The following is a 54083-nucleotide window of genomic DNA, read 5'->3' as shown; positions in this document are numbered from 1 at the left end:
GCCATGACGGCCTCCTGCGTTCGCAAATACGATCGCTCAGCGAACGCTAGGCGTTCTTGCCTCCCCAATCGCCCAGCACCGCCTGCACCAGCGCCAGCGCCGCCACGGCGGCCGTGTCGGCCCGCATGATCCGGGGGCCCAAGGCCAGCCGGAGGATCTTGGGCTGCCGCAGCAGCAGGGCCCGCTCTTCCTCGGCAAAGCCGCCTTCGGGGCCGATCAGGACGTCGATACCCTGGCCGGCCGCGCGCGCGGCTTGCAGGCTCTGGACCGGGTTTTCGACGTCCGCGGCCTCATCGCAGAAGATCAGCAGGCGGTCGGTCGGGCGCTGGCTGAGGAAGCGCTCCAAGGCGACCGGCTCGGCGACATTGGCGATGCTCAAAATGCCGCATTGCTCGGCGGCCTCGACGACATTGGCCCGCATCCGCTCGGTGTTGACCCGCGAGGCCTGGGTGAACCGGGTCAGGACCGGATGCAGCGCGGCGGCGCCCATCTCGATGGCCTTCTGGACCATGTAGTCGAGCCGGGCATGCTTCAGCGGGGCGAAGACGTAAGCGAGGTCGGCTAGCCGGTCCTGGGGCCGGGTCTGCTGGAGGATGAGAAGGCCGTCCGGTCGCTTGCGGCCTTCAATGGCGGCCTGCCACTCGCCGTCGCGGCCGTTGAACGCCAAAACCTCGGCCCCGGCGGCAAGCCGCAGCACGTTGCCGAGATAATTGCTCTGGTCGCGGTCGAGCGCGACCCTGGCGTCCTGGGCAAGGGGGGCGTCGACGAACAGGCGGGGGGCGCGAAAATCGTGGGAGGGCATCGTTCAAAAGTCCAATTCGGCGCCGTTATTAACCGAAAGCGGCCATTTTGGGGGTAAATATTGCCAGACCGCTGCGTCGGCGCGCCGCGCTCTTGCCCTATTCGGCGGGTTGTTAAGCGCCGGCGGGAATCGTAAAATCGCGAGCACGCTGGTTGCGCTTCTATTGGGAAGACGCTGGGCCCCGTAAGCTCCTGCCGGAGAGACTTTCTTGATGATCCGTCATTTGATGGTTCCGATCGCTGCCGCCATGGTCACCATGGGTGCCGCGGGGGCTTATGCGCAAAGCGCGTTCCCCGCGCCCCTGCCCAATCAGGCTCCCGCCAGTTCGGCGTTTCCTCCAGTGAACGGTTCGGCGCCGACCGCCTCGGTTGGTGCGGCTCCGCAATCGTCATTTCCCGTGAACGGCGCCGCGCCGATCGGTGGTCCCGGTGCTTTCGGCGCGGCTCCGCCGACGCAAGCCGGCCCCGGCGAGGACTGCATGAAGGCGTTCATGCCGTTGCGCGAAGAGGCCGAGAAGCGCGGCAAGCTGATCAAGGCCGCGAGCGACCGTCACGCGCCGCCGGACGAGGCCTGCAAGCTGATCCGCAATTTCAGCCAGGCCGAGACCAAGATGATCAAGTACATCGAGGGCAACGCCGCCAAATGCGGAATCCCGCCGCAGGTCGGTGCTCAGATGAAGGATGGTCACAAGAACACCGAGGCCATGGCGATCAAGGTCTGCAACGTCGCGACGCAGATGCAGCAGCAGCAGGCACGCCCCGCAGGCCCGTCGCTGAGCGAGGTGCTGGGGTCGGGCTCGGCGCCTGAGGCCAATGCCGGCAAGAAGGGCGGCAGCACCTTCGACACGCTCAACGGCAACGTCCTCACCCGATGAGCGACACATCCGCCCGCGTTGCCGATTCCACCGGCAACTGGGTCGATACGCTCGCGCCGCCATGGGCGCGGCCTTACCTCCGATTGTCCCGCTTCGATCGTCCGATCGGCTCCTGGCTGCTCTTGATGCCATGCTGGTGGTCGGCGGCGCTCGCGAGCGGCATGGCGCATGACGTCCGCGGACTGCCGCTCACCATCGTGCTGTTCTTCATCGGCGCCTTCGTCATGCGCGGAGCGGGCTGCACCTGGAACGACATCACCGATCGCGACCTCGATGACAAGGTCGAGCGCACCCGCTCGCGGCCGCTGCCGTCGGGGCAGGTGAGCACGAAGCAGGCGCTGGCCTTCATGGTCGTGCAGGCGCTGATCGGCCTTCTGGTGCTGCTGCAGTTCAACCGCTTCGCGATCGCGACCGGCATCGCATCGCTCCTGATCGTCGCGATCTATCCCTTCATGAAGCGGATCACCTGGTGGCCGCAGATCGTGCTCGGGCTTGCCTTCTCCTGGGGCGCGTTGATGGGATTTGCCGTCACCTTCGGCCGCATCGACCTCACCGCGCTGGTGCTCTATGCCGGCGCGATTTCCTGGGTGATCGGCTATGACACGATCTACGCGCATCAGGACGCCGAGGACGACGCGCTGATCGGTATCAAGTCCACCGCACGCCTGTTCGGCGCCCATACGCACCAGGCGCTGATCCTGTTCTACGGGTTGTCGGTGATGCTGATCGGCGTCGCGCTGGCCTCAGGTGAGGCGCGCTGGCCGGCCTGGCTCGGGCTCGCCGCCTTCGCCGCGCATCTGGCGTGGCAGATCGTGCGTTTGCGGATCGAGGATCCCGAGCTGTGTCTGCGCCTGTTCAAGTCGAACAAGCATGCGGGCTTGCTGCTGTTCGCGGGATTGCTCGCGGACGCGGCGATGCGGTCGGCGTGACGCGACTGCGTAGGGTGGATTAGCGAAGCGTAATCCACCAACTTCTATCCGAGTGGAAAGCAAAGAGGTGGGTTACGCCGAGCGATTGCGCTCCGCGCTATCGCAGGGCTAACCCACCCTACGGCACCGTCAATTCCGCGCGATGATCTCGCGTTCTTCGCGATGAACCGGCAGCTCGCGCGCCACACCCGGGCGCCTGCGCATCAAGAATTTCGGGCGGCGGGCGCGTATCGCATTGGCGCGGCGGCGGCGGGCTGCAGGCTTGCACGCGCCTTCATCGAGTTGCGGCAGCGCGAACAGCTCGCTCCAGATCGCCCAGGCCTCATTGAGCTCGTCGCCATCGGCCCCGACCAGCAGCGGCACGGAGAGCGAGGGATCGCGATGCACGAGGACGAGGGCTTGTGCCTCGTCGTTGCCGCGCAGCGCGACGCCGATGAAGTCGCTGACGCGGACGTTGATCGCCATCTGCATGCCGCGGACGGCACGGCGCAGCACGACACGTTCGCGATGAAGCTCGATCTGCCTGACATATCCGTCGGCGCGCGGGTCATGCGCATCGAAGCGGACCGGAAGGGAAAGAGGGTCGAGCCGCAGAGAGCGGCTCGACCCGGCGGGGTTGACCCCGCATGTTGCTGTTTGACGCCTCACGGCTTTCGTTCTCCCCGCCGGGATTATGTTCCCGGTCGATGCGAGGACCTTAGCGCGCGCTCTTCCGAAACCGCTTAAAAAGGCTGGTTAACCCACCGTCACTGCTCCTCATGATTGACAAGACCTTGGCGCGCATGATTGACGAGACGTTGCGCCGATGGTGCGAATCTGAGCTTTTGGCGGGCTGAAAATGCTTGAAGTCCGCGCGATCAGGGCACATCTGTGGGTTCCGGCCCCGCACCCCGCCCCAACAGGATTTCGTTCGTGAACTCTTCACCATCCGCAAGCTCGACCACAGCCCATCGCGACCTGTTCGATCAGTCCGCGCTCTCCGATCTCGCGCAGCGGCTGGTCGAGGCGGCCAAGCGCGCGGGCGCGGACGCAGCCGACGCGGTCGCGGTGCGCGGCGTCTCGCAAGGCGTCGAGGTGCGCGACGGGCGCGTCGAGGAATCCGAGCGCTCGGAGGGCGACGATGTCGGCCTGCGCGTGCTGGTCGGCCAGCGCCAGGCGGTGGTCTCGACCAACGACGTCAGCGGCGATGCCGTGACCAAGCTTGCCGAACGCGCGGTCGCGATGGCGCGCGTCGCGCCCGACGACAAATATGTCGGCCTCGCCGATCCCGCGCTGCTCGCGCGCGACTTCCCCGATCTCGATCTGCTCGATCCCGACGTGCCCGCCACCAGCGAGCTCGAGCGTCGCGCGCTCGCGGCCGAAGCTGCCGCGCTCGGCGTGAAGGGCGTGACCAAATCCGGCGGCGCTTCGGCCTCCGCCGGGATCGGCGGCATGGTGCTCGTCACCTCGACCGGCTTCCACGGCTCTTATCTCCGCTCCAGCCAGGGGATCTCGGCCACCGCCATCTCGGGCGAGGGCACCGGCATGGAGCGCGACTACGATTTCACCTCGGCACCGCACGCCGCCGATCTGTTGTCGCCTGAGGTCGTCGGCCGCTCCGCCGGCGAGCGCACCGTGGCGCGCTCCAATCCGCGCAAGGTCGAGACCTGCAAGGTGCCGGTGGTGTTCGATCCGCGCGTTGCCGGCTCGCTGGTCGGACATGTCGTCGGCGCCATCAACGGCGCCTCGATCGCGCGCAAGACCAGCTTCCTGAAGGACAAGCTCGGCCAGCAGCTGTTTGCGAAGAACATCCGCATCATCGACGATCCCCTGCGCAAGCGCGGCCTGCGCTCGCAGACCTTCGACGCCGAGGGCGTCGCGGTGAAGAAAACCGCGCTGATCGACGAGGGCGTGCTGACGACTTGGCTGCTCGATTGCGCCACCGCGCGCGAGCTCGGCCTCGCCACCACCGGCCACGCCCATCGCGGCGTCTCCTCCTCGCCCTCGCCGGGGCCCTACAATCTGCATCTCGAACCCGGCACACCGAGCCCCGCCGAGCTGATCTCCGACATCAAGCAAGGCTTCTACGTCACCGATCTGATCGGCTCCGGCGTCAACGGCGTTACCGGCGATTACAGCCGCGGCGCCTCCGGCTTCTGGATCGAGAACGGCGAGATCACCTATCCCGTCAGCGAGGTGACGATCGCCGGCCATCTGTTCGAGATCTTCAAGTCAATGCAGCCCGCGAACAATCTCGAGTTCCGCTACGGCATCAATGCGCCGACGGTGCGCATCGAGGGTTTGACCCTTGGCGGACGTTGACGCGAACGACACGATCCTGACGCGCGACGCCGCGCTGCTGCAGGACACGGTGCGAGAAGCGGGCGCGCTGGCGCAGTCGATGTTCCGCACTGAGCTGAAGAAGTGGACCAAGGGCGCCTCCTCGCCGGTCTCGGAAGCCGATATCGCCGTCAACGATCTGCTCGAAACGCGCTTGCGCAGCGCGACGCCGGATTATGGCTGGCTCTCGGAGGAGAGCGCCGATGACGCAGCCCGGCTGTCGCGGCGGCTGACCTGGATCGTCGATCCCATCGACGGCACTCGCAACTACCTCAGCGGCCATGACGATTGGTGCGTCAGCGTCGCGCTGGTCGAGGATGCCTCGCCCGTGCTGGCCGCGGTGTTCGCGCCGACCAGCGGCGAGTTCTTCTTCGCCGCGCGCGGCCGAGGCACGACGCTCAACGCCGTCCCGGTGCGGGCGACCTCCGGAGCCGAACTGGACTTTGCCCGCGTCGCCGGCCCCAAACCCCTGGTCGAGCGCCTGAAGCCGTCACTCGGCGACATCAAGCTGCATCCGCGAATCGGCTCGCTGGCGCTGCGCCTGTGCCGGGTCGCCCATGGCGCGCTGGATGCGGCTTTTGCGGGGGGCAACAGCCATGATTGGGACCTTGCGGCGGCCGATTTGATCGTGCAGGAAGCCGATGGTAGGATGAGCGACCTCTCCGGAGAACCCATCCTCTATAACCGCCGGGAAGTGGCGCACGGAGTGCTGGTGGCAGCGGGGCGCGATCGTCATGCGGGCATTGTCGCGCATTTTCGAAACCGCCCCTTGGCCTGAAGCGCTCGTCGTCGTGCCTGTCGAACATTGCTTTGCCGGGCAGCCCGTTAGGAACAGAACTGATGCCAGATAGTGCCCCGCAACAACTGCTTCACCTCGTGATCGGCGGCGAGCTCGTCGATCTCGAGCAGAACATCTTCAAGAATCTCGACGACGTCGAGATCGTCGGCCTCTATCCGAATTATGCGACCGCCCACGCCGCCTGGCGGGCCAAGGCGCAGAGCACGGTCGACAATGCGCAGATGCGCTATTTCATCGTCCATCTCCATCGGCTGCTCGACCCGAATCAAGAACCGGCGCGTTGAAAAGACTGCTTCGCAATACGCTGCGAAGCAGCTGGTTTCAGCGTGCCGTCGGGGTTCTGGCGGCCGAATATCTGCGTCTGGTCTGGCGGACCAACAAATTCACGTTCGATCCGCCCGACGTCTATGAACGCGTCGAGCCGCAGATCCCCGCGATCTTCGCGTTCTGGCACGGCCAGCATTTCCTCACCCCCTTCATCAAGAACAAGGAATCCTACCGGGCCAAGGTCCTGATCTCCCGTCACCGCGACGGCGAGTTCAACGCCATCGCGGTGGACCGGCTCGGCATCGGCCTGATCCGCGGTTCCGGCGACCATGGCAGCGCCTTCCACCGCAAGGGCGGGGTCGGCGCCTTCAAGGAAATGGTGCGGACGCTCCAGGACGGTTGTAATGTCGCGCTGACCGCCGATGTCCCCAAGCGCGCGCGCGTGGCCGGGCTCGGCATCATCATGCTGGCACGGGAATCCGGGCGGCCGATCATGCCTTTCGCGATGGCGACCAGCCGCTTCATCCGGCTGAAGAATTGGGACCGCACCACCATCAATCTGCCATTCGGGCGGGGCGCCTTGGTCGGCATCAGGGAAATCCACGTTCCCGCGGATGCCGACGCCGCCACGATGGAAGCGTTGCGGCTGGAGCTGGAAGAGACGTTGAACGAGGCGACCCGCCGCGCCTATGCGCAACTCGGCCGCCCGGGGCCGCAAGATGCCTAAATCGCTGCCCATTGCGCTGCCGATGACGCTGCGGATGTATCGGCGCCTGGCCTCCGGCCTGGTGCCGCTTGCGCCTGCGCTGATCAAGCGGCGGCTCAGGCAGGGCAAGGAAGACCCCGCGCGCGTCGGCGAGCGGCGCGGCCTGTCGCGGGACGTGCGGCCGCATGGTCCCCTGGTCTGGATCCACGGTGCCAGTGTCGGCGAGGTCCTGGCCGCGGGGGCGCTGATCGAACGTTTGCGCGATCTCAATCTGCGCATCCTGCTCACCTCGGGCACCGTCACCTCGGCCGCGGTGGTCGCCAAGCGATTTCCGCCCGACGTCATCCATCAATACGTGCCGTATGATTCGCCGCGTTACGTCGCGCGTTTCCTGGACCATTGGAAGCCGTCGCTGGCGCTGTTCATCGAATCCGATTTGTGGCCGAACCTGATCCTCGCCGGCGCGGCACGCCGGGTGCCGATGGTGCTGATCAACGGGCGGATGTCGCCACGCTCCTTTCCGCGCTGGCAGCGCATGCACGGCACCATCTCGGCGCTGCTGTCGCGCTTCGATATCTGTCTGGCGCAGTCGAAGACCGACGCCGAGCGCTTCTCTGCGCTCGGCGGCCGCGACGTCGTCACGACAGGGAATCTCAAGCTCGACGTGCCGGCGCCGCCCGCCGATCCCGGCAAGCTCGAGCGGCTGATGGCGATGACGCGCGGGAGGCCGATCATCGTCGCGGCCTCGACCCATCCGGGCGAGGACGAGATGCTGGTCGCGGCGCATCGCAGCCTGGTCGGCTTCTTCCCGCAGCTCCTCACAATGATCGTGCCGCGCCATCCCGATCGCGGCTCTTCGATCGCAGGCCTTGTCACGGCCTCGGGCCTGACGCCGGCGTTGCGCTCGCGCGAGGAGCTGCCGACCGCAACGACCGACATCTATATCGCCGACACCATGGGCGAGCTCGGCCTGTTCTATCGCCTCTCGCCAATCGTGTTCATGGGCGGATCGCTGATCCGCCATGGCGGGCAAAATCCGATCGAGGCGATCAAGTTAGGGGCCGCCATCGTTCATGGTCCGCACGTGTTCAACTTCGCCGATGTCTTCGCGGCGCTCGATGCGAGCGGCGCGGCGCGGCAGGCCGACACGCAGGAATCGCTGGTCAAGCAGCTCGGCCAGTTGCTGGCCGATCCCGCCCTGCGCGAGAAGATGCAGCGCGCAGGCACCGGCGTGGTCGAGCAGCTCGGCGGCGCGCTGGATCGCACCATGACGGCGCTCGAGCCCTATCTGCTGCAATTGCGGATCGAGATGGGGGCTGCCAATGCGTGAGCCGGCCTTCTGGTACCGGCCACGCTCTCTTCCGTCGTATGCGTTATGGCCGCTCGGAGCGCTCTACGGCGCGATTGCCGAACGGCGCATGCTGCGCCAGGGCGCGGACGCCGGCCTTCCCGTGATCTGCGTCGGCAATTACCATGTCGGAGGCGCCGGCAAGACCCCGACCGTGCTGGCGCTGACCAAGCTGCTGCGCGAGCTTGGCGAGACGCCGGTGGTGCTCAGCCGCGGCTATGGCGGGCGTCTGAAAGGCCCAGTCATGGTCGGCCGCGAACGCCACACCGCTGCCGATGTCGGCGACGAACCCTTGATGATGGCGCGCGACGTCCCGGTCGCGGTCGCGCGCGATCGCCTCGACGGGGTCGCGCTGGCGAAGTCGCAGGGCGCGACCGTGATCGTGATGGACGACGGTTTTCAGAATCCGCGCCTACTCAAGGACGCCTCGTTGATCGTGATCGACAGCGAGCGCGGCCTCGGCAACGGCAAGGTGTTTCCCGCCGGCCCCTTGCGCGCGCCGCTGCAGGCCCAGCTTGCGCGCACCGACGCGCTGGTCTTGATCGGCGACGGCCGCGCCGCCAACGATGTCGCCGCCGAGCTCGCCAAGCGCAACAAGCCCGAGCTGCGCGCACGGTTGATGCCGGATGCGGCCTCGCTCGCGCGGCTGCTCGGCCAGAAGGTCTTCGCCTTCGCCGGCATCGGCGATCCCGAACGCTTCTTCCGCACCCTTCGAGCCTGCGGCATCGAGGTCGCGCGCACGCGCGCCTTCGCCGATCATCACATGTTCTCGGGCGACGAGATCTCGGCCCTTACGGCGGAGGCCCAGCGCGAGCAGCTCACGCTGGTGACGACGGAAAAGGACCTCGCACGCCTGCGCGGCAGAGAGGATGTGCCTGACGACATCGTGCCGTTTGCCGTCCAGCTCGAGTTCGACGACCCGGACGCGCTGCGGCGGCTCATCAGCGATCATCTCTACAAGGCGCGCGAGCGACGATTCAGCAGGCGATGATCTCGCAGAGAGGCAAGGCTATTCCGCGAAGATTGCGCCTCGCTCCCCTGCGCGAAGGCAACGTGTGATGGAGAATTAATTAGCGCGATGCGATGTGTGAACCGAGCTGTCATGTCGCGGCTGACAAAGTCTCTTCCGCAAATTCGGGAGTTGATGTAGCCTTCCATGAGAGCCGTCACCGGGACGTGCCGAACTTCCGGAAATCATCGGCGGCGTTTATGCCCACGGCGGGCAGTGTATCTTCATCATTTCAGATGCGACGGCCGTAACGACAGCTCGGAACGGCAGGAAGAGGTATTGCTAAGAGTTCAGAGGAGAACATGCCATGCATTTTTGCCTCACCGGACAATACACGCCACACGCGCTCAACGCCATCCTGGAAAATCCCACGACCAATCGCCAGGAAGCGGCCAGGAAACTTATCGAGGCGGCCGGCGGAAAGCTGATTTCGATGTACAGCGTTGCGACCGACGGCCCAGGCGTTCTGGTGATTTTCGATGTGCCTGATCCGGGTGCGGCTCCGGCCATTTCCGGACTGACCGTTACGGCAGGCACCCTGCAGAACGTGAAACTGACTCGGTTGTTCACGCAGGACGAGATCAAGCAGGTTCGCCAGAACGCGGCGAAGCTGCGTTCTTCGTATACGCCGCCCGGAGGCTGATATCCGGACCTAGAGCGAAGCCGCCGCAGGCGTTGCAGGCGGCGGCAACGCTCACATCCCAGAAACAATCACGTCTGCAAGCCGAAGCGAGGCGAAGGTCTGGCGTCCATCGACGGACGTTGCAGTCCGGCGCGTGCTGCGTCCGGTGCCAAGGGGCGGATTGAACGTGCTTGCCGGCGGCCTCGGTCCCCCACGGCGATCGTGCTTCAGCAGTCGGTTATGCTCACCACGCCCCGGCGGCCATCATTCCGATAATGGTCAGGCACGAGAGGCAGGCCACCATGACAGTATAGTATTCGGGTGTATTCATTGCAGGCTCCCAAACTGTCGCCAATTGCTTGGTCATTGCTACGCGGGAGAGGTTGCCCGCCGTCGGGCCGCTTCAGTACGGCGCGCGGTGATCGGGTCTGCGATGTATGTCCGTCTCGTCATCGTCACCCCGATCTGCAGGATGATGATCCACGTCCAGAGCTTGAGCGCGTTCAGTTGCGATCAGAAGCTGTTTCCGCATTTCAGCAAGACGGCGCGGCAATATTCACGATAGAGCAACTCTAATATGGCGGGCATGATCACCCCCATCGTTTGACTTGATATTCCGACGCGAATTTTCGCGGTGAACGTAGCCCTCAAATTGACTCTTCGATATGAGCCCGTTCACAGACTGCGCCAATTCCAAAGCTCAATGGCCGTTTGGTTGACTTGATTGTCTGTGCGATAAAAGGAGCAGGGCCAGTTACCTAACATGCAACTATAGCAGCCCTCTGTTTCACCGAGACTTCGTCGAACAACTTAAGGGCGCCGAATCGCAACAAAGAATCCAACCACAGCGCGAAATGACTAACCACTGAGTGCACGCGCTGTTCGATGCAACGCGGAGCGGCGTGGCGGAGATCATCGGTAGTGAGGCTGGCAAATCAGGCGCGCGAGCCGCGATTCGGCGCGCGATGATAGCAGGGGCGGCAAAGCTGCCCGTTGTACGGTCTCAGCTCGGGAAGCATGCCCGGCCGGTCAGTGTCATCGGGGACAGGTTGAGGATCTGCGGAAACTCAAACGAATAATTCGCGCTGACCTGGTTGCCACACGTCGCCGTGGAATAGGTGAACGTCCCCGCGGGGAGCGTGAGGCCGAAGGCCTGCTGGGCAGCGTAGCTCGTGATGGTGTTGCTGCTCGAGCAGAGCGTGGTGTTGACGGTGGCGCAGCGCGCCGCCATTTCGCTGCCATGCTGGATTCCCAGCTGAGTCCAGAACAGCAGTCCGCATTCGATGATGCCAAATATGAAAAGGAAGAACACGGGAGCGGTCAGCGCAAATTCCAGCGCCGACGTACCCCGAGTGTCGCGCCATAGTGCCGTGAGTTTCACTGCAACCTCGCAGTGGATTGCGCGGTGTAAGTGTAGGTGGCCGCCACGACCTGGTAATCGATGATCGTATAATACGTCGCCCGCGCCGAGACCGTCGTATATGTTCCGGCCTGCGCACCGCCGGTGCAGACCGTTCCGCAGGTGGCGGCGCTGACTCCCGCACTCGTTGGACAACCGCAAAATTGGACCGGCGGAGGTGAAGCGGTGATGTTCGTCGCATTGGTGGCACTTGCGACGGCGTTCGAAATGCCGCTGGCGTCGAAGCCGCGCGCAATCGCGTATTGGGCTCCCGCTTGTGCGGCATTCTCGACCTGCATCTTGCGATAGAGCGCAAGCCCGATGTCCGTAACCGAAACGACCATCAGAGACAGCAGCGGGACCAGGATGCCGAATTCGGCAGCCGCGACGCCCCGTTGATCGCTGCCGGCAGCGCGCGCGTGCCTCGCGAGAGAACCAAGCAATCGACGGCGATACTTTGATGAGAGGTTCTGGATTTGCATCGGTCCAAGCCTCATTCGATGAGCTGTGCGGTTTGTGAACCTATCGTCGCGGTGCCGAGCGCGGTACAATTGACCTGGAGGTTCGACGTGCCGCTGAACGTCAGCGTGTCCGCGATGATCTTGGTGCAGGATGTGCTCGTGCCGTTGCCGCCACTGAAGCTGAGGTTGGCCTTTGGCAGGTAGATGGCACCGCCGAAATTCTGCGTGCTGCCACCGGTGAGATTGAAGGCCGTCCCGGCCGGCATGTTGCGGTCGCCGTACATGACGATGCCCTTCGTGGCGCCGCTGGTCGGCGCCGTCAGGTCGATGGTGGCGTTGCTGCCGATCGAGGCGGTCCCCCAGTTGCTCCCCGAGCCTGTAAACACCAGCGTGACGCCGCTGCCGGTGATGGTGGCGTTTCCGGCGACGCTCAAGTTGGCCCCGTCCAGATAATAGATGCCTGGATTCAGGTTCAGGACTGCGCCGGCATTGACCGTGATGCTGCCCGCGTAGCAGCCTGGGTCGAGCGAGTTCGTCTTTCCGTTGGCGTTGACCGTGATCTTGGCGTTGGTGCAGCTCGGCTTGGCGGGAGGAGAGACGTTGGCGTAGGGATCGGCGACGGCCGCGACGTGCGTCTTGATCCCGTTGGTCGCGGTGATGCTGCTCGAACCAGAGACATCGCCAACCACGCCGACCTGGTTTGCCGCGACCGAGGCGCTGCCGGCGACGTTGAGCGAGGGGCTTGCGCTGGAGTTGCTGTAAAGGTTGCACTTGATCAGGTTGAGCTGGTTGCCACCGCTGACGTTGACAGCGGGACTTGCGCCCGAGTTGAGCGCGAGGACGCAGCCTGTCCCGGAATTCGGCAAGGCGACCGAGCGTGCGGTGATGAGCACGGAATCCGATCCGAACAAAGCTGACAGCAGCCGCTGCTGCGGCTGGCTCACGATGACTTCGATGGCCTGCGAATTCGATACATTGTTGCCGGTCTTCGGGGGCTGGTTCACCGTGACCGTGACGTTGCCCGTCCCATTGGCGTAGCCGTAGTTTGCCGTCACCGCATTGGCTTCGGATGAGGGGTCGCCGCCTGCACTCGCAGCTGTCGCAGCGCTGACTGCGCCGGAATCTGCCGCGCTCTGCATGTTCTTGTGTTTGTAGTACCACCAGCCCACTTCCGTTCCGAGGCCGGCGGTGCCGACCAGGACCGGCATGAGCAGCGCGGAAATGATCACATAGCTGCCCGACTCGTCGCGGGCGAACCGTTCAAGCAGGTGAATCGTTCGGTCGCGCCGTCGAGCACGACCTTTTGAGCCCAAAGATGCACCGAACGAACGGGTGAAAGATCTCCGGAGGTCCATGCGTTCCTGCCCACTTGCCACTTTTTCCCGAAGGCAGTGTGATGCGGGCCGGATTAAATGCGCCCCAATGGAAGCAGGACAATTTTAAGTATCGGCGGACATTCAGCCGACATTCATGGCCAGGCTCCTATCGATAGAGCTGCGTCCAGGAGAGTCAGATGAAATTGCGGTCCGCGATTCTTACCGCCAGCCTCGTGTGTCTGCCGGTTTTGCCCGCCCATGCTCAGACGTCCGCACCGCCTGCAGCCGCTCCGACCGCCACCGTGCCGGTTCCCGCGACCAAGCGCGTGACGTGCCTTGCCACGACGGCGAGCCTGAAAGGGCAGGACAAGCGCGATCAGCTGCAGCTCTGCCTGGCGCAGGCGCGGCTCGACTGCCTGAAGCAGGCGATCGATCAGAAGATCGTCGGTGAATCCAGGAGGAGTTTCGTCAAGACCTGCGTCGGCGGCGATGCTCCCGAGCCGCAATAGCCGAATGGTGCCACGGACTCGATCACGATTCCTGCGGTTTCGGCGCGCCGGGAAAATGCCGCTGCAGGACAGCGGAGGGGGTGGCGTAGGCCTCCTGCAGATCCACGCTCCAGTACTTCAGCTCGTCGAGCGGGATCCGCACATCGGTGATCGCGCAGCGCACGAAGGTCCCCGGCGAGATCACGCGGAAATCGCCGTCGAGATATTGCACCTGCGCTTCGCCATGGCCCGAGGGGCCGAACTTGTTCAGCACGGTCGAAAGTCTCCGTGGAAGGCCGCTGCCAAGGAAACCCCTGGAGGGCACGATGTGTTGGACGGGATGTAGCATAGATAGGGCGCCTTGTCCGCCCGGTAAACCCACCGGTTTGTGATGTTTTGCTGCCGTTCCCGCGTGATAATGCTCGCCCGAAGGATCATCCCGGTGCGCCGCGCGCGGCCCGGCAACTGATACGGCAGAGTCCGATGCGCCTTCGATTGACCGCCCTGTTCGTGACGCTAGCGATGTCGGCCGCGCGTGCCGCGCCGGCACCGCAGCCGGTCGATATTCCGCTGGCCTCGGGCGTGCTGCATGCGCAGCTCTACAAGCCCGAGGGTGCAGGCCCGTTTCCGACCGTGATCGCGCTGCATGGCTGCGGCGGGCTCGGTAGCCATTCCGATGCCGTGCTGCCGCGTTATCGCGACTGGGCCGAGCGCCTCCTCAAGGCCGGCAACGCCGTGCTGTGGCCCGACAGCTATGGCTCGCGCGAGCTCGGGCCGCAATGCCGCGTCAAGGAGATGCACGTCAAGGCGCGACGTGAGCGCGTCGCCGACGTCGCGGCGACGCGGGCCTGGTTGATGAAGCAGAGCTGGGTGGCGCGCGACCGCGTCAGCCTGATGGGCTGGGCCAATGGCGCCAGCGCGCTGCTCTGGGCCGTGCGTCCGCAGAGCGGGGCGCGCGATCTGACGCCCGATTTCCGCGCTGCGATCGCCTTCTATCCGGACTGCCGGATTTCCGCCGGCCTCGGCTGGAGCACGCGGGTGCCTACCCTGGTGCTGATCGGCGCCGATGACGACGTCTCGTCTCCGCCCGCCTGCCGCCAGATGGTCGAGGGCGCGCATGGCCGCAGCGCGCTCGCGCGCATCGTGGTCTATCCCGGCGCCTATCACGATTTCGACCGCGCCAACACGCCGCTGCACGCAGCCGGCGGCAGCAACGATGCCGCCGCGCCCGAGCGCGGCCATCTCGGCACCGATGCAGAAGCGCGCGCGGAGTCGCAGAAGGATGTCGCGGAATGGCTGGCGCGGTAGCTTGGGTGAGCGGACTTGTCGCGCCGTAGCTCGGTAGAAGCGAAGGCGGAAGCGGGGCCGCCCGAGGAACAAATTCAGGCGGACAGCCCCGCATCGACCACCGCCCTGCACGGACCATGATGGCCGACCGGGAATCTACGGATCGCGCACGGCGCCGGTTTCAGTGCGTGACGGCGCCTTAGTTCGACCACGATGTCGATTAAACGCAATCTCCATGCGCAACCGCATCCCCCTGTTCTCCGCACTCGTCGTCTTCACCGTCGCGATCTTCCTGTACGAGGCCCACGCCGGCGCCCCACAGCGCGCACCGGAGCATTGCGGCTTCTGGACCACCATCGATGCGGGATTGTCCTGCCGGTAGGCGAGCTGTCTCCACGAGATTGGGGCTGCGCGTGTTCCACAAATTCGGTGTCATCGCCCGGCTTGACCGGGCGATCCAGTACGCCGAGACGCCGGTGGTTTACCGAGAAGCCGCGGCGTACTGGATTCCCCGCTCCAGTGCGCAATTGCGCACAAGGCGGGGAATGACACCGATGGTGGAGCGCTCGGTCGTTGCCTCAGAACAAACTGCCCTGATCCACCGGCTTGGCCACGCGCTTCGGCGCGGGCTTTGCGTCCGCCGCAGCCGGCTTCTGTTGCGCCGGCGTGCGCTTTGCCGCCGGTGTCGGGCGATCCGCATCTGCGGTGGCGCCGACACGTCCATCGGCAAACTCGATCTCGAGCCGCGCATTCGGCCCGATCGCATCTGCCGCATGCAGCGGATGACCCGCCTCATCCCGCACCAGCACAAAGCCGCGCGCGAGCACGCTGCGATAGGACAAGGCCGAGAGCAGCTTGCCGCTGTTCTCGACGCGAGCCTCTAACCGCTGCATCAGCGTGACCAGCGCGCGGCCCGCGCGCTCGCTAAGGCGATGCGTGCGCTCGCGCTGGCGGGCAATCGCGTTGCGCTGCGCCTGCGCATTGGAAAGCTTTGAGGCGCGCAAGCGAACCTCGAGCCCGGCAAAGCGGTCGCGCCGACGCCGCAACAGCGAGCGCGCGGAGAGCCAGAGGCGTTCGCCGCACACGGTGAGCCGGTGGTCGGCCTGTGCGATCTGGCCGTGCAGCACCCGCAGCGTCAGCTTTGAGCTCGCGGCGGTGAACCTTCGGAAATGCGCGTGCGTGTTGGCCTTGAGGCAGCGGGGCAGGGAGGCGCCCGCCGAATCCAGCCGCTGCCGTGGGATGGCCAGGAGATCGCCGGCCGCCGGCAGCGCACGCGCGGCGGCGCGGAGCTCGCTGCGGCGGCTCTCCTGGGCGCGCTGCCAATAGGCGCGGGTGCGCCGTCCGAGATCTCCGACCTCGACGAACAGATCGCTGCGCACCGGCACCGCCATCTCGGCCGCCGCCGTCGGCGTCGGCGCGCGCTTGTCGGCGACGAAATCGATCAGCGTGATGTCGGTCTCGTGCCCGACCGCCGAGATCAGCGGGATCATGCTTTCGGCCGCTGCCCGCACCACGATCTCCTCGTTGAACGACCAGAGATCCTCCAGCGAGCCGCCGCCGCGCGCGACGATCAGGACGTCGGGGCGGGGAATCCTGCCGCCCTCCGGCAGCGCGTTGAAGCCGCGGATCGCGGCCGCGACCTGCTCGGCCGAGCCTTCGCCCTGCACCTTGACCGGCCACACCAGCACGCGGCGGGGGAAGCGGTCCTCCAGCCGATGCAGGATGTCGCGGATCACGGCGCCGGTCGGCGAGGTCACGACGCCGATCACGTCAGGCAGCCAGGGCAGCAGCTGTTTGCGCGCCTCGTCGAACAAGCCCTCGGCCGCGAGCTTCTTCTTGCGCTCCTCCATCAGCGCCATCAGCGCACCGATGCCGGCCGGCTCCAGCGCCTCGATCACGATCTGGTACTTCGAGGAGCCCGGATAGGTCGTGAGCTTGCCTGTCGCGATGACCTCGAGCCCTTCCTGGGGCTTGAAGCGCATCCGGCCGTGCACGCCCTTCCAGATCACCGCCTCGATCTTGGCGCTCTCGTCCTTGAGCGCGAAATAGCAATGGCCGGAGGAATGGGCGCCCCGGAATCCCGAGATCTCGCCGCGGACCCGGACATGGCCGTAGGTGTCTTCCACCGTCCGCTTCAGGGACTGCGAGAGCTCGGAGACGGTGAATTCGGGCGCGTTGTGAAGTTGTTCCGCAGGCGGCATCGGCAAACGATTCGGCATTTTGGGGTCAGACCCGACGTTAAGGATTTTCGCGGCGCGGCGCCAATGCGGTAATTGACTGGGAGAGTACTCTGTATTATAGAGTTCTCTAGATCCAGGTTGAAGGGGGGTGTCACGGCGATGATGCGACCCGCTGACGGCAAGCCGTGGAGGCACCCATGAAAAACCTGTTCGAAGCCGGAAAATTGCTGCTGCTCGACATGGCGGCGACGCTGTTCTTTCTCATGCTTTATCTGCTGACCCACAACGTGACCCTGTCGGTGGTGCTCGGAATGGTGCTGGGTCTCGCCCAGATCGGCTGGCAATTCGCACGCCGCAAGCCGATCGACACCATGCAATGGATGAGCCTGTTTCTGGTGCTCGGCGCGGGCACCGTCACGCTGATCACCGCGGATCCACGTTTCGTCATGATCAAGCCGAGCGTCATCTACGTCGTCGCCGGAATCGTGATGCTGAAGCGGGGGTGGATGAACCGCTATCTGCCGCCGATCGCGATCGAGCTGGTGCCTGACGTCGCGATCATTGTCGGCTACGCCTGGTCGGGCCTGATGTTCTTCTCTGCCGCGCTCAACGTGATCGTGGCCCTCAACTTCGACGTCGCGACCTGGTCGGCGGCGATGTCGATCTATGGCATCGTCAGCAAGGCCGCGATGTTCCTGATCGGCTACGCGGTCATGCGCATCGTTGCTGTCGCGCGCCGCCGACGTGCCGGCGAACGCCCGCGCGATGTTGCGGCGATGCCGGGTTGAGGGGGCTGCCATGATCGACAGCAAGCAGGCATCGGAAGCGCTGGCCGAGATCGACGATATGGTCCAACGCGTACGGCGATCGCGGGTCTACGACATCGCAAGCCAGATGATGATCCTTTGGGGCGCCCTGGTGTTCGCCGGGAATATCGCCACCTGGCTCCAGCCGCGCGAGGGCTACCCCATCTGGCTCGCCGTTTATGTCCTCGGCCTTGCTGGATCGTTTGCCATCAGCGCGTCCAGGCAGGCCAAAACGGGCGTTCGCGGCTTCGACCGGCGGATGTTCGTTGCCTTCCTGCTGTGCATCGCCTTTGGCTATTTCTGCGCGCTGGTCCTCGGACATTTCTCGCCACGGCAGCAGGGCGCATTCTGGACCATCTATTTCATGCTGTTCTATGCGCTTGCGGGGCTCTGGCTCGCCTACGCCTTCGTCGCAATCGCGGTGTGCATCACGATGTTGACCCTGGTCGGCTATTACTTCGTCGCCGGCGACGCTTTCGTGCCGTGGATGGCCGTCGTCAATGGCGTCGGGCTGATCGGCGGCGGCCTCTGGATGCGACGAAGCTAGCGCCATGGCCGAACTCGACGACATCATCCATCAGCCGCTGCGGCTGAAGATCATGGCGGCGCTGAATTCGCTGCCGGCCACCGCCGCCGGTCTCGAATTCTCCCGCCTGAAAAAACTCACCGGCGCCACCGACGGCAATCTCGGGGCGCACATCGAGACGCTGGCGAAGGCGGGGTACGTGTCGGTGGAGAAGGCGTTCGTGGGGAAGAAGCCGCAGACGACGGTGACGGCAACGGCGGCGGGGCGCGGGGCGTTTGCTCGGCACGTGGCGACGTTGCAGGAGATTATTGCGGGGAGGCAGGGGTAGGCCATCCGATTGCTGCTCTTGCAATCGTGGCATCAAAGGGCGCCGTCCGAATGACGGGGGAGTACGGGCCGTCCCCCTTGAGCCCCACCCCGATTCGTGCGACCTCCGCCCCCAGCAAAACCCCTCATTTCGAGCCTTCGATGCACATTCTCCTGCTCGGTTCCGGCGGCCGCGAACATGCTCTGGCGTGGAAGATCGCGGCCTCTCCCCTGGTGACCAAATTCTGGTGCGCGCCCGGCAATGCCGGCATCGCGAAGGAGGCGGAATGCGTAGGCCTGGATGTGGCCGACCACGCCGCGGTGATCGATTTCTGCAAGACGAATGCGGTCGAGCTCGTGGTGGTCGGCCCGGAGACGCCGCTGGCGGCCGGCATCGTCGACGACCTCACCGCTGCCGGGATCAAGGCCTTCGGGCCGAGCAAGGTGGCGGCGCAGCTCGAAAGCTCCAAGGGGTTCACCAAGGCGCTCTGCACCGAATTCGGCATTCCGACCGGCGCCTACAAGCGCTTCACCAATGCCGCCGATGCCCGCGCCTATGTGCAGAGCCAGGGCGCGCCGATCGTCGTGAAGGCCGACGGCCTTGCCGCCGGCAAGGGCGTCGTCGTCGCCAAGACCGTGCGCGAGGCCGAGGACGCCATCGCCATGATGTTCGAGGGCGCCTTTGGCGAGGCCGGCGCGGAGGTCGTGATCGAGGAATTTTTGCCGGGCCGCGAGATCAGCTTCTTCGCGCTGTGCGACGGCGAGACGGCGATTCCGCTCGCCTCCGCGCAGGACCACAAGCGCGTGTTCGATCACGACGTCGGCCCGAACACCGGCGGCATGGGCGCCTATTCGCCGACGCCGCTGGTCACGCCTGCCATCCATGACGCGATCATGGCGAAGATCGTCCTGCCGACGGTATCAGGCATGAAGCAGCGCGGCACGCCGTTCCGCGGCATCCTCTATGCCGGGATCATGCTGACGACGCAGGGCCCAAAGCTGTTCGAGTTCAACGTCCGCTTCGGCGATCCCGAGTGCCAGGTGCTGATGCTGCGCATGATGTCGGATATCGTGCCGGCGCTGCTCGCCTCCTGCGACGGGCAGCTGAAGCATTTCGATCTGCGCTGGCATCCAGACTCCGCGCTCACCGTGGTGATGGCGGCGAAGGGCTATCCCGGCGACTACCAGAAGGGCACGCGCATCGAGGGGCTCGATGACGCGGCCAAGGTGGAGACCGTCGAGATCTTCCACGCCGGCACGGTGGCCAAGGACGGCGCGATCCTCGCCAATGGCGGCCGCGTGCTCAATGTCTGCGCGCTAGGGGCGACCGTGACGGAAGCGCAAGGCCGCGCCTACCAGGCCGTTGACCGCATCAACTGGCCGGAAGGCTTCTGCCGCCGCGACATCGGCTGGCAGGCGGTGGAGGCGGAGAAGGCCAAGGGCTAGCTCGTCATTCCGGACGGCGCGCCAAAACGCGCCGATCCGGAATCTCGAGGCTTTGGTGTCACCGCGCCGCCACATCGACATTCCAGAATGTGCAATCAGCTGTTGGGGTTAGGTACCCCGCAGATAATACCGCTACTGTGCATGGGGTTGTTTTCGACATTTTGTGTGTCGGGACGACCTTTGGACTGACCACATAAGGATGCAACAAGATGTCCGATCTCGCCGACCTCTATCCGGGTTTTGCAGCTGAATGGATCAACACCTCGTTCGGCCGCGTCTTCGCCCGCGTCGGCGGCAGCGGACCGCCGCTGTTGCTCCTGCACGGCTTCTCCGAGACAAACGTGATGTGGCACCGCGTGGCGCCTGAGCTCGCCGACGCCTTCACGCTGATCATCGCCGATCTGCCGGGCTACGGTTGGTCCGACATGCCCGAGAGCGATGCGCTGCACATCCCCTACAGCAAGCGCGCGATGGCCAAAGCCATGGTCGAGGTGATGGAGCGGCTCGGCCACGTGCACTTCGCGCTCGCCGGCCACGACCGCGGCGGCCGCGTTTCCTACCGCCTCGCGCTCGACCATCCCGGCCGGCTGTCGAAGCTCGCGGTGCTCGATATCCTGCCGACCTATAATTACTGGGAGCGGATGAACCGCGCCTACGCGCTGAAGATCTATCACTGGACCTTCCTGGCGCAGCCCCATCCGCTGCCGGAGACGCTGATCGCTGGCCAAGGCGAGTTCTTCCTGCGCTTCAAGATGGCGAGCCAGACCAAGTCGAGGACGTTAGATGCCATCGACAAGCGGGCGCTCGAACACTACATCGCCCCGTTCCGCGATCCCGCCCGCGTGCATGCGATGTGCGAGGACTATCGCGCCGGCGCCTATTTCGACTACGATCTCGACAAGGCGGATTTCGAGGCCGGCAAGAAGATCACCGTTCCGATGCTGGCGCTGTGGGGCAATGCCGGCGTGGCGCAAGCCGCGGCGACGCCGCTCGATACCTGGCGGCAATGGGCGACGAACGTCGTCGGCATGCCCGTGGATTCCGGCCACTTCCTGACGGAGGAGAATCCGGATGTCACAGCGAAGGCATTGCGGGAGTTTTTCTCGGCTTGAGAGCCACGCTCCACACCACGCCCTCGACTGTCATCGCCCGGCCAGTGCGCAATTGCGCACTAGGACCGGGCGATCCAGTACTCCGTGACGGCAGTGATTGATCGATAGGCCGCGGCGTACTGGATGCCCCGGTCAAGCCGGGGCATGACGGTGGAGTGTGTAGCCCTACCGCCGCTCCCGGAAGAACTCCTTGAGCAGCCGCGCCGCCTCGCTCTCGCCGACGCCGGAATAGACGTCCGGCGCGTGGTGGCAGGTCGGGGAAGCAAAGAACCGCACGCCGGATTCGACCGCGCCGCCCTTGGGGTCGGCGGCGCCGTAATAGAGCCGCCTCACCCTTGCAAACGAGATCGCGCCCGCACACATGGTGCAGGGCTCCAGCGTCACGTAGAGGTCGCAGTCGACGAGGCGCTCGCTGCCGATCTTCTTTGCGGCTTCGCGCAGCGCGACGATTTCGGCATGGGCCGTCGGGTCGTAGTCGGTCAGCGTCCGGTTCGCCGCGGTGGCGATGACCTCGTAATTGCGGACTACCACGCAGCCGATCGGAACTTCGCCCGCCTTTCCGGCATTTTCGGCCGTTTTGAGCGCCAAATCCATGAAAGAGGGGGCTTTCAAGCCTCGTATCATCGCCAGAAACCTGCTAGTAGCTGCGCCTTCAGCAGAAGTGCTTACCGGTTTTGCCTGAGCATGCGGCTCGGAACGAGCGCGCACAATGCTCAACGGCCACCCCCTTGAGTGAGATTATCCATGCCTCGCGACAGCGACAAAGACAACGATTCCCGCGGCCGGCGAGGCCCGGCCAAGGGACCGGCGAAGGGCGGCCGTAGCGGCAAGGCGCGCGGTCCCGAGAAGAAGTTCGCCAAGCGCGGTTTTGAGGGCAAGAGCGAGGGAAGGGGGGACCGTGACAGCCGCCCGCCCCGTGGCGATCGCGACAGCCGTCCGTTCCGGCGCCGCGAGGAGGGCGATGCCCCGCGCCGCGATTTTTCCGACCGTCCGCGCTTCAAGCGCGACGATCGCAGCAATGAAGGCCGCGGCGAGCGGAGCTTCAAGCCGCGCGGCGACCGTCCATTTTCCGATCGTGGATCGCGCGACGGTGAGAAGCGCGCATTCAAGCCGCGCGGTGACCGGCCGTCGTATGGCCGTGACGACCGTCCGCCGCGCAGCCGTGATCGCGACGAGTCCCGTCCCGCCGGACGGTTCGGCGACAAGAAGTTCGGCGACAAGCGGCCGTATTCGCCGCGCGGCGACCGTCCGGAGCGCCCGTTCGAAGGCGAGCGGAAGTTTTCGCGCGGCGGAGATCGTGGCGAGCGTGGCGATTCGAAGCCCTGGCAGAAGCGCGACGCGGCTCCGCGCGGCGATCGGCCGCCGCGCAAGGATTTTGGCAAAGGTCCGCGCAAGGATTTCGGTGGCCGCGACCGCGGCGAGGACAAGCCCTGGCAGAAGCGCGATGATCGGCAAGGCGGCGAGGACCGTCCGCGGTTCTCGCGCTCACGCGACGATCGCGCATCGGGGGATCGCCCGTTCCGTGAGCGGCCCAAATTCGATCGGCCGCGCGAGGATCGTCCAAAATTCGATCGGCCCCGTCGTGATGGCGATGGCGACCGCGGAGGGCGTGGCGGTGACCGGCCGAAATTCGATCGGCCGCGCGAGCGGTCGGAAGGCCGTTCCGATTGGCACGAGCATCCGCGCAGCGAAGGCCGTTTCGGCGATCGGCCGCGCCGTGAAAACGAGGACGACAGCAGGATCTTCGAGAAACGTCCCGCCTTCGGCGGTCGTGGTGCCTATCGCGAGCGCGATCGGGATTTCGACCGGCGGCCGCGCCGCGAAGAAGAGCCGAAGCCGAAGAAGGCCGGCGAGCGCATCGCCAAAGTGCTGGCGCGCGCGGGCCTGGCTTCGCGCCGCGACGCCGAGGAGATGGTCACGCAGGGCCGCGTCACGGTCAACGGCCGGGTGATCAACTCGCCCGCGCTGGACATCACGAAGAACGACGTCGTCATGGTCGACGGCAAGCCGTTGCCGGAGCGCGAGCGCACGCGGCTGTTCCTCTATCACAAGCCGCGCGGACTGATGACCACGCATGACGACCCCGAGGGGCGTCCGACCGTGTTCGACAATCTGCCGGAAGGCCTGCCGCGGCTGATCAGTGTCGGCCGGCTCGATTTCAATACCGAAGGCCTCTTGCTGCTCACCAATGACGGCGGGCTTGCGCGCACGCTCGAGCTGCCGGATACCGGCTGGCTGCGCCGCTACCGCGTTCGCGCCCATGGCGACGTTACCCAGGCGCAGCTCGACGAGCTCAAGAATGGCATCGAGATCGAGGGCGTCAAATACGGTCCGATCGATGCGACGCTGGAGCGCGATCAGGGCGCCAATGTCTGGCTGGTGTTCGCGATCCGCGAGGGCAAGAACCGCGAGGTGCGCAACGTCTGCGCCCATCTCGGGCTCGAGGTGAACCGGCTGATCCGCGTCTCCTATGGCCCGTTCCAGCTCGGCGAGGTTCCTGAAGGCCAGGTCGAGGAGATCAAGTCGCGGGTGCTGCGCGAGCAGCTCGGCGATAAGGTGATCGAGAAGTCGGGGGCGCAGTTCGACGTGCCTGCGAAGCCGGCAGCGCGAGATGACGATGCACCGCGCGAGACGAAGCCCGTTAGCAAGCGTGCCGTGATCAACGACCGCAAGGGCCGCCGCGTGCTGGTGCAGCGCACCGGGAGCGAGGAGGCGCGCGAGCGCAACGAGGAAGAGGCCAGCGGCTACGGCCCGCCGCGCCGTCCCAAGCGCGGCTATCACGGCAAGCGCGATCTGACGCCGCGGGAGGACTAGCGTTGCGCGTCGTCGGCGGTCGCTTGAAGGGGCGCAATCTCGCCTCGCCGTCCTCGCGCGACATCCGCCCGACGGCGGACCGCTTGCGCGAGTCCGTGTTCAACATCCTCGTGCATGCCTATGACGATCCGATTGCCGATGCGCGCGTGCTCGATCTCTTCGCCGGCACCGGCGCGCTCGGCATCGAGGCCTCGTCACGCTGCGCGAAGTTCACGCTGTTCGTCGACAATGGCGCGGAAGCGCGGGCTCTGCTGCGCAACAATGTCGAGTCGCTGGGCCTGGGTGGCGTCACCAAGGTCTATCGGCGCGACGCGACCGATCTCGGGCCTGCGCATCCCGTCGAGCCGTTCTCGCTGGTGTTCCTCGATCCGCCCTATGGCAAGGGCTTTGCGGAGAAGGCGCTCGCGAGCTTGCGCGATGGCGGCTGGCTGACGCCGGGCGCGCTGCTGGTGGTGGAGGAAGCGAAAGCCGCGCAGTTCGTGACGCCGGACGGCTACGAAGAACTAGAGCGGCGGGCTTATGACGACACGGAATTCGTGTTTTTGCGTAGGGCGGATTAGCGCAGCGTAATCCGCCATCGTCTCGGCAGACGCAGAAGAGGCGGGTTACGCTGCGCTAACCCGCCCTACGAAGCTCATCGCTGGCCGAACAGTCTCGCTGCCGTAGGGTGGGCAAAGGCGCGCTCTTCGCGCGCCGTGCCCACCGCTTCTATCGTAATCATGGAAAGATCGTGGGCACGGCGCTTTGCGCCTTTGCCCAACCTACGAGAGCTTCGGGTCACCTTCGCCCGAACAGCTTCTCCACATCGCTCAGCTTCAGCTCCACATAGGTCGGCCGGCCGTGATTGCACTGGCCGGAGTTGGGCGTCTCCTCCATCTCGCGGAGCAGGGCGTTCATTTCCTCGGGCCGCAGCCTTCGGCCGGCGCGCACCGAGCCGTGGCAGGCCATGGTGGCCGCGACGTGCATCAGGCGGCGTTCGAGAGGAAGCGCCTCGTCCCATTCGGCCATGTGCTCGGAGAGATCGCGCAAGAGGCCGCCCGCATTGGTCTTGCCGAGCAGCGAGGGCGTCTCGCGCACCGCGACTGCGCCGGGGCCGAAGGATTCGATGGCGAGGCCGAACGAGGCGAGTTCCTCGCTGCGCTCCAGGAGGCGCTCGACCGTCGCCTCGTCCATCTCGACGATCTCGGGAATGAGGAGGATCTGCCGCTGCACGCCGTTCGCGGCCAGCGAGGCCTTCAACCGCTCGTAGACGATGCGCTCATGCGCGGCGTGCTGGTCGACGATGATGAGGCCGTCACGGGTTTGCGAGACGATATAGGTCTCGTGGATCTGGGTGCGCGCCGCGCCGAGCGGGCGGTCGACGAGATCGCCTGCTGGCTGGGTCTCGATCCGCACGTCCGCGCTGGGCGCACCGACGTCGAATGCGGCCTGTGCACGCTCCGCGAACGTGGGCGCGGCGGCGCCCTCGAATGACGGCATCGGCGCGACGGGGGCGGCGGGCGAGGCCCGCCAGTCCCAGCTCGCCGGACGTTGCGGCATGAAGGCGGGCCGGAACGAAGACAAGGCGCTCTCGCCGCTGTTGGCGGCGGTGCGACGGCCCTCGCGCGCCAGCGCTTCCTTCAATCCGTGCACGATCAGCGCGCGGACGAGACCGGCATTGCGGAACCGCACCTCGGTCTTGGCGGGATGCACGTTGGCGTCGACCTCGCGCGGATCGAGCGTGACGAACAGCGCCAGCACCGGATGGCGGTCACGCGGCAGATAGTCGGAATAGGCGGCGCGCACCGCGCCGAGGATCAGCTTGTCGCGCACCGGGCGGCCGTTGACGAAGAGATATTGCCCGAGTGCATTGGCCTTGGTGAGCGCGGGCGCTGCGGCATAGCCGGCGACGACGACACCCTCGCGCTCGGAATGAACCTCGATGGCGTGGCTGCGAAACTCGGCGCCCAGGATGTCGCCGAGGCGGGTCAGCCGTCCAGCAGCGCCGGGCAGCGCCGCGGCCCAGGTCACCGGCGCGCGCTCCTCGCCCGCCAGCGTGAAGGCAATATCGGGCCGCGCCATGGCGAGGCGGCGCACCACCTCGCGGATCGCCTCGGCTTCGGTGCGATCGGTCTTCAAGAACTTCAGCCGCGCCGGCGTCGCATAGAAGAGGTCGCCAACCTCGACGCGGGTGCCGTGCGCCAGCGCCGCCGGCATGATCTCGGACTTCGCGCCGCCCTCGACGGTCAGCGCCCAGGCATGCGGCTCGCTGGCATGGCGTGTGGTGATGGAGAGCCGCGCGACGGAGCCGATCGAGGGCAGCGCCTCACCGCGGAAGCCGAGGGTGCGGATCTGGAGCAGATCCTCGTCGTCGAGCTTGGAGGTCGCATGGCGCTCGACCGCGAGCGCGAGGTCTTTCGCGGTCATGCCGCCGCCGTCATCGGTGATGCCGATTCGCCGCCGCCCGCCGCCGTCGGTGAAGACGTCGATCCGGCTCGCGCCGGCATCGATCGCGTTCTCGACCAGTTCCTTGACCACGCTCGCGGGCCGCTCGACCACCTCGCCGGCGGCGATGCGGTTGACGACTTGCTCTGGAAGCTGGCGGACGGGCATGAACTCGATCTTGGGGCTCGAACGGGGATTCGTAGGTGACGCTATTCTAGGCCCTGTTGCGTCAAAAGCATGTGTTGAGCAACAGCCGCGTTGTGGGCTGGGGAAGAAGGCTTCCTATCACATTGAAGACATTGAGCGTTCGAGAAAATCTTCGCAGCGCTGGTGGGGCCACCCGCCCGTTGTGGTCGTGATTGTGAGGCGCCGGGCAGCGGTGTAGCATTGTGAAAAAATGGCAACAGGACGGGAGGACGCCATGTGCCATCTCTTCGCGCATCAGCCGCAACGCGACTACGAATCCCAGACCCGCTCGTTGCGGATCGACGGCCATTGCACCTCGATCCGGCTGGAAATGGCGTTCTGGGACACGCTGGAGGAGATCGCGGCCAGGGAGAGCATGAGCCTCGGCAAGTTCCTGACCACGCTCTATAACGAGGTGCTCGACCATCACGGTGAGGTCAACAACTTTGCTTCGCTGCTGCGCTGCTCGTGCTTGATCTACCGCGCGAAGTCGACGGCGTCAGCGCAGGAGTTCAAGGCCACGGTAGCGCCCATTCTCGACGCGGCCGAGTAGTTGCTTCACTCTCGATGTCGGCCCGGCGAACGCCGGGACGACACCCTGAGTGTGGATAGGCAATTCCTCCTCAATGCCGTCCCGGCGGGCGCGATCGCAAACGTGAGGTCAAATCTCCCTCTTCTGCATCGCCCCGGCAATGTAGTCCGCCTGCCTGATCGCCAGCGCGACGATGGTCAGCGTCGGATTGCAGGCCGCGCCGCTGGTGAACTGGCTGCCGTCTGAGACGAACAGGTTCTTGACGTCGTGGCTCTGGCCGAACTTGTTGACGACGCCGTCGCGCGGCTTCTCGCTCATCCTGTTGGTGCCGAGATTGTGCGTGCTCGGATAGGGCGGTGTCGGATAAGTCACGGTGGCGCCGACGGCGTCATAGACCGCAGCACCCTGCTTGTAGGCGTGGGTGCGCATCGCGATGTCGTTGGGATGATCGTCGAAATGCACGCTCGCGACCGGCTGGCCGAACTTGTCCTTCACGACCGGGTCGAGCGTGATGCGGTTGGTCTCCTGCGGCATGTCCTCGCCGACCAGCCACATGCCGGCCATCCTGGGATAGCCGTCGAGCGCTGACGTGAACGGACGTCCCCAGGCGCCGGGATTGAGGAATGCCGCCATGAACGGCAGTCCGATCGACAGCGTCTCCATCTCGTAGCCGCCGACGAAGCCGCGCTTCGGGTTGTTGGCCGCCTCGTCGCGGATGATGCCGGCCATGGTGGTGCCGCGATACATGTGCACCGATTTCTCGAACACGGCGTAGACGCTGCCGGTCATGTGGCGCATGTAGTTGCGGCCGACCTGGCCGCTGGAGTTGGCGAGGCCGTCGGGGAACATGGTCGAGGCGCTGTTGAGCAGCAGCCGCGGGCTCTCGATCGAGTTGCCGGCGACCGCGACGATGCGCGCCTTCTGGCGCTGCATTGCGCCGCTCGCGTCGGCATAGACGACGCCGGTCACCTTGCCGCCGGCATCATGCTCGATCTTGATCGCCATGCTGCTCGGCCGCACCTCGAGATTGCCGGTCGCCTCGCCCTTGGGGATCTCGGTATAGAGCGTCGACCATTTCGCGCCGGATTTGCAGCCCTGGAAGCAGAAGCCGATCTGCTGGCAGGCGCCGCGTCCGTCGCGCGGTTGGCTGTTGATCGCCATGTTGCCGGTGTGCACGGTCTTGTAGCCGAGCTTCTTGGCGCCGGCCTCGAGCACCTTGAAATTGTTGTTGCCGGGAAGTCCGGGAATGCCGTTGGTGCGGGTCACGCCCATCTTGTCCTCGGCCTTGGCGTACCACGGCTCCATCTCCGCGAGCGTCACCGGCCAGTCGAGCAAATTGGCGCCGGGGATGTTGCCATAGGTGGTCTTCACCTTGAACTCGTGCTCGTCGAAACGCAGCGACGCGCCGGCCCAATGGGTCGTCGAGCCGCCGACCGCCTTGACGATCCAGGCGGGAAGGCCGGAGAAATCCTTGGCGACGCGCCATGTCCCTGACGTGGTGCGCGCATCGGTCCAGGCGAGCTGCGAGAAGCTCTCCCACTCGTCGTTGACGAAGTCGTGGTTCTCGATGCGGGGGCCTGCTTCGAGAATGACCACCTTGACGCCCTTCTGCGCGAGCTCGTTGCCCAGCGTGCCGCCGCCGGCACCGGAGCCGACGATCACCACAACGCTGGAGTCGTTCAGATCGAATTTTGCCATATGCGTTCTCCTGAACCGTTGGGGTGGGTCTCAAGCCTTCGGTAGCCAGTCGATGTCGGCGAAGCCACGGTTGATGTAGCCGCCGTGCTCGGCCGAAGAGCCCTCGTAGCCGAACCGCGGCCAGACCTCTTTCTGGTTGTAGAGCGAGACGATGAGGTCGCCGCGCACCTTCTGGAAGAAGTCGCTTCCCTCGATCTCTTTCAAGAGCACGACGCGGTCGGCTTCCCAGGGCACCTCGGCATAGGCCACCTTGTGGCGGTCCCGCGCGTTCTGGTCGAGCCGCGCGATGCCGTCGCTGATCAGCGATTTGACGGACGGGTCCTTGGCCGCCTTGCCGTCCCACGGCTTGATCGCGGTGATGTAATAGCTGTCGCCGAGGACATCGTGCGGATAGATGTCGCGCGCGACCTTCAGCAGTGTCTTCATCGTCGCAGGCGAGAGTGCGCTGGCATCCTCGGCCCAGGCATCCTCGATCCTGACGGCGGCGCTGGTCGCGACAGCGACGACTGGTACAGCCGTGGCTGCGCCCTTGAGAAAGACGCGGCGGCTGTGCTTGCTTCGACGATCGACTTCTCGCATGGCATTCCTCCGTGGATTTTTTGATTGGTTAGTTGAAACGTCCGCCCCGCTGGATCACCTCGATCCTGTAGCCATCGGGATCACTGACGAAGAAGAAGCGCGCCAGCGTCCTGCCGTCGTGCTTGAAGTCGCGTAATGGCCCCGGTTCGAGCTTCTCGCGCTCGAAGCGCGCATGTTCGGCGTCGAGATCCTCGACCACGACGGCGAGATGGCCGTAGCCGTCGCCGAGCGCATATGGCTGTTTGCGATCGAAATTCACCGTCAGCTCGACCTCGAACGGTGAGGAGGGGTGACGCAGATAGATCAGGGCAAAGTCCGAGAACTTCAGGTGGTCGGCGACCTCGAGGCCGAAGGCGCGCTTGTAGAAGTCGAGCGAACGTGCCTCGTCGAGCACGCGGATCATGGAATGAACGGGCTTTGCCATTCAGTTCTGCTCCTTCAGGTAAGCGATGATGGCGGCGCGCGTCTCCGCCTTGGCCTGCCGGTAGGCCATGACCACGCCGGGAATGACGGCCTGCGGATTGGTCAGCCAGGCGTCGAGCCTGCCATCGTCCCAGGCGAAGTCGGCCTTCGACAGAGCCTCTGAGTATTTGAAGCCTTCGGCCTTGCCGGCGGGACGTCCCATGACCTTCACCAGCGGCGGCCCTTGCCGCATCGGTTCGGACAGGCTCAACGTGTGGCACACCGCGCATTGCTGCTTGAAGAGTGTCGCGCCATCCGGCGGCTTTGCGGCCGGCAAGGGCATTTGCGCGTCTGCCATCCGCACCACCAGCACCATCGCGGTGCACAATCCCAGCACGATCCCGCGCATCGTCAGGAGCCGCCCATCCACATCAACACCAGAGTGCGCAAACTCTAGGCGGCGTTAGATGGGCGGTGGTAGTAGCGGGCTGTTTTGCGACGAGCGGAGTTGCTCGCGGTACGTGGTGTTCCACGCTGCCTTATATGCGGAGCACAATTCCGCGAAACCGCCGTCAAATCCCTAAACGATCACCACACGATGCGCATTGCATGGCGTTCGCGCCGTTCGAACTCTCGACGCGATGCAGTGGTCCGGTGCAGACGAGCGGCGTCGGGAACGGCCGAACCATGCACCGCGGAAAAATCCAGGAGAAATGGATGAAGTTGGTGAAGACCTCGATGATCGCATGCGCTCTTTCGGCTCTCGTTGCGACGCCCGTTCTTGCGCAAAGCGCACCCCCCACCGCAAAGCCAGGCGGCACCGTGCAAGGCAAACCCATGCAAAGCAGCACGATGGGCAGCGGCGATGAGGAGATGAATGCTCAGCCGGGCGCCGCGGGCGAGAAGACCGGCATGAAGTCAACCAAAGGCACCAAAGGCGCGGTCGGCACCACGGGCAGCGCTACGCACAAGGGAACTGCCGACGATTCCACGACAGGCGGTGCAGCTCCATCCAAGCGTTACTAGTCCCGCCGGCAGAACTTCGGCCGCTTGGCGGCCGGAGTTTTATTGGCTGCGCCTGCTAGTCCTCGAAGCGCCCGCCGCGGCCGGCCTTGACGTCGCTGCGGCGCTTCTTGCCCTCGAGCCGGCGCTGCTTGGAGCCGAAAGTCGGCTTTGTCGCGCGCCGCGGCTTCGGCCGTATCATGGCTTCGCTCAGGATCTCGACCAGCCGGTCGATGGCGTCCTGTCGATTGCGCTCCTGGGTGCGGAAGCGCTGGGCGTGGATCACGATCACGCCGTCCTTGGTCATGCGCTGGCCGGCGATGCGGGCGAGCCGGAGGGCCGCGTCCTCCGGCAAAGTCAGCTTGCGCGTGTCGAAGCGAAGCTGGGCCGAAGTCGCGACCTTGTTGACGTTCTGCCCGCCCGGGCCGGAGGCGCGGACAAAACCGATCTCGATGTCGTCCTCGTCGATGACGAGATCGCGGGATATCCGCAGCATGATGGCACCATCCGTGATGTCCGGACATATCGCGGACGCCCAGGTTCGGCAATGGTGCTTAGTGGAAACGCAAATGGCCGGGGCGGACCCGGCCATTTCAGCAAACGTGAGGGGGGAAGTCAGTTCGACTTCGTCGCCGGAGCCGCGGTCGGTTGTGCTGCGGCCTGCGGGGCGCGGCCGACCACGACGGTCAGCAGCCCCTGGCCCCAGAGCCGCTTGGCGGCTGCCTTGGCGTCGTCCAGCGTCACGGCGTCGACGATGGCGTTGCGCCTCTCGATATAATCGATCGGCAGCTTGTCCTGCTGGTACTGCAGCAGCGCCTGCGCCAGCTTGGAGGAGGTGTCGAGCGCCAGCATCTGCGAGCCCTTCAGGTAGGACTTGGCCTCGTCGAGCTCCTTCTGCGTCGGGCCTTCCTCGGCGATCCGGCGCACTTCCTTCTCGATGGCATCGATGGTGTCGCCGGCGCGGTCGGCACGCGTGCCGGTATTGCCGATGAACACCGCCGAACGCTCCATCCAGAGCAGCGATTCGAACACGGAATAGGCGAGGCCTCGCTTCTCGCGCACCTCGCGATAGAGCCGCGAGGACAAGCCGCCGCCGCCGAGGATGTGGTTGACGACATAGGCCGCCATGAAGTTGGGATCGTTGCGCTTCACCCCGGGGCCGCCGAAGGTGATCACGGTCTGCGGCACGTCGAGGGTCACGAAGGCGCGTTGCGGCGGCTTTGCGGCCTCGACGTCAGGGACCGGCGTGAGGTTGGCCTTGGCGGGCAGGGCGCCAAAGGTGTGGTCGAGCAGCTTGCCGAGCGTTGCCGGATCGACGTCGCCGACGACTGCGATCTTCAGCCCATCCTTGGCGATCACGCGGCCGACATAGTCCTTCAGGTCGGCGACCGTGACGGTCGGCACGCTGTCGAGATTGCCGTTGGTCTGCCGGCCGTAGGGATGATCGCCGAAGGCGACTTCCAGGAATTTGCGGCTCGCCAGCGAGGTCGGGTTGGTGGTCTCGCGGCGCAAGCCCGAGATGACCTGCGAGCGAATGCGCTCGACATCGGCGGTGTCGAAATGCGGCGAGGTCAGCGCGCTCCGCAAGAGGTCGAAGGCCTCATCCTTGTTGTCGCGCAGCATGCGCAGGCTGCCGCGGAAGGTGTCGCGGGTCGCGCTGAAGGAGAGCTCGATGGCGCGGCGGTCGAGCCGCTCGTGGAAGGTCTTGGAATCGAGATCGCCGGAGCCTTCGTCGAGGAGGTCGCCGACCAGATTGGCGACGCCCGACTTGTCCTTGGGATCCTGCGCCGAGCCGCCGGCAAAGGAATATTCCATGGCGATCAGCGGCACGGTCGCGTCCTGCACGAACCAGGCTTCGATGCCGCCGGGCGAGACCAGGCGCTGGATCTTTGCGGCGGCCAGCGACGGCGAGATGGCGGCGAGGGAAAGCGTGGCGCCGGCGACAAAGGAGAATGCCACGCGTCGAAGGAAGGGATAGGTCACGAACGCTTCTCCTCGCGCTTGGCGGCACTGGTGTCCTTGATCAGATAGCCCGTGACCGAACGCTTCTTCTCGAGCCACTTCTGCGCAACGGCACGGACCTGCTCGGCGGTGACCGCGCGGATGCGGTCGGGCCAGCTCCTGATGTCCTCGATCGACAGCCCCGTGGTCAGCGCGCCGCCATACCAGCGTGCCAGCACCGCCTGGTTGTCCTGGGCGTAGATCGCTTCCGCGATGAGCTGGGTCTTCACGCGTTCCAGATCCTCGGCGCGGATCGGGTTCTGCGCGACGTTGGCGATGACGCCATCGACTGCCTGCTCGACCTCAGCGAAGCTGACGCCGGGTTTCGGCGAGGCCGAGATCGCGAACTGGGTCGGGTCGAGCGAGGTGCTGGAATAGCTGGCATTGGCGGACACCGCGAGCGGCTTGTCGACGACGAGCGCGCGGTAGAGATAGGAATTGCTGCCGCTGCCCATCAGCTGCGCCAGCACGTCGAGGGCCGCGCTCTCGCCGGCCGCAGCGGTGGTCGCCGAGGGTACGAGATAATAGCGGCGCATGCTCGGCTGCTCGACGCGCGGGTCGGCCAGCGTGACGGTGCGCGGTGCTGCGGGCTCCGGCTCCTGCGGACGGACGCGCCGCGCCGGGATCGCCGATTGCGCCGGGATCGAGCCGAAATTGCGCTCGACCAGCGGGCGGATGTCGGCGGCCTCGACGTCGCCGGCGATCACCAGGATCGCGTTGTTCGGCGCATAGAAGCGGCGGTAGAAGGCGAGCGCGTCCTCGCGATCGAGCTTCTCGATCTCCTGATGCCAGCCGATCACCGGCCGGCCGTAGGGATGATTGAGATAGAGCGCGGCCATGATCTGCTCGTTCAGCCGCGCGTCCGGATTGTTGGCGACGCGCATGTTGTATTCTTCGAGCACGACGTCGCGCTCGGGCAGCACGTTCTCGTCCTTCAGGATCAGGCCGGTCATGCGGTCGGCCTCGAACTCCATCATGGTCGGCAGCTGCTCTTTCGGCACGCGCTGGTAGTAATTGGTGTAGTCGACCGAGGTCGAGGCGTTCTCATTGCCGCCGACGCGCAGCACGGTCTGGGAGAATTCGCCGACGGGATGCTTCGAGGTGCCCTTGAACATCAGGTGCTCGAGGAAGTGCGCGAGCCCGGATTTGCCCGGCGTCTCGTCGGCCGAGCCGACCTTGTACCAGATCATCTCCGTGACCACGGGCGTGCGGTGATCGGGGATCACCACGACCTGCATGCCGTTGGGAAGCGTGAAGCTGGCGGGCGGTGCCGACGTGACCGTGGTCTGGGCAAGGGCCGCGCCGGCCGTCAGGACACTGGTCGAAAGCAGTCCGGCAAGGAGGCAGGCAGCCGATCGGTAAGAGGACATCATGATCCTTTTAAAACGCCGAGGCCCGGATGTCCGGCTCGGAGGCACGGCATGCTACACCGTGCGGCTGAGGCTTCGCGTCACGAAGCAGAGAACTCAACGCGGTGGCAAGTTACTGATAGGCAATTTATGGACTACCGGCCGGCGTGCATGACACGCGCCGCCGCCGGGTCCGCTTCCGTGGGACAGGAACGCTATTGTTCCTTGTCCTTGCCCGACATGATGTCGAAATAGGTCCGGCGCGACTTGTCCGGTCCGGCGCCATAGGCGTAGTTCGGCGAGGGCGTCTGATAGCCCGCGGGCGGCTCGACCAGCGACTGGCGCGGCGGCTCGCTGGTGAACTTCTTCTCTTCGGTGGCGTTGCCGCCCTTCATCATGTTCCACAGACCACCGGAGAAGCCGAGCTCGGCGGGGCTGAGCGACGGATTGGCGTTGGTGCCCGGCTGGATCGGATCATTGCTGGTACGGGGGGCCGCGGCGACCTGGCCGGCCTTCATCTCGGCGGGCGTCAGAGGGCGGGCGACCTGCCAGTTCTCGGTTTCCTTGGTGGCCTTCTTGCGCGCGGCGATGGCTTCCTTGCGGCGCTTTTCCTCGGGATCCTTGGGCCAGTTGGGCGCAGCCTTGGCTTCGGTCGCAGGCGGCGGCAGATCGAGCTTGGGCGGCACGACCAGCGGCGAGCGCTCGCGGTATTCGATGCCTTTCTTCTCCATGCTCTTGGCGCCGATGCCGGACATCAGATTGTCGATGATCTTCTCTTCGAAGGTCATGCCATCATCTTCATCGTCGTCGTCACCGGCGCGGGCCGCGCCGGCCGACATGACGAGACCGATGCCGAGCGCGACCGCGGACAATTTCAACGCCCGCCAGAACCCCGACCGGGGGTCTCGAACCATTGAACCGCTGGTCTTCGAGCTGCGCATTATCGTACCTGTTCCATATTGTGGCAGATTGCCGCTCAAACGCGGCCAATCCCTCGCAAAACGGGTTCCGCCTGCCGGTCCGTATCGGCCGGGATCAGGGCGCTTTTGCGGCGGGTACCCCCAGGAAGGAATCATACAATAGCCCCGCCACCCCAGCAACGATCGCCACGTCTGCGAGGTTAAACACATACCAGTTATAGGTATTTCCGCCGATCTCGATGTGGAACAGCGCGAAATCGACCACCGCGCCATAGGCCAGGCGGTCGATGCCGTTGCCGATCGCCCCGCCGATGATCAGGCCCAGCGCAACCGTGGCAAGCCGGGTATGCGAACGGGCCATCCAGATCGCCAGCGCGACCACGGCGAGGGCCTTGACCGCCATCAGCGCGAGTTGCGCCGCCTGGCTGTCGTTCTGGAGCCAGCCGAAGCTGATGCCGATATTCCAGGCCAGCACCAGGTCGAAGAACGGTGTCACCTTGACGACGCCGCGGCGGGCGAGGTCGAACCCGTTCAGCAGCCAGAGCTTCGAGGCCTGGTCGGCCACGAGCGTGACAATAGCCGCGAGGATGCCGGCGCCAAGCGGGGGCATGCCGGGGATCAGACCGCCACGCCCAACGCCTTCCATTCGCGCAACGCCTTGGCGTCGCGCGGGGTGACGTCGGGGTATTCGGCGTCTTCGCCGACCGTCGGGGAGATCTTCCAGGAGCGGGCGCACTTGGTGCCGACCGCCTTCTCCACCACGACGGCGACGCCGGCCACCGCATCGAGACGGAACGCACCCGCCGGCGCCTCGCCCTCACGCACCTCGTAGTTCGAGGTGATGCAGACTTCAGCCAGGTCGATGTCGAACAAGGTTGCCAGCATCTCGCGGTCGGCGACATAGATCACCGGCGAGGCCTCCAGCGACGAGCCGATGTTCTTGGCGGCGCGTTCGAGCTCGAGCGCGCCGGTGACGACGCGGCGGACGTTGCGGATCGTCTCCCATTTCGCGGCGAGCTTGTCGTCGCGGAATTCTTCGAGATCGGTCGGGAACAGCGTCAGATGCACCGACGGTTCGGCGCCGGGGCGGTACATGCGCCAGGCTTCCTCCGCGGTGAAGCTGAGGATCGGCGCCAGCCATTTCAGGACCGAGATGCAGAGCAGGTCGATCGTCGTCAGCGCCGCCTTGCGCGTCAGCGAGGACGGCGGATCGCAATACAGCGTGTCCTTGCGGATATCGAAATAGAACGCCGAGAGCTCGCTGTTGAGGAAGGCGGAGAGCGTCGCGACCACGGTCTTGTAGTCGAACTCCCGATAGGCCTTGCCGATAGCGGCGGCGCGCATTGCGAGCTCGTGCAGCATCAGCCGTTCGAGTTCCGGCATCTCGGCGGGCGCGACCGCCTCGGCCGGCTTGTAATGATGCAGCGTGCCGAGCATCCAGCGCACGGTGTTGCGCAGCTTGCGGTAGGTCTCGACCGTGTTCTTCAGGATCTCGGGACCGATGCGCTGGTCGTCGGTGTAGTCGCAGGACGCGACCCAGAGCCGGAGGATGTCGGCACCGGATTCCTTGATGACGGCCTGCGGCTCGATGGTGTTGCCGAGCGACTTCGACATCTTGCGGCCGTCCTCGGCCTGGGTGAAGCCGTGGGTCAGCACGATGTCGTAAGGCGCCCGTCCGCGCGTGCCGCAGCTTTCCAGCAGCGAGGAGTGGAACCAGCCGCGATGCTGGTCCGAGCCTTCCAGATACATCACCGTGTCGGTGCCGCCGTCGACCTTGCGCTTGATGCCGGCGAGCCCGGGAAACTGCACGGGGTCCTCGAGCACGAAAGCGTGGGTCGAGCCGGAATCGAACCAGACGTCGAGAATGTCGTCGACCTTCTGCCAATCCTCGCTCGCACGGGACCCGAGGAAGCGCTCGCGCGCGCCTGTCGCGTACCACGCGTCGGCGCCTTCCTTCTCGAAGGCCTCGCCGATGCGCGTGTTCACCGCCTCGTCCTGCAGGATCTCGGCGGAGCCGTCGCCCTTCTCGCGCACGAACACGGCGATCGGCACGCCCCAGGCGCGCTGGCGCGAGATCACCCAGTCGGGCCGGGCCTCGATCATGCCGTTGATGCGGTTTTCGCCCGACGGCGGCACCCATTGCGTCACCGAGATCGCGTGCAGCGCGCGGGCGCGCAGCGTGTCGCCGCTCTTCGCCTTGCCGCCCTGCGCAACGTCCATGGCGCCGGGCTTGCCCGGCGCGTCCACGACAGGCTTATCCATTGCGATGAACCATTGCGGCGTATTGCGGAAGATCACCGGCTTCTTGGAGCGCCAGGAGTGTGGATATTGATGCTTCAGCCGGCCGCGCGCGAGCAGCATGCCTCTTTCGACGAGCGCCTTGATCACGGCCTCGTTGGCATCGCCCTTCTCGCCCTTGTCGGTGATGACGCGCTTGCCGGCAAAGCCCGGCGCATGATCGGTGTAGGCGCCGTTCTCGTCGACGGTATAGGGGATCGCCGTGTTGATGCCGCGCGCATCGAGATCGCGCGCCTGCGCCATCCAGGCATCGAAGTCCTCGCGGCCATGGCCGGGCGCGGTGTGCACGAAGCCGGTGCCGGTGTCATCGGTGACGTGGTCGCCGGGCAATAGCGGCACGATAAAGTCGTAGCCGCCGGCGAGGCCCTTGAGCGGATGGGCGCATTCGATCGCGTCCATGGTGTCGCCGGGGACGTCGCGCACTTTCTCATAGGCTGTCACGCGCGCCTGCTTGAAGACCTCGTCAGCCAGCGCGTCGGCCAGGATCAGGAGATCGCCGGTCTTGGCCCAATTGTCGGCGGGCGCGTCCGTCACCTTGTACAGGCCGTAGGCGATCTTCGGCGAAAACGAGATGGCGCGGTTGCCGGGCAGCGTCCAGGGCGTGGTGGTCCAGATCACGACGCTTGCTGAGGCGAGTGCACCGTGCGCGGGCGAGGTGACCGGGAATTTTACCCACACCGTATCGGAGGTGTGATCCTCGTACTCGACCTCGGCTTCGGCCAGCGCCGTCTTCTCCACCACGCTCCACATCACCGGCTTGGAGCCGCGATAGAGCGTGCCATTGGCGGCAAACTTCATCAGTTCGCGCGCGATCTGGGCTTCGGCCGGATAGCTCATGGTGGCGTAGGGATGATCCCAGTCGCCGATGACGCCGAGGCGCTTGAACTCCTCGCGTTGCACGCCGAGCCAATGCGTGGCGTAGGCACGGCACTCCCGGCGGAAGTCGATCATCGCGGCACTGTCGCGGAAGTCGGGCTTCTGCTTGCCCTTCTTGCGATAGTGCTCTTCCTCGACCTTCCACTCGATCGGCAGGCCGTGGCAGTCCCAGCCGGGCACGTAGTTGGAATCGAAGCCGAGCATCTGCTGGCTCTTGGTGACGAGATCCTTGAGGATCTTGTTCAGCGCCGTGCCGATATGGATGTTGCCGTTGGCATAGGGCGGGCCGTCATGCAGCACGAACTTGGCGCGGCCCTTCGCGCTCTCACGCAGCTTCTCGTAGAGGCCGATATCGTACCAGCGCTTGAGGATCTCCGGCTCGCGCTGTGGCAGGCCGGCGCGCATCGGGAATTCGGTCTGCGGCAGGAACAGGGTCTTCGAATAGTCTTTCGCTTCAGACTTTTGGGACTTTTGCGGCTTTTCGGACATGAGGCTGACTGGCTCGGAATGGCGCGGGAACGGATGGCGATGCGGAATCGCGGGGGTGAAACGACCAAAATCCCGGTCTTGCGCCGAGCCCTTGGGCTCAGGCGGAAGCCGGGCCGCTAATCCCTATGATGCGCCGCGCAAACATGGGCTCTCCATAGCAGGGGGCCAAGGGAAGCGCAAAGGTTCGGGGGAGGCCGGTTTCAGGCCTCAATCGAGGGCGCCGAGCCGCGGAAACGCGTCCGGGGCGGCGGCCAGGATGGCGCGGGCACGGGCGGAATCGTCGTCCATCTGCCGGATCAGGGCTTCGATGCCCTCGAATTTCAGCTCCTCGCGGATGAAGCCGATGAAGGCGCAGTCCAGCGCCTGCCCGTAGAGGTCGCCCTTGAAGTCGAACAGGAAGATTTCCAAGAGCGGGGCACCGTTATCGAAGGTCGGGCGGCGCCCGAAGCTTGCCACCCCGTCCAGCCGCTCGGCGCCACGGCCGACCCGCACCGCATAGATGCCGTGCTTCAGGCCGCAATTGGCGTCCAGGCGAATGTTGGCGGTGGGATAGCCGAGATCGCGGCCGCGCTTCTCGCCGTGAATCACCTCGCCGGTGACGAACCAGGGCGCGCCCAGCATGGCGGTGGCCTCGTCGAGCTGGCCCTCGGCGAGGGCGATGCGGATGGCGCTGGAGGATACCGGCCGCTCATCGATGTCGACATGCGGCTGCACATCGACCTCGATGCCGAGCCGGGGCGCCTCGTTGACCAGCAGGCTCGGCGAGCCGACCCGGCCCTTGCCGAAATGGAAGTCGTAACCCACCGCGATTCCGCTGACGCCGAGCCGGCCGATCAGGTCATGGTGAATGAAATCTTGCGCGGTGGTGCCGGCGCGTGCCTTGTCGAAGGTCATGACCACGGCGCCGGCAAGCCCGGTGCCGGCCAGAAGCCGCAGCTTGGCGTTTTCGTCCGTCAGGCGGAATTGCGGAGTGTTGGGGCTGAAGAACCGCCGTGGATGCGGCTCGAAGGTCAGCGCCAGCGCAGGGCGGCCATGCGCCCGGCCCATTTCCATGGCAGCGGCGATCACGGCGCGGTGACCGAGATGAACCCCGTCGAAATTGCCCATGGCGACCACGGCGCCCCTTGGAACCGCGGAAACCGGCGTGGTGTCGCGGATAACGTTAAAATGCGGGGCCATCAGGGGAATTCTCGAACCGGCGGGACCGGCCGGGACCGTGGCGCGCCCGGCCCGATGAAGTCAAGCGGAAGGGGGGCGGGCCGAATCCCACGCAATTTCGGTTCTTTCGGGGTGCCTCCAATTAACGCGCTGTTTAACGCCTTGGTGCTAGTCCTTGCATCTGGAACAGGCGGGCTCCGGCCCGGCGGGTCCGATCGTAATATTCCTGGGTATGCGTTGGGGGAGTCGAGATGGCGGTTGATTTGTCGATGCCGGTTCTGGTGGTGGATGACTACAGCACCATGATCCGTATCATCAGGAATCTGCTGAAGCAGCTTGGCTTCGAGAACATCGATGATGCCAGCGACGGTTCGGCAGCGCTGAACAAGATGCGCGGCAAGAAGTACGGGCTCGTGATCTCCGACTGGAACATGGAGCCGATGACGGGTTACGACCTCTTGCGCGAAGTGCGCGCGGATCCGAACCTCGCCACCACGCCGTTCATCATGATCACGGCGGAATCCAAGACCGAGAACGTGATCGCGGCCAAGAAGGCCGGCGTGAACAACTACATCGTCAAGCCGTTCAATGCGGCGACGCTAAAGACCAAGATCGAGGCGGTCTTCCCGGACATGGCGAGCGCGTAAGGACGCTGTTCGCCGGACAGCAATTTTCCGTTTGGAACGTCATGCCCGGGCTTGTCCCGGGCATCCACGTTTTTGGCTGCAAAAAAGGAAGACGTGGATGGCCGGGTCAAGCCCGGCCATGACGGTGTCTGGGGCTTAGAGATTCGCCTAAAGCCGACATCCCTTCAAGCCGCAGCTGTCACCACTTCAATAGCCGTCACCACTTCAATTCGCGCATCAGCGCCTTCGGCGGGTGGCCGAACAATTCCATCACCGATGCCGGGTCGAGCTGGTCGAGGCCTTCGAACTCCTCGGCATGGATGCCGCGGGTCACGAACAGGCAGTCGATGCCGAATTCGCGCGCGCCGGTTAAGTCGGTGCGGACGGAATCGCCGATCGCCAGCACCTTTTTCCGGTCGATCGGGTGGCCCTGGCGTTCACCGGCGAGCGCCATGGCGCGCTCGTAGATCGGCCGGTGCGGCTTGCCGTAGAAGATCACTTCGCCGCCGAGTTCGCGATAGAGCTCCGCGATGGCGCCGGCGCAATAGATCAGCCGGTCGCCGCGTTCCACCACGATGTCGGGGTTGGCGCAGATCAGCGTCAGCTTGCGCTCGCGCGCCTTCAGCATCATGCCGCGATAGTCTTCCGCCGTCTCGGTCTCGTCGTCATAGAGGCCGGTGCAGACGATGTAGTCGGCTTCCTCCAGCGGCGCGGTCTTCGCATCGAGGCCGCGATAGATCGAGTTGTCGCGCTCGGGGCCGAGCCAGAACATCTTGCGGCCCGGATGCTCGGCGACATAGAGCCGCGTCAGGTCGCCCGAAGACACGATGGCGTCATAGGTCTCGTCAGCGACGCCGAGCTTGCGCAATTGCCGCTGCACGGAATCGGCCGGCCGCGGTGCATTGGTGATCAGGATCACCGTACCGCCCTGGCTGCGATAGGTGTGCAACGCTTCGCAGGCTTCGGGGAAGGATTCGAGGCCGTTATGGACGACGCCCCAGATGTCGCTGAGCACGACGTCCACACCGCCCACGAGCTCGCGCAGGCTTTCGGCGAAATGCAGCGTGGTCATGAGGCGCGGGGCCGATCAGATGCGGCGCGCCAGCGCCGCGTTGCCGGTGATGCGTTGTGCCGCAGGAGCGGCTGACGTCGCGCCAGATGTCGCGCCTTGGCTGGGGGGAGCGGAGCCATTGGATCCCTGAATGTCCTGCGCCTGGTTCGGCGAGGCCCCGCCGGTAGCAGATGCTCCCTCCGGCCGCAATGGCCGGGGCGGTGCGAACAGGAAGCCCTGGCCGAACCGCACGTCATAATCGAGCAGGTCCACGACCGCGCGTTCGCCTTCGATCCTTTCGGCGATCAGGTCGATGCCGAAACGGCCGAGCAGATCGGAGAGGTCGGACGGATGAATGTCCGAGGTCGAGGCCTGCCTGGGGTCGAGCAGCAGCGTGGCCGGCACCTTGATGAAGCGCACCCCGCGGTCGGCCAGCTCGCGCGGCTCGATGCGCAGATCCGTGACGTGGTCCATCGAGAAGCGGAAGCCGCGCTGGGCGAGCGCTGCGAGATTCTCGGTCTCGGCCGGGCCGAGATTGCGGAAAGTCGATTGCTTGAACTCCAGCACCAGCGAGGGCGCCAGCGCCCGGTTGGCTTCGAGGAAGTCGAGGCATTGTGCGAAGGTGGTGGAATTGCCGAGCGTGGAAGCGGCGACGTTGCAGAACACGCCGACGTCCTTGTTGCGCACCATCAGGCGCCGCAGCACCTGCACACAGCGCAGCATCACCATGTTGTCGATGCGTCCGATCAGCCCGGAAGCCTCCGCGATGCTGATGAACTCCTCGGCTGCGACCAACTGGTCGCGTTCGTCGCGCAGGCGCGTCACCGCCTCGTAGAACCGCACCTTGCGCTGCGGCAACGTCACCATCGGCTGGAGAAAGATGTCGATGCGATTCTCGTCGATGGCGTTGCGCAGCGTCGCCAGCAATTGAGTCTGGTTGCGCCCAGTGGCCGTCTGGATCGGGTTGTTGGTCGGGGCCCGGACCGCCGGCGCCGGTCGCGGCTGCGCCAGTGAAGGCGGAGGTGAAGGTGCTGCGGGAAGCGAGGGAGGGGCAGCTGGCCGCTCCTCGAACGGCGCAACCAGATCGATCGGCGCCTCCGGCTCGGATCCGGCGACCGGGGCGGGAGCCGGCGCGGTGCCGGCCAGCATGTCCTCATGGGCCGAGACGGTGGTGGCGAGCTGTTTGACCAATCCGCCGAGCTCGTTGATCTCGCCGACCACCGACTGGATGCGGTCGGAGTTGGTCGAATTGGACGAGACGATGCGTCCCTCGATCGCAGCTAACCGGCGGCCGAACTCGGCCACCTGGCGGGCGAGGTCGGCGGTGCCGCGCGACAGATCGGCGATCTGGCCGCCGACGTCGCTGCGGTCACGCAGCCGCATCGACACGGCGTTGTAGAGGATCAGGAAGGTCAGCGCGGTCAGCGCCACGATCGCGGATTCGGTTCCGCTGATGCCCGCGACGGCGTAGAGGACAAGCCCGAGCGAGGCCGCGACCAGAACCATGCAGATGGCGATGAAGATCGTCGAAATGCGAATCATGCCGCGCGTTACGCCTCAAGAGCTGACTGCCTCACCCGGGAAAACACGGGAGGCTGTACCATCCCGTCACGCCTCATGCTCCCCCGAGCCGCATGACCTTAACATCATTGTTGATTCGAGGGGATAGCGGCCGCGCGCCGGCGCCTTCGGGCCGGCGCGGAGTCAGGATGGCGCGGCGGCGCCGACGGTGTCGGCCGAGACGGCCTCGCGGGTGCCGAGCGGCTTGGGCGGTCCGGTGGTCGTGTCCTTCAGCGTCTGCCGCTCGATCTCCGAATTCAGCTCGGCGCCGAACATGATGACGATCGCCGACATCCACATCCACATCATCAGGCCGATCGCGGCGCCGAGCGAGCCGTAGGTCGCGTTGTAGTTGGCGAATTCCGAGAGATACCAGGACAGCAGCGCCGAGCCGGCGATCCAGAGGAGGGCGGCGGTCACCGCACCGAGGCTCAGCCATTGCCAGCGCGGCGCATCGCGGCTGGGCGCGAAGCGGTAGAGGATCGCGAGCGCCACCAGCAGGATGAGGAACATGAGCGGCCATCGTGCCAGCGCCACGATCAGCTTGCTTTCGGGCGCCATGCCGAGATGATTGAGCGCGAGCGGGAAGGCAACGACAACTCCCACCATCACCAGCAGCGCCACGATGCCGCCGACCGTGAACGCGAGCGACACCATGTTGAGCTTGATGAAGCTGCGCTTCTCGCGCTCCTCATAGGCCACGTTGAGGGCATCGAAGATCGCCTTGACGCCGGCATTGGCGCTCCAGATCGCGAGCAGAAGGCCGAACAGGAAGGTGACACCGAGGGTGGTGCTGCCATGCGACACCACGCGCGCCACCTGGTCCTCGACGATCTGGAACGAGCCCTCGGGCAGCATGGTCGCCAGCGTCTGCAGATTGGCGCTGATCGTCTTGGGATCGGCGAACAGGCCATAGGAGGAGACCAGCGCCGTCACCGCCGGAAAGATCGCGAGCAGCCCGAAGAACACAACGCCGCCTGCCGTGGCCAGCAGGCGATCCTCGTCGACGCGCTGATAGGTGCGCCAGAAGATGTCCTTCCAGCCGGCCCACGGGATTGAGAACGGGCTCTTCGCATGACGGCCGTGGCCGGGCTGCACGGCGGCGCGCGCCGGGTGTGTTTCCGGTGAATTCGCCTCGCCTTTGCGGTGGTCCTGCGGTGGCCCCGACCCGACCAGGCCAGCGTCCTGAAAGTAGCGCTCCGCCGTCAGCACGAAGACGGCCGTCGCCGCCATCAGCAGCCAGGAGTCGATCTGTTCGGAGCGCCGCACCAGCATTTACGCGTCCAATCTGTGGGTGTGACGCCTGCGGCGCGCCGCCGTGTACCCAGCAAGTCCGATCGCCGCGAGCATCAGGCCAAGCTGCACGGGCCGGTTGGTGCGCGCCGGCCAGGCTCTTGCGCCATGGCGGCGCTCGCCCGGCGCGAGCGGCACAAGGGGAATCGTGGTCGCGACCTCTTTAACGGCCTCCTTGACCGTTCCGCGCGGAATCCGCGGGGTCGCGATCGCAACGCGCAACCGGCTGGCCAGTGGCACGATCGGCTTGGACTTGCGCTTCATCTGCGCCATTGCCACGCCAGCGCAGACTGCCGCCAGCACCAGCAGCACTCCGGCGACGACACCGAAGCCCCAGAACTGCCCGTAGGTCATGCCGACCCAGCGGTACAGGGCGATCAGCCCGACGAAGAATGCAGCCACAACGAACAGGCCTGCGACCGCGAACAGCCCGCCGGCCACCGCGTAAGACGTCACCTTGCCGGTTGCCTGGCTGGTCTGGTCACGCAGATAGGATTGAGCGGCGCGTTTGACGTGGTTGAGCTTCAGCGCCATGCCGGCGCGCAGCAATTCGCCCGATGGCGCGAGCATGCGGACATCCTCCGAGAGCGAGAAAATTCGTTCGGGGGATGAACGTGGCGGTATTTGACTTGTTCCGACGGAGCTCCATCCGTCGTGATGAATCAGCCGAGATCGGCGGCCGCGATCCAGAACACCTCGCCCTCGGAATCCTCGGTGTCGAGCCAGAGCAGCGGCAGTTCCGGAAAGGCCTCGTCGACCAATTCCCGGCCGCGGCCGATCTCGCAGATCAGCCCGCCATCTCGTGTCAGGTGATCGGGCGCCTCGCGCAGGATCCGGCGCACCACATTGAGGCCGTCGGCGCCGCCGTCGAAGGCGAGCTTGGGCTCGGCACGGCATTCCGGCGGTAGCGCGGCCATGCCCTCGGCATCGACGTAAGGCGGATTGGTGATGATCAGATCGTACCTGTTGTCGCCGAGCGGCGCGAACAAGTCGCCGCGATAGAGGCTGATCCGCTCCTCGAGTCCATATTCGCCGACATTGCGGGCGGCAACCTCGAGCGCGCCCTTGGAGATGTCGACGGCGTCGACCATGGCGTTCGGGAAATGATGCGCGGCGAGGATGGCGAGGCATCCCGACCCGGTGCAGAGATCGAGCACGCGCCCGACTTCCGTGGGGTCGTCGATCAGCGAGCCGGCCTCGCCGTCGCTGCCGAAATGCGAATCCAGGAGTTCGCCGATGAAGGAGCGCGGAACGATGACGCGCTCGTCGACATAGAAGGGCAGGCCACGCATGTAGGTCTTGTTGACGAGATAGGCGGCCGGTTTACGCGTGGTGATGCGTCGATGGATCAGATCGAGGATGGTCTTGCCTTCGGCCGCGGTGACGCGGGCGGGGGCAAAGGTTTCGAACTGCTCGGGATCGAGATGCAACGCTTCGCCGACCAGGAAGGCGGCTTCCGCCACCGGGTCGGTCGTGCCGTGCGCAAAAGCGAGCTCGGCTTCGACAAAACGGCTCACGGCATAGCGGACGAAATCGAACAGCGTGACAAGCTCGCCGGATCCCACTTTCGCGAACTTCGGCGCAATGCGGCCGCGCGCGGTCTTTTTTGCAACTCGTGCCATCAGGATTTGGTCCAGCGTGCGGCGGCCGCGTCGTCACGGGCGTGGGCTTCGACCCAGCCGGTGCCGGTGGCGCTCTCTTCCTTCTTCCAGAACGGCGCGCTGGTTTTGAGGTAGTCCATCAGGAACTCGGCCGCCTGGAATGCGGCTTGACGATGCTGCGAGGCCGTCAGCACCAGTACGATGTTCTGGCCCGGCATGAAGCGGCCGACGCGGTGGATCACTGTGACGCCGTTCAGCGGCCAGCGCGATGTGGCCTCGTCGGCATGGCGCCTGATCTCTTCCTCGGCCATGCCGGGATAATGCTCGAGCGTCAGCGCCGCGACCTTCGCGCTGTCGTCGTCGGCGCGGCAGATGCCGGAGAAGCTCACGACCGCACCGATGTCGGTGCGGGTCTCGGTCAGGACCGCGATCTCACGGGCGATATCGAAATCGTCTTCCTGGATGCGGATGGTGACAGGGCAGGTGGTGACAGGGGAGGTCATGGCCTAGCCGCCGGTCATCGGCGGGAAGAACGCGATCTCGCGGGCGCCCGCGATCGCAGCGTCCGATTTGACGTGGGCGTGGTCGATGGCGGCGCGGATCACCTTCGGCTTCTCGAACGCGTAGGCATAGGCCTCGCTTTGGCCGGACAGCCAGGCGATCAGCTCCGCGACGGTGCGCACGGTTGCGGGCGGCTCGATGGTCTCCTCCGCCTTGCCGACGCGCTCGCGTACCCAGGCAAAATACTTCACCTTCATCCCTCGTCCTCCTTGATGAGGTGATGGATGCCGGCGCGGAAATAATCGTAGCCGGTGTAGATGGTCACGATCGCTGAGGCCCACAGCAGCGCGAGGCCTATCATCGAGACCACGGGCACGATCTCGTCGCCGGCAGGTCCCGCGAGCAGAAAGCCGATCGCAACGAGCTGGACCGTGGTCTTCCACTTCGCAAGCTTGGTCACGGGCACGCTGACGCGGAGCGCGGCGAGATATTCGCGCAGGCCCGAGACCAGGATCTCGCGGCACAGGATCACGATGGCGGCCCAGAGCGACCAGCCATGGATGATGCCGTCGGCGGCCAGCATCAAAAGGCAGGAGGCGACCAGCAGCTTGTCGGCGATCGGATCGAGCATCCGGCCGAAGGCCGATTGCTGATTCCAGATTCGCGCATAATAGCCGTCAAGGTAATCGGTGACCGCGGCGGCGATGAATATGGCGACCGCGACCCAGCGCAGCCACAGCGGCTGATCCAGAATCGACTGCGCATAGATGCATCCGACCACGACCGGGATCGCGGCGATCCGGCCATAAGTCAGGAGATTCGGGAGGGACATCGCGCGGCTGGTCGTCCCTCGTGTCGTGGCGATGTTCATCCGTCCTACCAATACCGCTCAAGCCTGAAGGTCAACCGTTCCGCCCCCAGATGGGGTGCGGGATGCGACGACCATATGACCGAGGTCCCCTTTAGTTCATCCCGGCTGGGGATGGAAATACTCGAAAATCCTGCGGGCGCTCTCGGCGCTCACCCCTGGAACCTTGCCGAGATCGGCGATCGAGGCGCGTTCGATCTCCTTCAGGGTCCCGAAATGATGCAGCAAGGCACGTTTGCGCGACGGGCCGATGCCTGGAATCTCCTGCAAGCCGGCCTCGCGGATGTCCTTCTTGCGCAGCTTGCGGTGCGAGCCGATGACGAAGCGGTGGGCCTCGTCGCGCAGGCGCTGGATGAAGTAGAGCACGGGGTCGCGCGGCTCCAGCTTGATGGCCTCGCGTTCCGGCATGAACAGGGTCTCACGGCCGGCATCCCGGTCCGGTCCCTTGGCGACCGACATCAGCGACACCTGGGTCAGCCCGAGATTGGCGAAGATCTCGCGGACGGCGTTGAGCTGGCCGCGGCCGCCGTCGATGATGACGAGGTCGGGCCATTGCGGGAAATCGTCGTCCTTGGCCTTGGTGCCGGCGTCCTCGGGCGAATTGATGAGGCGCTTGAAGCGACGCTCGAGGACCTCGCGCATCATGGCGAAGTCGTCGCCGGGTGTGATCCCTTCCGACTTGATGTTGAACTTGCGGTACTGGTTCTTCACGAAACCATCGGGGCCGGCGACGATCATGGCGCCGACCGCATTGGTGCCCTGGATATGGCTGTTGTCGTAGACCTCGATGCGCTTGGGCGAATGCGGCAGGCTGAGCGTTGCGGCCATGGCGTCGAGCAGACGACTTTGCGTGGCGGTATCCGCGAGCTTGCGGCCGAGCGCCTCGCGCGCATTGGTCAGCGCGTGGGCCACGAGCTCCTTCTTCTCGCCGCGCTTGGGCGCGGCGACCTCGACCTTGTGACCGGCCTTGATCGCCAACGCGTTGGCGAGCAGCTCGCTCTCCTCGATCTCATGCGAGAGCAGGATGTTCCTCGGCGGCGGCTTGTCGTCGTAGAACTGCGCGAGGAAGGAGCCGAGCACCTCTTCCGGGGTGAACGACTTCTCCGCGCGCGGAAAATAGGCGCGGTTGCCCCAGTTCTGGCCGGTGCGGAAGAAGAACACCTCGACGCAGGAGAACCCGCCCTCCTGGTGGATGGCGAACACATCCGCTTCCTCGACCGTGCGCGGATTGATGCCCTGCTGCGACTGGATCGCCGAGAGCGCGGCAAGGCGATCGCGGTAGAGCGCGGCGCGCTCGAACTCGAGCTCATTGGCGGCCTTCTCCATCTCGCCGGCAAGCTCCTGCTTCACCGCATGGCTCTTGCCGGACAGGAAGTCGCTCGCCTCGCGCACCAGCGTCGTATAGCCGCCGAAGTCGATCTCGCGGGTGCAGGGGCCGGCGCAGCGGCGGATCTGGTAGAGCAGGCAGGGCCGGGTGCGGCTCTCGAAGAAGGAATCGGTGCAGGAGCGGATCAGGAACGCGCGCTGCAGCGCCGTGATGGTGCGGTTGACCGCGCCGGCGGAGGCGAACGGACCGAAATAGCGCCCGGGCCGGCTCTGCGCGCCGCGATGTTTCAGGATCTGCGGCGCCCAATGGTCGCCGGTGATCAGGATATAGGGAAACGACTTGTCGTCGCGCAGCTGCACGTTGAAGCGTGGCCGCAGCTGCTTGATGAGGTTGGCTTCCAGCAGCAGCGCTTCGGTCTCGGTGTTGGTCGAGACGATCTCAACCGTCACGGTGGCCGCGATCATGCGCAGGATGCGCGCCGGCTGCGGCGCGCTTTGCCGCGCATAGTTCGACAGGCGCTTTTTGACGTTCTTGGCCTTGCCGACATAGAGCACGTCGGCATTCGCATTGAGCATGCGATAGACGCCGGGCGAGGTCGGGGCGAGGCGGACCGCGCGCTCGATCGCCTCGTGACCGGTCGCAAGCGGTTCTTCGCCGACCGCGCCGCTCTCTTCGAGGATGTCGGGCAGCCGCGCCTCGTCCTCGTCGTCGCCGCCGGTCGTCGCGGGATCGAGGTCGGGCGGCGTGTCGCTCGCGGCAGCCTGGGGCAGTTTGCGCGCGCGGTCGTCAGGATTGTCGGTGGAATCGTGAACCATGGGGCGAATTTAGGCGCTGGGGGTGCCGATTTGAAGTTCCGGCCGTGCGGCACGCACAGGACGGCGGCGCAGTTCCCGGTAACGCTTCCTTAAGTCTGTTAAGCGCTCGGTAACCCAGCTTAACAGCCCTTTAACTTAAAACTCTCGATAAATCTTACGCGAAAAAGTGGTGGTTCCGTAACCATGCGGTTTTGCCTCGCGCGGCGGCGCAGGCGCCGGCCGCATCCGGTGACGGCAGTTGCGTTGGAGTGTGTGATGAAGAGGCTCGTTGTGGGCGCGGCCGCGTTGGTTGCAGCCGGCTGGACAGCTTCGGCAGAGGCCGCCGATCTCAGTTACGGGCAGCGCGCCCCCTATACCGTCAACCAGCCGCTCAATGCCTATAGCTGGGCGGGTCCCTATCTGGGCGGCAACATCGGCTATGAATGGGGTTCGGTCGACAACAATCCCTCGAAGCCGTCGGGCTTCGTCGGCGGCGTGCAGGCCGGCTACAATTTCCAGAACGGCCCGTTCGTGTTCGGCGTCGAGGGCGATATCCAGGCCACCGGCGCCGAGGATACTTTCGCGCCGTGGAAATTCTCCAATCCTTGGTTCGGCACCCTGCGCGGGCGCGCCGGCTATGCCTTCAGCAACGTGCTTTTCTACGGCACCGCGGGCCTTGCCTTCGGCGAGCTGCGTGGGCAGACTTTCGGCTGGGCGGAATCGCATACCACCGCGGGCTGGACCATTGGCGCCGGCGCGGAAGTCGGCCTCGCTCCGAACTGGAGCGCCAAGCTCGAATACCTCTACATCGATCTGTCGACGAGTCAGTTCGCAATTACGGGCGTGTCAAACGGCTATAGCGCCAGCGTTGTTCGCGCAGGCGTGAACTATCGTTTCTGATAGCTGAAGAAGAAAATACCGGACTACAACCTCCCGGCCGCTCGCGGCCGGGATTTTTTTGCGCCAAGTATTTTTTGCGCCAAGTATTGCGCGACGTAATTGCGCCGGGTGTTTTGCGTCAGGCCCGCTAGGAAAGGATGACCAGGTTGACCGCCTTCGGTCCCTTCCCCTTCTTGTCCGGTTCGACTTCGAAAGTAATGCGCTGTCCTTCCGCAAGGTCCTTCAGGCCGGCCCGCTCCACAGCAGTAATGTGCACGAAGACGTCGCGGCCGCCGTCGTCGGGCTTGATGAAACCGTAGCCGCGTTCGCCGTTGAAAAACTTAACCGTTCCCGTCATGGCCATCGGGAAACTCCCCCTCATTGCTCCTCCGCCGCGACGCAGACTCACGTCACGACATGACCGGGCGTTACGAAGCCCGGGAGAGCTGGCCATCCTTGGACGGACCCTAACGGTCCGGCCGGATCTTTCTTAGGCCTTCACTCCGCCGCAACCATTCGCGGAAGCGGAACGTAAAGCCAGTCACGCAAACAGCATAATACGGTTCTCTGCAGATTGACTACCGCTCCTGCATATTTTTCCCAAGAATGCCGGAGTGTTACGGCCTTGCTTTAAGGCTTGGGTACCTCCAATCGGAATCTGGCAGCGCCGCCCTGGCCGAGCGGCATTTCCAGCTCGGGCAGGATGGTCTTGAGTTCGCCCTGCAGCGTGTAGGGCGGATTGACGATCAGCAGCCCGGTGGAGGCGAGCGCCCCGCCATCGAGCTGGGGCGCGACGCTGAACTCGAGGCGCAGACATTTTCCAGGTGGTTTTGCTGCAGCTGCGAGCCGCGCCACCGTCTGGGCCAGCGTGTCGGTGGCACGCCGGTTCTTGGCCGGATACCAGATGATATAGATACCGGTCGGCCATTTCGCGTAGGCGGTGGAGAAGGCTTCGCCCAACCGTTCGAACTCGTCCTTGGCCTCGAAGGGCGGATCGATCAGCACGAGGCCGCGCCGCTCCTTTGGCGGCACGAAGGCCGGCAGCGCCACCCAGCCGTCGAGGTCGACCACGCGGGCCTGTTCGTCGCGGCGCAGCACGCCGATCAGCGCTTTCCGCGCTTTCGGCTCGAGCTCGCAGGCGACGAGCCGGTCCTGCGGCCTGAGCAGGCCGCGCGCGATCAGCGGCGAGCCCGGATAGGCCTTGAGCTCGCCCTTCGGATTAAAGGCGCGGACGATGTCGAGATAGGGCTTGGTCAGCGCCGCGCTCTCGTTCGACAGGCGGGCCTGCATCAGCCGCGCGATGCCGGTCAGCCATTCACCGCTCCGGCGCGCCTCGTCGCTGTCGAGGTCGTAGAGGCCGGCTCCCGCATGGGTGTCGATGACGCGGAACGCCCCCGGCTTGTCCTGCAGATAGGTGATGATGCGCGCCAGCACGATGTGCTTGATGACATCGGCGAAGCTGCCGGCGTGGAAGACGTGGCGATAGTTCATGAGAAGAGCACTACGCCACGTGATGGCTTGAGCAAAGAGGCACAATCACGTGTCCCGGACGCGTCGCAGCGTATAACGCTGCGCTGCCGAGCCGGGACCCAACAGGGGGCATGGAGTCCTATGCAGCATGGGCCCCGGCTCTGCAGCGCACCGCCGAAGTGGCGCGGCGCTGCGTCCGGGGCACAAGAGGAGAGTGCAGCGCGCGCAACGATGGGATCAACCGCCCCTGATCGGCGGCATCGTCACCTGCTCACGCCGGCAGGCGCGGCGATCGGTTTCATCGCAGTCGCGGAATTGCAGGTCCTTGCTGAGGCAGATGCGGACCTCGGAGAGCCGAGTGCGGTTGCAGGTGACCGAGACGGCGGCATTGCTCAGCCCCGGATTGGCCTTGATGAAGGCCTCCTCGACTTCCGCGGGCGCCACGGTCTTGGCCTGCGACAGATCGAGATATTCGGCCGGAATCTTGATCGCGGCGCGCGCTTTGCGGATCGTCTCGAAATAGCTGCGGTCGGCGAGGCCCGAGCAGGTGCCGTGCTTGTCCCATTCGTTGAAGATCAGCCCCGGCGCCGGCATCAGATCGAGCATCGAGGAGACGATGCTGCGGTTCAGCCGCGGCGCGGGCCGCTGGCAATATTCCGGGAAGCCGTTCTCATATTGCGGCCACAGCCCGTGCACCACGAAGGCGTAGGGCCGTCCGCCGCACTGGATCTGGGAGCGGCCGCCACGCTCGGCCGCCTCTTCGCAGAACGAGGGCGACCATGACAGCGACAGCACATAGAAATCGAACTCGCCCGGCGCGTTCTGCCGCTTGTCCTGGGCCTTGGCGTCACCGGCGAACGAGGCGAGGCCCGCGGCAAGGATCAGGGAAAGGGCCAGCGAGATCACCAGGCGGGAGAAGGAATGCAATCTGGAATGAAACATGGCAACGCCCCTCAACTAGACTGTGCAAGGAAGCCTAGCAGGCGACAGGAACATTTCAAGAACAAAATTCAGCCGACGCCGTTTGACCGCTGACCGCCCCGAATCGGGGCGCTTCGAACTCAAGGCCTGGCGGCGCGGCAGGCCGGATTGTAGGCCCAGTTGCGGTCGAGCCCGACCACGCACCATTCGACGCCGCTGCCGTAGCCGGCGAACCCACCATCCTCGATGAGCGAGAAATGCACCTTGCGCACCTTGCCGTCGTTGAGCATGGCGTCAGCGGTGCAATAGCGGCGGGGAATGTTGTCGGACTGCCAGGGCCGGAACGCGGTCTCGTGAACGGCGGAGAACCCGGTGATCTTCAACGAGGAATTCCAGAACGTACTTTCCTTTTCCCAGAACTCGGTCGCGATCGTCGGCAGCGCCCTGTCGCAATCGGCGACGGCGCCGTCATAGCGCGGTCCGCTCAGCCAAAAATTCATCTCCAGCGGATTGGCGGCCCTGGCCTCGCCGAGCGACACCGCCCCGAACATGAGGCCGAGCACGGCGGCATAGCGGAATGATTTTAGGGAGGGCGCGCGCATGTTCAATCCGGACAGCTAAGGTCTTGCGAAGGTGGGACGGTGCCGCGAAGGCCGGGGGAGGTCAAGTGCAGCGCGGCAACACTTCGCCAGGAGTTGACCACAGTGTCGCGGTCGGCAGGGCTTCGGTTCTTTTCACTTCCATCCCGGCACCGTAGACTGGCGGCCAGGAAATCGGAGTGACGGGAATGCGAATCATTGCGGCCGCGGGCTTTCTTGCCCTGGGTATGATGGCGAGCCAGTCGGCGCGCGCCGACTACGTGCCGCCATTCAAGGGCAACGACACCGGCGGCATCATCGCCTATTCGATGGCGACCCAGGTCGATGCCCGGCAAGTGGCGGTCGATCACTGCGCGCGCTATGGCAAGGTCGTGAAATTCCTTGGGGTGCAGGCCTATGAGGGCGGCTATATCTCGTTTTCCTGCCGCTGGGTGCCCTATGGCGCCGCCGACCAGCCGATCCGCACGCTCTACTGAGGCGTTGTCGTAACGCCGCTAGTCTTAGTCGGGAGCTTCTCGCATGACGCGCAAACTCGCTTTGCTCGGCTCGACGCTTTGCCTCGTGGTGTCGGCGGGCAGCGCCATCGCCGACGATCTGCCGGTGCGCAAGGCCGGTCTTTGGGAAATGAAGATGGTCAGGACCGGCACGCCCATGCCTGAGATGACCATGCAGCATTGTACCGACGAGACCGTCGACAAGGAGATGAACAACAACGTCTCGCCGATGGCCAAGCAGATATGCTCCAAGCAGGACATCAAGAAGACCGCCACCGGCTATGTCAGCGATTCCGAGTGCAGCGTCGCCGGCATCAGCACGACCTCGCACGCCGAGATCACCGGTGATTTCAATTCGGCCTACACGGT

General features: G+C 65.3%; 58 protein-coding genes (1 of these 58 only partly in view). 25 read left to right on the top strand and 33 right to left on the bottom strand.

Translation table 11 applies throughout. The features are described from left to right. Window positions 1–46: 46 nt before the first annotated feature. On the bottom strand, window positions 47–802 hold the full coding sequence (locus UNPA324_RS34580) for a 16S rRNA (uracil(1498)-N(3))-methyltransferase (protein WP_128921604.1): 756 nt from the start codon (window positions 800–802) through the stop codon (window positions 47–49). Window positions 803–1013: 211 nt separating this feature from the next. Between UNPA324_RS34580 and UNPA324_RS34575 the strand changes: the two genes are divergently transcribed. Both UNPA324_RS34575 and ubiA read left to right on the top strand, forming a co-directional pair. Beyond that, complete coding sequence (locus UNPA324_RS34575) at window positions 1014–1676, top strand: hypothetical protein (protein ID WP_128921603.1); 663 nt, start codon at window positions 1014–1016, stop codon at window positions 1674–1676. Beyond that, window positions 1673–2605 carry a 4-hydroxybenzoate octaprenyltransferase gene (gene ubiA, locus UNPA324_RS34570; RefSeq protein ID WP_141938524.1) on the top strand — a complete coding sequence of 311 codons (933 nt, stop codon included), beginning with the start codon at window positions 1673–1675 and terminating at the stop codon, window positions 2603–2605. Before UNPA324_RS34575 ends, ubiA begins: the two co-directional genes overlap by 4 nt. 129 nt (window positions 2606–2734) lie before the next feature. On the opposite strand, the gene UNPA324_RS34565 is transcribed toward ubiA, so the two are convergent. After that, window positions 2735–3253, bottom strand: coding sequence for a DUF6101 family protein (locus UNPA324_RS34565; protein ID WP_128921601.1), 519 nt, complete (start codon window positions 3251–3253; stop codon window positions 2735–2737). A gap of 264 nt (window positions 3254–3517) precedes the next feature. Here UNPA324_RS34565 and UNPA324_RS34560 point away from each other — a divergent pair, with 264 nt between their 5' ends. From UNPA324_RS34560 to UNPA324_RS34530, 7 genes are all read left to right on the top strand, one after another. Beyond that, window positions 3518–4906, top strand: a complete 1389-nt coding sequence (locus UNPA324_RS34560) for a TldD/PmbA family protein (protein ID WP_181769624.1) — start codon at window positions 3518–3520, stop codon at window positions 4904–4906. Then, entirely contained in the window at window positions 4893–5702 is an 810-nt protein-coding gene (locus UNPA324_RS34555) for a 3'(2'),5'-bisphosphate nucleotidase CysQ (protein WP_141938518.1), read from the top strand. Before UNPA324_RS34560 ends, UNPA324_RS34555 begins: the two co-directional genes overlap by 14 nt. Window positions 5703–5764: 62 nt before the next feature. After that, window positions 5765–6007: a DUF4170 domain-containing protein gene (locus UNPA324_RS34550; protein ID WP_141938513.1), complete on the top strand. Its 243-nt coding sequence runs from the start codon at window positions 5765–5767 to the stop codon at window positions 6005–6007. Then, entirely contained in the window at window positions 6004–6717 is a 714-nt protein-coding gene (locus UNPA324_RS34545) for a lysophospholipid acyltransferase family protein (protein ID WP_128921597.1), read from the top strand. The genes UNPA324_RS34550 and UNPA324_RS34545 overlap by 4 nt, the downstream gene beginning before the upstream one ends. Further along, a complete protein-coding gene (locus tag UNPA324_RS34540) occupies window positions 6680–8026 on the top strand; it encodes a 3-deoxy-D-manno-octulosonic acid transferase (protein ID WP_141938508.1) in 1347 nt (448 codons plus the stop codon). Before UNPA324_RS34545 ends, UNPA324_RS34540 begins: the two co-directional genes overlap by 38 nt. Then, entirely contained in the window at window positions 8019–9035 is a 1017-nt protein-coding gene (gene lpxK / locus UNPA324_RS34535) for a tetraacyldisaccharide 4'-kinase (RefSeq protein WP_128921595.1), read from the top strand. The genes UNPA324_RS34540 and lpxK overlap by 8 nt, the downstream gene beginning before the upstream one ends. Window positions 9036–9360: 325 nt before the next feature. Further along, window positions 9361–9696, top strand: a complete 336-nt coding sequence (locus UNPA324_RS34530; protein WP_128921594.1) for a GYD domain-containing protein — start codon at window positions 9361–9363, stop codon at window positions 9694–9696. A 982-nt stretch (window positions 9697–10678) separates the two neighbouring features. On the opposite strand, the gene UNPA324_RS34520 is transcribed toward UNPA324_RS34530, so the two are convergent. The 3 genes from UNPA324_RS34520 to UNPA324_RS34510 are packed head-to-tail and all read right to left on the bottom strand — an operon-like array spanning window position 10679 to window position 12764. After that, window positions 10679–11056, bottom strand: coding sequence for a TadE/TadG family type IV pilus assembly protein (locus UNPA324_RS34520; protein ID WP_245471761.1), 378 nt, complete (start codon window positions 11054–11056; stop codon window positions 10679–10681). After that, entirely contained in the window at window positions 11053–11517 is a 465-nt protein-coding gene (locus UNPA324_RS34515; RefSeq protein WP_283810301.1) for a TadE/TadG family type IV pilus assembly protein, read from the bottom strand. The genes UNPA324_RS34520 and UNPA324_RS34515 overlap by 4 nt, the downstream gene beginning before the upstream one ends. Window positions 11518–11567: 50 nt before the next feature. Continuing rightward, window positions 11568–12764, bottom strand: a complete 1197-nt coding sequence (locus tag UNPA324_RS34510; protein WP_246667279.1) for a pilus assembly protein TadG-related protein — start codon at window positions 12762–12764, stop codon at window positions 11568–11570. Between the two features lie 284 nt (window positions 12765–13048). Between UNPA324_RS34510 and UNPA324_RS34505 the strand changes: the two genes are divergently transcribed. Continuing rightward, window positions 13049–13360: a hypothetical protein gene (locus tag UNPA324_RS34505; protein ID WP_141938506.1), complete on the top strand. Its 312-nt coding sequence runs from the start codon at window positions 13049–13051 to the stop codon at window positions 13358–13360. 22 nt (window positions 13361–13382) lie between these two features. Here UNPA324_RS34505 and UNPA324_RS34500 read toward each other — a convergent pair whose 3' ends face one another. Then, complete coding sequence (locus UNPA324_RS34500; protein ID WP_128921590.1) at window positions 13383–13613, bottom strand: DUF2093 domain-containing protein; 231 nt, start codon at window positions 13611–13613, stop codon at window positions 13383–13385. A 209-nt stretch (window positions 13614–13822) separates the two neighbouring features. Here UNPA324_RS34500 and UNPA324_RS34495 point away from each other — a divergent pair, with 209 nt between their 5' ends. Together UNPA324_RS34495 and UNPA324_RS35525 are read left to right on the top strand one after the other, a co-directional pair. Beyond that, complete coding sequence (locus UNPA324_RS34495; RefSeq protein WP_141938505.1) at window positions 13823–14647, top strand: dienelactone hydrolase family protein; 825 nt, start codon at window positions 13823–13825, stop codon at window positions 14645–14647. Window positions 14648–14861: 214 nt separating this feature from the next. Next, entirely contained in the window at window positions 14862–15008 is a 147-nt protein-coding gene (locus UNPA324_RS35525) for a hypothetical protein (RefSeq protein WP_164936516.1), read from the top strand. A gap of 196 nt (window positions 15009–15204) precedes the next feature. Here UNPA324_RS35525 and xseA read toward each other — a convergent pair whose 3' ends face one another. Beyond that, window positions 15205–16845: an exodeoxyribonuclease VII large subunit gene (gene xseA / locus UNPA324_RS34485; RefSeq protein WP_141938504.1), complete on the bottom strand. Its 1641-nt coding sequence runs from the start codon at window positions 16843–16845 to the stop codon at window positions 15205–15207. Window positions 16846–17003: 158 nt separating this feature from the next. Between xseA and UNPA324_RS34480 the strand changes: the two genes are divergently transcribed. The 5 genes from UNPA324_RS34480 (at window position 17004) to UNPA324_RS34460 (ending at window position 21002) form a co-directional block, all read left to right on the top strand. Further along, window positions 17004–17594 carry an inner membrane-spanning protein YciB gene (locus UNPA324_RS34480; protein ID WP_141938503.1) on the top strand — a complete coding sequence of 197 codons (591 nt, stop codon included), beginning with the start codon at window positions 17004–17006 and terminating at the stop codon, window positions 17592–17594. 10 nt (window positions 17595–17604) lie between these two features. After that, window positions 17605–18159, top strand: coding sequence for a hypothetical protein (locus tag UNPA324_RS34475; RefSeq protein ID WP_128921585.1), 555 nt, complete (start codon window positions 17605–17607; stop codon window positions 18157–18159). 4 nt (window positions 18160–18163) lie between these two features. Next, window positions 18164–18466 (top strand): winged helix-turn-helix domain-containing protein, encoded by a 303-nt coding sequence (locus UNPA324_RS34470; RefSeq protein WP_128921584.1) that lies wholly within the window; start codon window positions 18164–18166, stop codon window positions 18464–18466. A 140-nt stretch (window positions 18467–18606) separates the two neighbouring features. Next, the gene (gene purD, locus UNPA324_RS34465) at window positions 18607–19890 is read left to right on the top strand and encodes a phosphoribosylamine--glycine ligase (protein WP_141938502.1); all 1284 of its coding nucleotides are present in this window, start codon (window positions 18607–18609) and stop codon (window positions 19888–19890) included. A gap of 209 nt (window positions 19891–20099) precedes the next feature. Then, on the top strand, window positions 20100–21002 hold the full coding sequence (locus tag UNPA324_RS34460) for an alpha/beta fold hydrolase (RefSeq protein ID WP_141938501.1): 903 nt from the start codon (window positions 20100–20102) through the stop codon (window positions 21000–21002). Between the two features lie 165 nt (window positions 21003–21167). On the opposite strand, the gene UNPA324_RS34455 is transcribed toward UNPA324_RS34460, so the two are convergent. Continuing rightward, the gene (locus tag UNPA324_RS34455) at window positions 21168–21626 is read right to left on the bottom strand and encodes a nucleoside deaminase (RefSeq protein WP_011090228.1); all 459 of its coding nucleotides are present in this window, start codon (window positions 21624–21626) and stop codon (window positions 21168–21170) included. A gap of 120 nt (window positions 21627–21746) precedes the next feature. Here UNPA324_RS34455 and UNPA324_RS34450 point away from each other — a divergent pair, with 120 nt between their 5' ends. Next, on the top strand, window positions 21747–23816 hold the full coding sequence (locus UNPA324_RS34450) for a pseudouridine synthase (protein WP_181769623.1): 2070 nt from the start codon (window positions 21747–21749) through the stop codon (window positions 23814–23816). Window positions 23817–23818: 2 nt separating this feature from the next. Beyond that, entirely contained in the window at window positions 23819–24376 is a 558-nt protein-coding gene (gene rsmD / locus UNPA324_RS34445; RefSeq protein ID WP_141938499.1) for a 16S rRNA (guanine(966)-N(2))-methyltransferase RsmD, read from the top strand. 217 nt (window positions 24377–24593) lie between these two features. Here the strand turns inward: rsmD and mutL are convergent, their stop codons facing one another. Further along, complete coding sequence (mutL, locus tag UNPA324_RS34440) at window positions 24594–26408, bottom strand: DNA mismatch repair endonuclease MutL (RefSeq protein ID WP_141938497.1); 1815 nt, start codon at window positions 26406–26408, stop codon at window positions 24594–24596. Between the two features lie 253 nt (window positions 26409–26661). Between mutL and UNPA324_RS34435 the strand changes: the two genes are divergently transcribed. Continuing rightward, window positions 26662–26979: a ribbon-helix-helix domain-containing protein gene (locus tag UNPA324_RS34435; RefSeq protein ID WP_141938495.1), complete on the top strand. Its 318-nt coding sequence runs from the start codon at window positions 26662–26664 to the stop codon at window positions 26977–26979. Window positions 26980–27087: 108 nt separating this feature from the next. Here UNPA324_RS34435 and UNPA324_RS34430 read toward each other — a convergent pair whose 3' ends face one another. Genes UNPA324_RS34430 through UNPA324_RS34415 form a run of 4 tightly spaced genes read right to left on the bottom strand, consistent with a single transcriptional unit; the run spans window position 27088 to window position 30046 of the window. Next, window positions 27088–28656 carry a GMC family oxidoreductase gene (locus UNPA324_RS34430; RefSeq protein ID WP_128921577.1) on the bottom strand — a complete coding sequence of 523 codons (1569 nt, stop codon included), beginning with the start codon at window positions 28654–28656 and terminating at the stop codon, window positions 27088–27090. 30 nt (window positions 28657–28686) lie between these two features. Then, window positions 28687–29235 carry a gluconate 2-dehydrogenase subunit 3 family protein gene (locus UNPA324_RS34425; RefSeq protein WP_128921576.1) on the bottom strand — a complete coding sequence of 183 codons (549 nt, stop codon included), beginning with the start codon at window positions 29233–29235 and terminating at the stop codon, window positions 28687–28689. A gap of 28 nt (window positions 29236–29263) precedes the next feature. Beyond that, window positions 29264–29659 (bottom strand): VOC family protein, encoded by a 396-nt coding sequence (locus UNPA324_RS34420; protein ID WP_128921575.1) that lies wholly within the window; start codon window positions 29657–29659, stop codon window positions 29264–29266. Next, window positions 29660–30046: a c-type cytochrome gene (locus UNPA324_RS34415; protein ID WP_141939183.1), complete on the bottom strand. Its 387-nt coding sequence runs from the start codon at window positions 30044–30046 to the stop codon at window positions 29660–29662. Between the two features lie 200 nt (window positions 30047–30246). Here UNPA324_RS34415 and UNPA324_RS34410 point away from each other — a divergent pair, with 200 nt between their 5' ends. Further along, a complete protein-coding gene (locus tag UNPA324_RS34410; protein ID WP_246667278.1) occupies window positions 30247–30663 on the top strand; it encodes a hypothetical protein in 417 nt (138 codons plus the stop codon). A gap of 55 nt (window positions 30664–30718) precedes the next feature. Here UNPA324_RS34410 and arfB read toward each other — a convergent pair whose 3' ends face one another. From arfB to UNPA324_RS34375, 7 genes are all read right to left on the bottom strand, one after another. Beyond that, a complete protein-coding gene (arfB, locus tag UNPA324_RS34405; protein ID WP_128921574.1) occupies window positions 30719–31135 on the bottom strand; it encodes an alternative ribosome rescue aminoacyl-tRNA hydrolase ArfB in 417 nt (138 codons plus the stop codon). A 119-nt stretch (window positions 31136–31254) separates the two neighbouring features. Next, window positions 31255–32622, bottom strand: a complete 1368-nt coding sequence (locus UNPA324_RS34400) for a M16 family metallopeptidase (protein WP_164936514.1) — start codon at window positions 32620–32622, stop codon at window positions 31255–31257. Next, window positions 32619–34013 carry a M16 family metallopeptidase gene (locus UNPA324_RS34395; protein ID WP_430641905.1) on the bottom strand — a complete coding sequence of 465 codons (1395 nt, stop codon included), beginning with the start codon at window positions 34011–34013 and terminating at the stop codon, window positions 32619–32621. Before UNPA324_RS34395 ends, UNPA324_RS34400 begins: the two co-directional genes overlap by 4 nt. A 191-nt stretch (window positions 34014–34204) precedes the next feature. After that, complete coding sequence (locus UNPA324_RS34390) at window positions 34205–34930, bottom strand: hypothetical protein (protein ID WP_164936513.1); 726 nt, start codon at window positions 34928–34930, stop codon at window positions 34205–34207. Window positions 34931–35024: 94 nt separating this feature from the next. After that, on the bottom strand, window positions 35025–35519 hold the full coding sequence (gene lspA / locus UNPA324_RS34385) for a signal peptidase II (RefSeq protein ID WP_128921732.1): 495 nt from the start codon (window positions 35517–35519) through the stop codon (window positions 35025–35027). An 8-nt stretch (window positions 35520–35527) separates the two neighbouring features. Then, window positions 35528–38572, bottom strand: a complete 3045-nt coding sequence (gene ileS, locus UNPA324_RS34380; protein ID WP_141938492.1) for an isoleucine--tRNA ligase — start codon at window positions 38570–38572, stop codon at window positions 35528–35530. Between the two features lie 207 nt (window positions 38573–38779). After that, a complete protein-coding gene (locus UNPA324_RS34375) occupies window positions 38780–39751 on the bottom strand; it encodes a bifunctional riboflavin kinase/FAD synthetase (protein WP_141938490.1) in 972 nt (323 codons plus the stop codon). A gap of 230 nt (window positions 39752–39981) precedes the next feature. Here UNPA324_RS34375 and UNPA324_RS34370 point away from each other — a divergent pair, with 230 nt between their 5' ends. Next, complete coding sequence (locus tag UNPA324_RS34370; protein WP_008567674.1) at window positions 39982–40377, top strand: response regulator; 396 nt, start codon at window positions 39982–39984, stop codon at window positions 40375–40377. 196 nt (window positions 40378–40573) lie between these two features. Here UNPA324_RS34370 and UNPA324_RS34365 read toward each other — a convergent pair whose 3' ends face one another. The 9 genes from UNPA324_RS34365 to uvrC form a co-directional block, all read right to left on the bottom strand. Continuing rightward, the gene (locus UNPA324_RS34365; RefSeq protein ID WP_128921569.1) at window positions 40574–41428 is read right to left on the bottom strand and encodes a TIGR01459 family HAD-type hydrolase; all 855 of its coding nucleotides are present in this window, start codon (window positions 41426–41428) and stop codon (window positions 40574–40576) included. A 15-nt stretch (window positions 41429–41443) separates the two neighbouring features. Next, complete coding sequence (locus UNPA324_RS34360) at window positions 41444–42949, bottom strand: EAL domain-containing protein (protein ID WP_128921568.1); 1506 nt, start codon at window positions 42947–42949, stop codon at window positions 41444–41446. A gap of 162 nt (window positions 42950–43111) precedes the next feature. After that, window positions 43112–44242, bottom strand: coding sequence for a YihY/virulence factor BrkB family protein (locus UNPA324_RS34355; RefSeq protein WP_141938488.1), 1131 nt, complete (start codon window positions 44240–44242; stop codon window positions 43112–43114). Next, window positions 44243–44830 (bottom strand): phage holin family protein, encoded by a 588-nt coding sequence (locus UNPA324_RS34350; RefSeq protein ID WP_128921566.1) that lies wholly within the window; start codon window positions 44828–44830, stop codon window positions 44243–44245. A 92-nt stretch (window positions 44831–44922) separates the two neighbouring features. After that, window positions 44923–45882, bottom strand: a complete 960-nt coding sequence (gene prmB / locus UNPA324_RS34345) for a 50S ribosomal protein L3 N(5)-glutamine methyltransferase (protein WP_141938486.1) — start codon at window positions 45880–45882, stop codon at window positions 44923–44925. Continuing rightward, window positions 45882–46364 carry a molybdenum cofactor biosynthesis protein MoaE gene (locus tag UNPA324_RS34340; protein WP_128921564.1) on the bottom strand — a complete coding sequence of 161 codons (483 nt, stop codon included), beginning with the start codon at window positions 46362–46364 and terminating at the stop codon, window positions 45882–45884. The genes prmB and UNPA324_RS34340 overlap by 1 nt, the downstream gene beginning before the upstream one ends. A 3-nt stretch (window positions 46365–46367) precedes the next feature. Then, on the bottom strand, window positions 46368–46619 hold the full coding sequence (moaD, locus tag UNPA324_RS34335) for a molybdopterin converting factor subunit 1 (protein ID WP_128921563.1): 252 nt from the start codon (window positions 46617–46619) through the stop codon (window positions 46368–46370). After that, the gene (gene pgsA / locus UNPA324_RS34330; protein ID WP_128921562.1) at window positions 46616–47233 is read right to left on the bottom strand and encodes a CDP-diacylglycerol--glycerol-3-phosphate 3-phosphatidyltransferase; all 618 of its coding nucleotides are present in this window, start codon (window positions 47231–47233) and stop codon (window positions 46616–46618) included. Before pgsA ends, moaD begins: the two co-directional genes overlap by 4 nt. A 96-nt stretch (window positions 47234–47329) precedes the next feature. Continuing rightward, a complete protein-coding gene (uvrC, locus tag UNPA324_RS34325; protein ID WP_141938484.1) occupies window positions 47330–49372 on the bottom strand; it encodes an excinuclease ABC subunit UvrC in 2043 nt (680 codons plus the stop codon). Between the two features lie 255 nt (window positions 49373–49627). On the opposite strand from uvrC, the gene UNPA324_RS34320 reads away from it, so the two are divergent. Further along, the gene (locus tag UNPA324_RS34320; RefSeq protein WP_164936512.1) at window positions 49628–50251 is read left to right on the top strand and encodes an outer membrane protein; all 624 of its coding nucleotides are present in this window, start codon (window positions 49628–49630) and stop codon (window positions 50249–50251) included. A 127-nt stretch (window positions 50252–50378) separates the two neighbouring features. Here the strand turns inward: UNPA324_RS34320 and UNPA324_RS34315 are convergent, their stop codons facing one another. The 4 genes from UNPA324_RS34315 to UNPA324_RS34300 all read right to left on the bottom strand — a co-directional run bounded on the left by UNPA324_RS34315 (window position 50379) and on the right by UNPA324_RS34300 (window position 53223). Next, on the bottom strand, window positions 50379–50594 hold the full coding sequence (locus UNPA324_RS34315) for a cold-shock protein (protein ID WP_008544396.1): 216 nt from the start codon (window positions 50592–50594) through the stop codon (window positions 50379–50381). Window positions 50595–50860: 266 nt separating this feature from the next. Continuing rightward, window positions 50861–51721, bottom strand: coding sequence for a 23S rRNA (adenine(2030)-N(6))-methyltransferase RlmJ (locus UNPA324_RS34310; RefSeq protein WP_141938482.1), 861 nt, complete (start codon window positions 51719–51721; stop codon window positions 50861–50863). A gap of 216 nt (window positions 51722–51937) precedes the next feature. Further along, on the bottom strand, window positions 51938–52642 hold the full coding sequence (locus UNPA324_RS34305; RefSeq protein WP_128921558.1) for a ribonuclease T2 family protein: 705 nt from the start codon (window positions 52640–52642) through the stop codon (window positions 51938–51940). A 119-nt stretch (window positions 52643–52761) separates the two neighbouring features. Continuing rightward, window positions 52762–53223: a hypothetical protein gene (locus UNPA324_RS34300; RefSeq protein WP_128921557.1), complete on the bottom strand. Its 462-nt coding sequence runs from the start codon at window positions 53221–53223 to the stop codon at window positions 52762–52764. A 185-nt stretch (window positions 53224–53408) separates the two neighbouring features. On the opposite strand from UNPA324_RS34300, the gene UNPA324_RS34295 reads away from it, so the two are divergent. Next, on the top strand, window positions 53409–53696 hold the full coding sequence (locus tag UNPA324_RS34295) for a hypothetical protein (RefSeq protein ID WP_128921556.1): 288 nt from the start codon (window positions 53409–53411) through the stop codon (window positions 53694–53696). Between the two features lie 43 nt (window positions 53697–53739). Then, a protein-coding gene (locus UNPA324_RS34290; protein ID WP_128921555.1) for a DUF3617 domain-containing protein crosses the window boundary here: on the top strand, window positions 53740–54083 show its 5' portion. Its footprint extends 187 nt past the window's final position; 344 of the gene's 531 nt are visible here — the first part of the coding sequence; it begins with the start codon at window positions 53740–53742; its stop codon lies off the right edge, out of view.

The sequence above is a fragment of the Bradyrhizobium sp. UNPA324 genome, assembly GCF_006658635.1.
GTDB classification, from domain to species: Bacteria; Pseudomonadota; Alphaproteobacteria; order Rhizobiales; family Xanthobacteraceae; genus Bradyrhizobium; species Bradyrhizobium nanningense.
The sequence above is the reverse complement of the archived record's forward strand: the minus strand, read 5'-3'. Positions and strand labels throughout refer to the sequence as shown.

Excerpts from the sequence above, each read along its gene's own strand:
- UNPA324_RS34580 (WP_128921604.1), bottom strand. The coding sequence starts at position 802 with ATGCCCTCCCACGATTTTCGCGCCCCCCGCCTGTTCGTCGACGCCCCC.
- UNPA324_RS34575 (WP_128921603.1), top strand. The coding sequence starts at position 1,014 with ATGATCCGTCATTTGATGGTTCCGATCGCTGCCGCCATGGTCACCATG.
- ubiA (WP_141938524.1), top strand. The coding sequence starts at position 1,673 with ATGAGCGACACATCCGCCCGCGTTGCCGATTCCACCGGCAACTGGGTC.
- UNPA324_RS34550 (WP_141938513.1), top strand. The coding sequence starts at position 5,765 with ATGCCAGATAGTGCCCCGCAACAACTGCTTCACCTCGTGATCGGCGGC.
- UNPA324_RS34540 (WP_141938508.1), top strand. The coding sequence starts at position 6,680 with ATGCGCAACTCGGCCGCCCGGGGCCGCAAGATGCCTAAATCGCTGCCC.
- lpxK (WP_128921595.1), top strand. The coding sequence starts at position 8,019 with ATGCGTGAGCCGGCCTTCTGGTACCGGCCACGCTCTCTTCCGTCGTAT.
- UNPA324_RS34530 (WP_128921594.1), top strand. The coding sequence starts at position 9,361 with ATGCATTTTTGCCTCACCGGACAATACACGCCACACGCGCTCAACGCC.
- UNPA324_RS34505 (WP_141938506.1), top strand. The coding sequence starts at position 13,049 with ATGAAATTGCGGTCCGCGATTCTTACCGCCAGCCTCGTGTGTCTGCCG.
- UNPA324_RS34495 (WP_141938505.1), top strand. The coding sequence starts at position 13,823 with ATGCGCCTTCGATTGACCGCCCTGTTCGTGACGCTAGCGATGTCGGCC.
- UNPA324_RS35525 (WP_164936516.1), top strand. The coding sequence starts at position 14,862 with ATGCGCAACCGCATCCCCCTGTTCTCCGCACTCGTCGTCTTCACCGTC.
- xseA (WP_141938504.1), bottom strand. The coding sequence starts at position 16,845 with ATGCCGAATCGTTTGCCGATGCCGCCTGCGGAACAACTTCACAACGCG.
- UNPA324_RS34480 (WP_141938503.1), top strand. The coding sequence starts at position 17,004 with ATGAAAAACCTGTTCGAAGCCGGAAAATTGCTGCTGCTCGACATGGCG.
- UNPA324_RS34475 (WP_128921585.1), top strand. The coding sequence starts at position 17,605 with ATGATCGACAGCAAGCAGGCATCGGAAGCGCTGGCCGAGATCGACGAT.
- UNPA324_RS34470 (WP_128921584.1), top strand. The coding sequence starts at position 18,164 with ATGGCCGAACTCGACGACATCATCCATCAGCCGCTGCGGCTGAAGATC.
- purD (WP_141938502.1), top strand. The coding sequence starts at position 18,607 with ATGCACATTCTCCTGCTCGGTTCCGGCGGCCGCGAACATGCTCTGGCG.
- UNPA324_RS34460 (WP_141938501.1), top strand. The coding sequence starts at position 20,100 with ATGTCCGATCTCGCCGACCTCTATCCGGGTTTTGCAGCTGAATGGATC.
- UNPA324_RS34455 (WP_011090228.1), bottom strand. The coding sequence starts at position 21,626 with ATGATACGAGGCTTGAAAGCCCCCTCTTTCATGGATTTGGCGCTCAAA.
- UNPA324_RS34450 (WP_181769623.1), top strand. The coding sequence starts at position 21,747 with ATGCCTCGCGACAGCGACAAAGACAACGATTCCCGCGGCCGGCGAGGC.
- mutL (WP_141938497.1), bottom strand. The coding sequence starts at position 26,408 with ATGCCCGTCCGCCAGCTTCCAGAGCAAGTCGTCAACCGCATCGCCGCC.
- UNPA324_RS34435 (WP_141938495.1), top strand. The coding sequence starts at position 26,662 with ATGTGCCATCTCTTCGCGCATCAGCCGCAACGCGACTACGAATCCCAG.
- UNPA324_RS34430 (WP_128921577.1), bottom strand. The coding sequence starts at position 28,656 with ATGGCAAAATTCGATCTGAACGACTCCAGCGTTGTGGTGATCGTCGGC.
- UNPA324_RS34425 (WP_128921576.1), bottom strand. The coding sequence starts at position 29,235 with ATGCGAGAAGTCGATCGTCGAAGCAAGCACAGCCGCCGCGTCTTTCTC.
- UNPA324_RS34420 (WP_128921575.1), bottom strand. The coding sequence starts at position 29,659 with ATGGCAAAGCCCGTTCATTCCATGATCCGCGTGCTCGACGAGGCACGT.
- UNPA324_RS34415 (WP_141939183.1), bottom strand. The coding sequence starts at position 30,046 with ATGCGCGGGATCGTGCTGGGATTGTGCACCGCGATGGTGCTGGTGGTG.
- UNPA324_RS34410 (WP_246667278.1), top strand. The coding sequence starts at position 30,247 with ATGGCGTTCGCGCCGTTCGAACTCTCGACGCGATGCAGTGGTCCGGTG.
- arfB (WP_128921574.1), bottom strand. The coding sequence starts at position 31,135 with ATGCTGCGGATATCCCGCGATCTCGTCATCGACGAGGACGACATCGAG.
- UNPA324_RS34395 (WP_430641905.1), bottom strand. The coding sequence starts at position 34,013 with ATGATGTCCTCTTACCGATCGGCTGCCTGCCTCCTTGCCGGACTGCTT.
- UNPA324_RS34390 (WP_164936513.1), bottom strand. The coding sequence starts at position 34,930 with ATGCGCAGCTCGAAGACCAGCGGTTCAATGGTTCGAGACCCCCGGTCG.
- lspA (WP_128921732.1), bottom strand. The coding sequence starts at position 35,519 with ATGCCCCCGCTTGGCGCCGGCATCCTCGCGGCTATTGTCACGCTCGTG.
- ileS (WP_141938492.1), bottom strand. The coding sequence starts at position 38,572 with ATGTCCGAAAAGCCGCAAAAGTCCCAAAAGTCTGAAGCGAAAGACTAT.
- UNPA324_RS34375 (WP_141938490.1), bottom strand. The coding sequence starts at position 39,751 with ATGGCCCCGCATTTTAACGTTATCCGCGACACCACGCCGGTTTCCGCG.
- UNPA324_RS34370 (WP_008567674.1), top strand. The coding sequence starts at position 39,982 with ATGGCGGTTGATTTGTCGATGCCGGTTCTGGTGGTGGATGACTACAGC.
- UNPA324_RS34365 (WP_128921569.1), bottom strand. The coding sequence starts at position 41,428 with ATGACCACGCTGCATTTCGCCGAAAGCCTGCGCGAGCTCGTGGGCGGT.
- UNPA324_RS34360 (WP_128921568.1), bottom strand. The coding sequence starts at position 42,949 with ATGATTCGCATTTCGACGATCTTCATCGCCATCTGCATGGTTCTGGTC.
- UNPA324_RS34355 (WP_141938488.1), bottom strand. The coding sequence starts at position 44,242 with ATGCTGGTGCGGCGCTCCGAACAGATCGACTCCTGGCTGCTGATGGCG.
- UNPA324_RS34350 (WP_128921566.1), bottom strand. The coding sequence starts at position 44,830 with ATGCTCGCGCCATCGGGCGAATTGCTGCGCGCCGGCATGGCGCTGAAG.
- prmB (WP_141938486.1), bottom strand. The coding sequence starts at position 45,882 with ATGGCACGAGTTGCAAAAAAGACCGCGCGCGGCCGCATTGCGCCGAAG.
- UNPA324_RS34340 (WP_128921564.1), bottom strand. The coding sequence starts at position 46,364 with ATGACCTCCCCTGTCACCACCTGCCCTGTCACCATCCGCATCCAGGAA.
- moaD (WP_128921563.1), bottom strand. The coding sequence starts at position 46,619 with ATGAAGGTGAAGTATTTTGCCTGGGTACGCGAGCGCGTCGGCAAGGCG.
- pgsA (WP_128921562.1), bottom strand. The coding sequence starts at position 47,233 with ATGAACATCGCCACGACACGAGGGACGACCAGCCGCGCGATGTCCCTC.
- uvrC (WP_141938484.1), bottom strand. The coding sequence starts at position 49,372 with ATGGTTCACGATTCCACCGACAATCCTGACGACCGCGCGCGCAAACTG.
- UNPA324_RS34320 (WP_164936512.1), top strand. The coding sequence starts at position 49,628 with ATGAAGAGGCTCGTTGTGGGCGCGGCCGCGTTGGTTGCAGCCGGCTGG.
- UNPA324_RS34315 (WP_008544396.1), bottom strand. The coding sequence starts at position 50,594 with ATGGCCATGACGGGAACGGTTAAGTTTTTCAACGGCGAACGCGGCTAC.
- UNPA324_RS34310 (WP_141938482.1), bottom strand. The coding sequence starts at position 51,721 with ATGAACTATCGCCACGTCTTCCACGCCGGCAGCTTCGCCGATGTCATC.
- UNPA324_RS34305 (WP_128921558.1), bottom strand. The coding sequence starts at position 52,642 with ATGTTTCATTCCAGATTGCATTCCTTCTCCCGCCTGGTGATCTCGCTG.
- UNPA324_RS34300 (WP_128921557.1), bottom strand. The coding sequence starts at position 53,223 with ATGCGCGCGCCCTCCCTAAAATCATTCCGCTATGCCGCCGTGCTCGGC.
- UNPA324_RS34295 (WP_128921556.1), top strand. The coding sequence starts at position 53,409 with ATGCGAATCATTGCGGCCGCGGGCTTTCTTGCCCTGGGTATGATGGCG.